We start from the raw sequence: 54,455 nt of genomic DNA, 5'->3' as shown, positions 1-54,455 counted from the left end.
GTCGTGGCGGGGACCGCCGTGGGGGTGCGCGGGGCCTCCTCCCCCGCGCCCGCCGTGCGGCCCACGCCGTCCGGGCCCGGCGCCGACTTGCCGCCGATCGAAGACGTATGGCCCGACGCCGTACACGAGATCCCTGTCAAAGCGCCGGGCGGGCGCACGTTCACACCCGACGTGTTCGTCAACGATCGGGTCGTCGTGGGCCGCGGCCTCACCAGGAACCGCCTCGACGGGATCTGGTCGTACGACCTCGACAAGCGGACCTTCGCCAGGATCGCGCCGCTCAAGGACTGGAGCGTGGGGAACGACCCGCTCGTCTTCGGCGACGGGGCCGTGGCCTGGTCGGCTTTCCGCGATGGGATGACAGAGATCTGGACAGTGCCGGTCATGGGCGGCATCCCGCGGCGGATCGCCTCGTTCCGCGGCGTACTGGGCCCTCAGAACACCTACGAGGGGATCACGCTGGCCATCGCGGACGGGATGGCGGTGTGGTCTCCCGCGAACGGCGGTGTCTACCGGGTGCCGTTGAAGGGCGGCAGGCCTACGCTGATCAAGGAAACGAAGGGCTACCGACTCCTCACGTGGCCCTGGGCCGGTCGCCCCTACAGCGTCTCCGATGCGAAAGAACGCGTTCATCGCCCCATGGAGCAGCTGATCGACGTACGTACCGGCGAGCGCGTGGACGCCGTCCCTCCACCGGGGAGAGTGGGGTGGTCTTACTGCGGGGTCAGGTGGTGCATCAACGAGGGCGAGGTCTGGCGGCGTGACGGCACAGGGCTACAGAGGCTGCCGGGAAACGGCGGCACGCGACTCTACTCCGAGCGCTTCACCCTGATCAGCCGGCACCGGCCTGACGGCACGTCGGCGATAGCGGTCCACGACATCTCCACGCGCCGCACGGGCGTGCTGGGGATACACACGATCGGCATGAACGTCGAACCTTTTCCCACCCTTCACCTGGAGGACGGGCTGTTCTGGTACCGGCGCGGGAGCAAGCAGGTGCTGGTGAACCTCTCCGGGATCAGGTGACGACGGGGTCGTGGCTACCGGTGGGGAGGTTGCGCAGGAGGCGGCCTCCCCTGTCCGGATCTGACTGACACGCTCGATGACCGCTTGCCCGCCAGTAGGTCGCCGGCGCGCTGCGGGCTGAACCCGATAGGCGCGCACGCCGTACATGAAGAACGGAGCTGGGGATCGGTGACCGCCTCGGGTCACCACGCAATGACGAAACCGTCCACCTCCGGTCGGCAGCTCCTGCCGCTGTCGGTCTGGCTCTGCGTCGACGAGCAGCCCACACGCGACCAGGCCATCACAGGGTGTCCGCGCCGCAACACGCTGGTCGGCATCGAGCTCGCCCGCCAAGCCGCCGAAGACGCGGCAGCCTTGCTCCCTCTCCGCCGGAGAGCCTTCTCCTCCTCGGGTGGTCCGTCAGTCGAACCAGGCGACCAGTCGCACGCCGTCAGGTCCGAACCGCTGTGCCAGCGCCCGCATCACCTCGAAGACGTGTTCCCAGCCGGTACCCGGGCCCAGCACGTCCAGTCGTGTCACCGGGCCGTACTCGAGCACCGCCCCGGCAGCCTCCCAGCGACCCGCAGGCGCCTCGACGGGCGAGGCGCCCAGCGGAGGTATGCCGTACTGCTCGACAACCTCATCGGGCCACTGGTCATCGATGCGATACCGCTCGATCAGCCAAGGTCTTGGGTGGATCTCAAGCATCCCCCGCGCGGCCGGACGGACCGACATGTCCAGGTCGCGAAGCTCCGCCCACGAAACCCACGTACAGCCATGTATGACGTCATCGAACCGTGCGTCATTCTCGTAGTCGGTGCGAACGGACTCTGAAGCGTCTGCCGGAAGGCCGCGCTCTGCCGCTATCGGCGCCCAGCCGAGCCAGTCACGGACGCCGAAGAGACAGCCGAACGCCGCGTAGTCACTGCCCTCATGAAGCAGGTCGAGGGACATGGCCATGGCCCACGGCTCCCCCTCAAACCAGTCCTCACCGGCGGTCGGGTGACGAACCTCGATGAAGCCGTAGATGTCGGTGCCCACAGCGACAGGGTAAATCGATCCAGATCGCTGCCGCCTGCCCAGATGATCACAATCACGGATACGCATTGATCATTACGCGAACAAGATCACGACAGCCGAGCAACCATCGAGCAACCGCCCATGCCCACCACGCGCCCTTCTTCCGTCGGCATCGAGGTCAGCGGCGCTGAAACACGCGACGGGTCACGGCCAGCGCACCTCCGGGATGCGCTCCACGAACTTCGCGTACTGCTCGAACGCCCGCTCAACCTCCGCCCGGTCGCTTCTGTGGAGCGGCACGAGCGGCTGAACGGCGATCCGTACCCGGCTCTTCGCGAGGATGCGTTTCCAGACGGCCACGACACGGCCGGCGCGTACCACGGTGGACTGGAAGACCCCGTTGTTACCGGGGATGATGGCCGCCTTGTGCTCGTCGGCGATCATGAGCGAGCGGTCCTTGTAGCCCAGCAGGTATTCGTCGAACCCCGGCAGCACGAGCGCCTCGTCGTCGCCAGTCGGGAGAGGGGCGGTGTCGAGGAGCGCGGCGTCGAGGTACGCCTCCACCCGTGAACGGCCACCCGGGCCAGCGCGTCGCGGCCACGGCGATGCCGCGTTTGGCGTCGGCCGCGGTCAGGCCGGTCCAGCCCGCGAAGTCGTGCCGAGTGGTCGGCCCGCGGCCGCGGAAGTAACGCAGGGCGACGGTGCCCAGCGCCTCGTCGCGCTCTGGCCGGCGCGGGTCGGGCACCCACTCGTCGAGCAGCACGAAGCTCTGCTCGTTGCCGATGTTGGGGGCGACGCACAGCAGGCCCCGCTGGCTGGCGTACCACAGCAAGTGGTAGCCGCGCTGACCATTGGTGTCGATGCCCTTGGCGGCCAGCACGGCCAGGCATTCCGACCGGCTCAGCCGCCCGCCGCCGGCCAGGGCCGCGCCCAGCACCTCCATCAATTCGAGCATCCAGCGGGCGTCGCGGGACGGGACGAAATGGATGGTGCCACGCATCGGCCACGTGCGCAGCGCCTCACGCCGCTCCAGCGCGGCGGTGACGTCGGCGGCGGTGTATCCGGGCAGCCGCGCGCCGAACGACCACAGACCGCTGGCCAGGTCTTGCGCTTGCATCGCCCCGAGCCAGGCCACCACCTCGGCCACGCCCGTCGCCCGGCCGGCCCCGCCGGGCGACGCTCGTAGCAGCAGGCTGGACATCCGCAGGCCGAGCACCTGTTGTGTTGAGCAATGTGCCGGTTCGCAACCGGCAGACGCGCGGTCCGCGGCATGAGCGGACGTCTATTGGTCTGGACAGCCGCCGGTCAGGTGGACATGACGTAACCCCCGGCTGAAGCTCGCGACGTGACCGGCGGTGCCGTGATGCGCTTTCGAGGGGGTGAAGCGACCTTCGCTGACTGCGACGTCGTAGGCGCCGCCGTGAGGATACTCGGCCAGGATCCCGGTCACCTGATGCTCGGCTGCCCAGGCGAGTCCGGCGTCCAGGGTGTCGAACACGCCGGAGGCGTATCGGGATTGGTCACCATGGAAGATCCAGACGGCTGGCCTGAGCGGACTGCGCTGGTCGGCGCTGGGGCTGCGGCGCAGTCCCTCGGGAGTGAACGAGAAGGCACCAGGAAAAGGGCCTCGCCGATGACGTACGGCGAGCACCACTGGTTCGGGGTGGACGCCCCGCAAACCGGCCTCGGGTGGGGTGTTCGCGAAGGCATTCCACAGGTGAAGGCAAATCAAGTCGTCGTCGCGATCGGCGGTGACGTAGGCAAGGGTCTTGGAGAAGAACTCGTTGGTTCCGCCGATCCACAGCGACGGCGGCCCGAACATCTCAATGACCTCGGACAGCGTGCGGTCCTGCGTCACCCACTCACCGATGTCGGCGCTCAACTGCTGAAACTCCGCCGCCGACAACGACCGATCCAGCTCCAGCCAGCCGAGACGATGAGCGATCTCGGCGTAGATGGAGGCCGTGGCATCACGTAAGGCGTCGGCGGGAAGGATGGTGCTGTAGGCCCCCATGACGCCCGTCGCGGCGAATGCGTCGCGTTCGCGTAGTCGATCGCACTCCGTCCACCACCGCGTCAAGTTCCCGTCCACGGCGGCCATCGCCTCCAGCAGAAGCCGTTCCGCCATCTCATCTCTGCCGTACATGCCAGGGCGACGAAGCACACCGTTCACCTGATTCAGGTGGTGCCGGCGAGCCTCACCCAGAACGGGATCGGAGTCCCCTCCACTGCTCATCGCATCCGATCATGACACACCAACGCGGAAACTCCAGGAGCTGATCACGAACGGACCTGGTCACCCGCGGTTTTCACGGCCATCGCTTCTTCTCTCTCGATCGCGAGCTTTCCATCACGAAGGGTCACGCGATGGCCGTCAATCCTCTCCATCGGACAGTCCGCCCACACCAGATCTCGCACCCACGGAAAGCTCTCCGCATGGTTCCTCAACACCAGCGGACTCGGCACTTCCGGAAGATCCAGGCAAGTATCACATTAAGCACTCCGATACCCCACTCGCCATTCGGACAGCCCACGACAGCACCTCGCGTGACCCATACATCGCCGTTGACTTCGACGGAAATCCCGGCGGAGGAGAAAAGCCGATCACTCGACGAGTGGGCAACGGAAATGCGCTCAGCAGCAGCCAGCGAGACGCCATCGACATGATGTACGAGACCTGCTCGGATGCTCAGCTGATCGCTACGCAGGGGGCATCCGTCGGTCTTTTACGAAAAGGCGAGGACGCTGGTCCAGAGCATTGCGCAGCGGCGGCGTCGGGGGCGTCACTGGGTACCCTTCGGATCGACAAGCAAGCGAACCCTGAAGAGGTGGGTTTCGAGCCGGGGGCATCACTGTGCGCGGTCACCTCTACTGGACGCGTGGCCCGAGCGACCATCACGAAGATTAACTGTATCGGCATATACTCAATTCCCGCCGTTGAATTCAAGCTGACCACGTGGGTTCGCGAGTGATCGTGTGCGCTTTCCCTGATTCGGTCCTACCTCGCCCGAGGGCCGAAGCGCCCTCAATTGGCGATTCCGAGTAGCTGCAGGCCATGGACAGGTGGGCCTGCGCATACGAGTCGAAATATGCAAGGGTTTCTCCTGCCACCTATTCGCCCAGGAAGAATGACCATCTGGACAGTATCCGGATCATCAGTGACTATCGGATGGTCGTTTCATGGCCAAGATCTGCGGTTCCACGGAGACGCGCACCGGAAAACCTTGTAGGCGCCGTAGAAGATCTCCTTGCGGCGACCATCGAGGCCGCATGCCCTCGTATGGCAGACGCGGAAGCCGAACATCGACCAGTCATGCCGCGCCGCCGCTCAGCACCGCCGAAAAGACCGTCATCGCAACCGCCGCAGCTACATGCACGGACGGCTGGGCGGCGGCTGTGGTCAAGCAGGGGGTCGACCTGCTCGGCGCGGACCTCTGGGACGAGGTGGAGTACAGCCAGAACTCAGACTGTCTCCCGTTGGCACAAGCAGCGCGCCGTCTCCTCGAAGCGAAGGATCACGCACACGAATTCGTAGCCGACATTCTCGTCAGTCCGTCGCCCACAGATCGGGCCGGGCGTGTCCTCTTCGAAATCCTTCGAGAGTACGCCAAGAAGATCCGGATCCCGGGCGAGGAGATCGTGGAGTCGTCTGCCCACGCGCTCCGCATCATGGGCATCTGTATCTGCACCATCGCGACGAATCTGAGCAGCTGTTACTGCCTCGCCGATCTTGCGCAGGCCGTCGGACAAGAGAAGCTCGAAGAGGCCCTCACCACGGGCCTGAACGACTGGGCCGAGAAAGCCCCCACGCCACCAAAACGCTGATCATTCAGCCTATTCGAATGTGGATCAGTCCCGTCACTCGGACCGTCGGCCAGGCCATGGGTTCTGTCGCGGGCCACCACGCCCGCGACCGGACACGGCCGCCGATGGTAGCTCGATCCCCGGCCCTGCACCTGCCCGGACAAACGTCCTCGGGCGATACGCAACAGGGAACCCGCGAATGATTTATTGATCAGGACGAAGTCAAGATCACGACAGACGAGCAACCAACGAGCAACCAACGTGATCAACGGCGGTTGCGGGGCACCGCTGAGACGGTCGCCGAATGGAAAAACCCCAGGTCAATGGTACTGACCTGAGGTCTCTCGCTGGTGCGCCGCCAGGGACTCGAACCCCGGACCCGCTGATTAAGAGTCAGCTGCTCTAACCAACTGAGCTAGCGGCGCCCGACTCCATAAGAGTAGCGAAGGTTTGAGGTACTTCGTCCACCCCGGCCGGAGGTAACGGACCCCGGAAGGCCCGGCGGACGCGAGGCGGGGACGTTTCAGGCCGTCTCATCGGGTAGTCGGACGTGCGACGAAAGGAGACGAACACATGACACCGGATCTCTGGACGTACCGGGACAGCCTGGACAGCACCGGGCAGGACCTCGACGTCGCGGGTTACGACGTCGAGGCCACGGACGGAAAGATCGGATCCGTGGACGACGCCACCTACGAGGTCGGCGACAGCTACGTGGTAGTCGACACCGGCCCGTGGATCTTCGGTAAGAAGGTCATGCTGCCGGCGGGCGTGATCACTTTGATCGACCCCCAGGAGAAGCGGGTCTTCGTCAGCAGGACGAAGCAGGAGATCAAGAACGCCCCCGAGTTCGACGAGACGGCGTACAAGGAGTCGACGTACCGCGACCGGCTCGGCGACTACTACGGGCGCTTCCCCTACGCGCCCTGATCCCCAGGTGAGGACGGAGACGAGGGCCGTGCCGCGAAGGCACGGCCCTCGTCGTGCGCGGACGGGTCAGTCGAACCCCATGAGACCGTCGTGGTTGTAGATCACGATCCGGCCGGCGGCCGCGACGACCAGGCCCCCGCCGCGCGGCGTGAACTGCTGCCCGAAGATCGCCTTACCGGTCGCGGTGTCCACGATCTCGACGCCGTGGCCGAGGCCGAACAGCGTGCCGTCGGCGACGCCCATCGCCCGGTCGCCGTCGACGGCCTCCTCGGACTGCCTGGGCGCGAGGGTCCAGAGCTTCTTCCCGGTGAGGATGTCGTGTCCGACGAACTGGGGCTTGTGGTTGACGCTCTCGTCGACCAGCGGCAACACCCCGCCGACCGGCAGGCCGACGTGCTGCTTGTCGGGGAGCGGCCAGTCCCAGAGCGCCTTGCCGGCGCCGGCGTCGATGCCCCACACCCGCGCCGAGCTCCCGCCGCTCTGCGCCGCGACGACGATGTCCCCGCTCGTCACGATCTCGTCGACCTCGGCGAACTTGGGGAAGTCGAGCTGGTGGACGGGGGCGAGGTCCTTGCCGAGGATCGCGAGGCCGCGCACGTTGCCCTGGACGCCTTTGTTGTGCGTGAACGGGTTGGGTTTGACGATGACGGCGATCCGGTCGCCCGCCACGACCGGCCCGGCGACGGCCAGGTGCGTCTTGCTGGTACGCCGGTACTTGACCTTGCCGGTGACCAGGTCGACTCCGACGAGCTTGGGGCCGTCGCTGTAGTAGAAGACGCCGTCGAGCACGGCGCCGGCCGGCGGGCCGGGCAGGCTGAGGTTGTCGCGCATCAGCGCCCGCTGCGTGACCTTGACCCGCCACCGCTCGGCCCCGGTGGCCGAGTCGAGGGCGACGTACTCCATCGGGTCCTTGACGTCGGCGGTCGAGTCTCCCCCGGACGGGATGACGACGGTCTGGCCAGCCGCCACCGGCGTGTTGCTCCCCACCCACTGGAGGCGCCGGGTCCACAGCTTCTTCCCGTCGGCGCCGTCGTACCCGCTGATGTCCGCGTCCGAGGCCTCGCCGATCTCCCGCCGGAGGGCGATGACGCGGGTGCCGTCGGAGGCGAGGGCGTAGTGTCGCGGGTCCTCGTCCACCTGCGTCACCTGCCACGCCTGGCGCAGCGCCACCCGTCGCTGCGCGGCGGTTTCCGGACTGTCCGCCGTGCCGTCACCGGCGTCCGCCGGGGTCTCTGGGGCGGCGGTCACGCGATGCGGCCCCGTGGCCTCGGGCGGATCGCCGTCCGCGCCGGGCCGGCCGGATAAGGTGCCGCACCCCGCGACGAGCGCGAGGCAGAGCGCGACCGCGGCGGACGCCCGGCCGGCTCTCGGGGAGCCTCCTGTGTCGATGTGAACCATGGGTAAAGACTCTCAAGCAAAGGCCACATCGACGAAAAGCCAAAGGGAGTTCAGGGCCAGGGCTCGCCCGCCGAGGGCGTGACCGGGCGGATGACGTCCAGCCGTTCGAGCAGCGTCACGAACGTCGACGCGTACGGCGACGGCGCGGCGACCGCGGCCACCCGGTCCCAGTCGACCTGCTCGCGCATCGCCCGGACCATCGGCAACATCGCCCCGTAGTCGCAACTGTGCTCCGACATCGGCATGATCCACGAGATCACGAGGTCGGTCGCCTCCAGGACCTTCAGGTTGAGCGCCGCGACGTTGATCAGGTCGGCGCGGGCGATCATCTCCTCGGTCACCGGCCGGTTGGCCAGCGAGAAGATCAGATCCACCAGCACGCCGCTCTCGTCGTACGCCTTGACCAGCCAGTCCTCCGGGGGCCTGACGGTGCGGAACCCCAGGTCCTCCAGGGTCTTGAGCGCGAGGCCGACGTCTTCCTCGACGAGCGCGAAGTCGACGTCGTGCAGGGAGGGCGCGGCCCCCCTGGCGTATCCGGCGCAGCCGCCGGCCAGCGCGAAGCGCACCCCCGCGTCGCGCAGGCCCGCGCCCGCGCGCTTGAGGGTGTCGAGGATGGCGTCGGTGACCGCGTGAGTGTGACTGCCCACTCACCTCGTCTGCCCCTGCGAGTTCGCCGCAAACAATCCCGGGTAGGCGGTTTCGATGACCGAAACTCTCAAGGAAATCGCACAGGCATACGAAGGCTCGGCCCGCCGCCCACTGGCGTCGTACGGCCGGATCATGCTCGTGTACGGGTGCGTCGTGGGCGCGGTGGCCGCCGTCGCCCGGCTGACCGGTCGCCGGGCGCCCGAGAAGATCGGCCTGCTCGACCTGGGATTGATGGGGATGTTCACCCATCGCCTGTCCCGCACACTCGCCAAGGACCCCGTGGTGAGCCCCCTGCGCGCGCCCTTTACAAAGTATGTCGGAGTCGCCGGCCCGTCCGAGCTGCACGAGGAGGTGCGCGGCTCCGGGATGCGCCACGCCCTCGGCGAGCTGGTGAGCTGCCCGTTCTGCCTCTCCCAGTGGGTCGCCACGGCGTACGCGGCGGGCATGGTCTTCGCCCCGCGCGCGACCCGGCTGGCGGGGGCGACGATGACGGCCGTCGCGGCCTCCGACTGGCTCCAGCTCGCCTACAGCCGGATGATGAAGGACACCGGCGAGGACGGCTCCGGCTGAGCACCCGCGTCATCCGTCACCGGACCGCGTGGGCGGTCCGGCAGCGGGGCAGGACCTCTTCGGCGTAGAAGGAGAAGAAGCCGTCCTGCTCGGGGCCGATCTGCTGGATGTAGATCTCGTCGTACCCGGCCTCGACGTACTCGCGGATGACCGCGATGTGGTCCTCGGCCGAGGGTCCGCAGGCGAGCTTGCCGGCCACCGCCTCCTCGGTGACGAGCTGGGAGAGCTGCTCGAAGTGCCGGGGCAGCGGCAGCAACTGGGACGCCTCTCCGGGGATCCCGTTCGTCGGCCACAACCGGTGGGCGTTGTGGCGGGCCCGTGCCGCGTCCGCGGACCAGCACACCTTCACCCCGGCCGCGCTGGGCTTGCCCTCGCCCCCGGCGGCGTGGAACGCCCGGATCAGGTCGGGAGTGGGCGCGGTGGAGATGTACCCGTCGCCGATCCGCCCGGCCAGCTCGACGGACTTCGGCCCGAAGCCCGAGATGTAGATCGGCGGCGGCGTGTCCGGCAGCGTGTACAGGCGGGCGGTGTCCACGTCGTAGAACTCGCCGCGGAAGCTGACCAGCTTGCCCGTCCACAGCTCGCGGATGACCTCGATCGCCTCCTCCAGCATCCGCCGCCGCTCCGACGCCGGTGGCCACTGGTCGCCGAGGATGTGCTCGTTGAGGTTCTCGCCGGTGCCGACGCCCAGCCGGAACCGGCCGTCGAGCATCACCTGGGCGGTGGCCGCGGCCTGCGCGATGATCGCCGGATGGATGCGGATGATCGGGCACGTCACGGCGGTCGTCACCGGCAGCGACGTCACCTGCGACAGCGCGCCGATGACCGACCAGACGAACGCGCTCTGCCCCTGCTCGTCCAGCCAGGGGTGATAGTGGTCGGAGATCCACAGCCCCTCGAATCCGGACTGCTCGGCGAGTTTCGCCTGCCGTACGAGTTCCTTCGGGTCGTGTTCCTCGCATGAGAGGAAATATCCGAACTTGGTCATAGCCGCCACCTGCCCGAACAGGGCGGACCAAACGCCACCCCTTCCAAATGGCGACGCAAATTCACCGAAGACCGGGAGTTATCCAGACAATCGCCAGGGCAGGGGAGGTCCATGGCTACTTTGCTCTGGATCATCGCCGTAGTGCTGGTCATCTCCGGGATCTATGTGATCCTCGCGCGCCGGGACATCCTCTGGGGAATCGTCCTCATCGTCATCGGGTTCCTCGTCGGTCCCGGCGGCGTCAGCATCTTCCATCCATAGCCGGGGCGAGCATGGGACAACGGCGGCCGGCGGGAGTCCGGCCGCCGTCCCGTGCCCGGGGACGCGTACGAAAGCCGTGTACGGAAACGCGGCGGGGATCGCGCGGAACCGGGGAACCGCGGGGGTCACGCGCCGTTGAGGCAGTAGACCGTGTACGCGCTGCCGATCACGGGGACGGCGACGTTCCGCACCTGGATCCCGCCCGGCGTGAGCCCCTTCTCCGTCCCGAGGTGCGCGTGGCCGTGGACGATCAGGTCGGCGCCCTCCTCGTCGGCCGCCTCGGCGAGCAGGTAGCTGCCCAGGAACGGATAGATCTCGGTGGGCTCCCCCATCAGGGTGTCCTTGACCGGCGAATAGTGGCTCAGGACGATCCGGTGGTCGGTGTCCAGCTCCTTCAGCGCCCGCCGCCAGCGGTCGGCGATCTGCCGGGTGTGCCGGACGAACGCCTTGGTCTCCGGCTCGCCGAACTCGCTCGCGCACTTCCCGGCGAACCCTCCCCCGAAGCCCTTGCCGCCCACCACCCCCAGGGTCGTGCCGTCCAGGGAGAGGATGGTCGCCTCGTCGTCGAGCACGGTCACCCCGGCGTCGCGCAGGATCGCGGTGATCGCCTGCTCCGCGTCGGAGTGGTAGTCGTGGTTGCCGAGCACCGCGATCACCGGGATCGGCAGGTCGCGCAGCTCGTCGGCGACGACCCTGCCCTCGGCCACGGTCCCGTGCCGGGTCAGGTCGCCGCCCACCAGCAGGACCTCGGCCCGGTTCTCGATGCCGTGCAGTTTGGGGCGGAAGTGCCCCCGCAGATCCTCTCCCATGTGGATGTCCGCCACGGCCGCGATTCGCGTCTCCGTCACAGATGCTCCTCCTCTCCCGGTTCGCGGACCTCCACCAGGGTGATCTCGTTGTGCACGGAAAGGCCCGGCGCGGCCTCACGGGCGACGTCCTCGATCAGGAGCCGGCGCTCCGGAGCGCTGACCCGGCCCCGGAGAAAGATCTGATTTCCCCGCACGTCGACCCGGATGCCCAGCTCGACGGTCCGCTCGTCCTCCGCCAGCGCCCGTTGCACGCGGGCCGCGACATAGTGCGGCGCGTCCATGGATTCCCCCTCCGATCGGACTCTCCAGCGCCTGCCCGCCCAATCCGCCGCGAAACTCAGGGTTTGCGGCCATCACCCCCCGAGCCCTCGTCGATCATCACGGCGGCCGGCCGTCACGCGAGGGGCGCGGCGGTGTCTGGACCGAGGGACGCCCGCAGCGACGAAGGAGCGAGGAGCGTGACGAAGGCAAACCCGACAACACGAGCGAGTGAGCCGAGGAACGTGAGGGGCGCGGCGGTGAAGTAACCGAGGAACGCCCGCAGCGACGAAGGAGCGAGGACGTGACGAGGGCACGAGCCGACTTCGGGCGCCCCGAACCGCCGAGCGGAGCGAGGCAATCAAACGCAGTCCGAGCGACGAGGGAAGACATCGCCTGAGGGCGCCCCGAGCCCGCCGAGCGAAGCGAGGCAATCAGACACCGCGCAGCAGCGTGATGACGGCCTTCTCCGCCGCGCCGTGGGTGGCCAGCCCGCCCTCCTCGATGTCCGCGCCGAGCCGTTCGAGCGGGATGAACCGCCCCCGCTCGTACAACTCGATGAGCCGGGGGTCCACGTACGACGCGCGGGCCACGGCGGGGGTGTTGCCGAGATATTCGGCGACCTCGGCCATGACGCGGGAGACCGCCCGGCGCCTGCCCATGGTGCCGCGCACCCGGCGGGACACCGACAGGCCGACCGCGGCCAGCACGGTGGCGTGCCAGGTGCGGAAGTCCTTGGCGGAGACGTCGGTGCCGAACGCCTCCTTGAGGTACGCGTTGATGTCGTCGCTGCGCACGTCCACCCAGTCCCCGTCGGAGCGGTAGCGCAGCAGCTCGCCTTTGTGGCCGAGCAGGGACTGGATCACCTCGCACACCTCGGCGTCGGCCAGCACCTGCTCGCGCCGCTTGCCGCCCTTGGCGGTGTACGCGCAGAGGACCCGGCCTCCGGCGCATCGGACGTGGGAGGTGCGCAGCGTGGCCAGGCCGTAGGAGTCGGTGTACTCCTCGCCGCCGACCCGGAAGAAGCCCGTGTCGAGCATCCGGGCCGCCGCGGCGAGGACCCGCTCGCGGGTCAGCCCCTCGCCGCGCAGGTCCTCGGCCACGCGGCGGCGGAAGGCGGCGAGCCGCTCGGCGACCTCCAGGACGTGGTCGAACTTGGCCCGGTCCTGCTGGGCCCGCCACGCCTCGTGGTAGCGGTACTGCCGCCGCCCGGCCGAGTCGGTGCCGACCGCCTGGATGTGCCCGCGGGGGTCGGCGCAGATCCACACGTCGATCCACGCGGGCGGGATGGCGAGCGACCTGATCCGCCGCAGCGCGGCCGCGTCCTTCACCGGACGGCCGGAGGCCCAGGTGTACCGGAAGCCCCGCCCGCGCCGCCGCCTCCGGATCCCGGGCTCGTCGGGATGGCTGGTCCGCAGTTCGAGCTCCAGCAGCTTCGCGAGGTCGGTCTCCCCCGCCACCTCAGCGCCATCCCAGGAGGTCGCGGGCCTGGTCGAGCACGTCGTCCACGGTCACGTCGCCCACCCATGAAACGCGGTGCCCGCAGGGCTCGCCGTACGGGTCGGTCCCGTCGGCGCCGCAGACGGGGCAGGCGGTGGTCCACGAGATCAGCGGCCGGTGGTGGCTGCGGGAGAGCGGCCCGGCGTTGACCAGGTTCCCGCACAGGAAGACGGCGACGGTGGGCGTGCCGGTGGCGGCGGCCAGGTGGCGCGGTCCGGTGTCGTTGGCGATCAGCAGGTCGCAGGCGGCGTACAGCGCGGCGAGCCCGCCGAGCGACAACTCGCCGACGACGGGGACGGCGGGGCGGCGCATCTCGCGCACGACCCGTTCGACGATGCCGCGTTCCGGCCCGGTGCCGGTGACGACGACGGGACGGCCGAGCCGGTCGGCGACGGCGGCGAAGCGCTCGGGAGGCCACCGGCGGCGCGCGTCGTTCGCGCCCGGGTGGACGGCGACCACGCCGCGCGGCAGCGGGCCGACCACCCTGCTCAGCTCGGCCCAGTCGGCCCGGGTGACCGCCACCCGGGGCTCCAGGGAGCAGCCGTCCGCGCCGACCAGCCGGGCCACCTCCAGATAGCGGAGCGTCTCGTGCTGGTAGTGGACGTACGGCACCCAGCGGTCGAGCGGCTCGGCGTCCGGCGTGCGGAGTCCCACGGTCAGCCGGGCGCCCAGCCGCCGCAGGAACGGGTTGGAGTTGCGGCCTCCGCCGTGCATCTGGACGGCGAGGTCGAAGCGTCCGCGCAGCTCGTCGTAGACGTGGCCGGGGGCGGCTCCCTCGCCGGGCGGGGCGGAGACGCCGGAGATCGGCGGCAGCGCGACGACGTCGTCAACGGGTCCGGGACGGCCGCGCAGGAACCGGGCGTGCCAGTCGCGGCCGAGCAGGGTCAGCCGCGCCGCCGGATAGGCCCGCTTCAGCGCCTCCAGGGCGGGCAGCGTGAGGAGGAAGTCGCCGAGGGCGTTGGCCCGGAGCACCGCGATCCGGTCGACGCCGTCGACGAGGAGGCTGGTCATGGGGACATTCCGGGCTGGGACACGGGGAGGCGGCTACCCGGACCACAAAGGGACAAACCATCCCGCTTTCCCCTGTTTTATCCCGGTTTCACGCTGTTTTCACTCCACTTCGCGGGGTAGCCGCTTCTCATGACGGAAGACATCGTGGCCCGATTCGGTGATCTGACCGCCGTGGTGGTCGGGGACGTCATGCTCGACTCCTGGCTCCGGGGAAGCAGCACCCGGATGGCCCAGGAGGCACCGGTTCCCGTCGTGACCCTGGAGGCGATCGACGACCAGCCCGGCGGCGCGGCGAACGCCGCGGTGAACCTCGCCGCCCTCGGCGCCCACGTCCACATGCTGGGCGTCACCGGCGCGGACCCGGCGGGCGCCACACTCAACGCGTCCCTCATGAGCCACGGCGTGGACGGCCTGGCGATCTGCCGGAACCGGCGGACGGCCGTCAAGCGCCGCGTCGTGACCGGAAGCCAGATCGTCGCCCGCTACGACGAGGAGGACAGGTCCCCGATCCCCGAAAGCGCGGAACGCGAGCTCATCGAGCGGATTCGCGAGCTGGGGCCCGGCGCGGACGTGGTCGTCGTCTGCGACTACGGCGCCGGGGTCTGCACCCCGGCCGTACGGCGGGCGCTGCTCGACCTGCGGCTCGACCTCGTGGTCGACGCCCACGAGGTCGGCCCCTGGCGCGAGTGCCGCCCCGCCGCCGTGCTGCCCAACTTCCGCGAGGTGCTGCGGCTGCTCGGGGAGCCGGAGCAGGAGGGGGACCGTGTCGCGTTTCTCACCGCCCGCTCCCAGCGGCTGCTCGACGAGACCGGCGCCCGGCGCGTCGTCACGACCCTCGACGGCGAGGGCGCGCTGCTGCACCGGAGGGGGCGGGAGCCGTACCGGACCCGGGCGACGCCGGCGCCCGACCAGATGAGCACCGGCGCCGGGGACACGTTCACGGCGGCGTTCGCCCTCGCCCTCGCCGCGGGGGCGGGCGAGGAGATCGCCGCCGACCTCGCGCAGGCCGCGGCCGGGGTCGTGGTGCGCCGCCCCGGCACGGCGGTCTGCTGCCGGGACGACCTGCTCCGCGCCCTGCGGCGGCGCGGCGCGGTGTCCGCCGCGCGGCTGGCCGAGCTGGTCGCCGAGGAGCGGGCGCTCGGCCGGCGGGTCGTCTTCACCAACGGCTGCTTCGACGTGCTGCACCGGGGGCACGTGGCCTGCCTGGAGGAGGCGGCGGGGCTCGGCGACGTGCTGGTCGTGGCCGTCAACGGCGACGACAGCGTGGCCCGTCTGAAGGGGCCCGACCGGCCGATCAACTCGTGCGAGGACCGGGTGGCGGTGCTGGCCGCGCTCGGCTGCGTCGACCACATCACGGTCTTCGACGGCGACACGCCCGAGGAGCTGCTGCGCCTGGTCCGCCCGGACGTCTACGTGAAGGGCGGCGACTACCACCCCGACCTGCTGCCGGAGGCGGAGCTGGTCAGGGAGCTGGGCGGCGAGGTGCGGGTGCTCGGCTACGTCCAGGACCGCTCCACGACCGCGATAGTCAACCGGATCCGAGGGTAGGTGGGCCGCATGTCCGAGGAACCCCGCAGCAGCTATCCCAAGGAACCCCGCTTCACCCCGGAACAGGAGTCCGAGAAGGGGATCACCCGCGTGCCCGCGACGCCGCGCGACGTCATCCACATCCTGATCGGCGCGTTTCTCCTGGTGCTGTGCTTCGGCGTCGCGCTCACCGGTGCGCTGACCCGTGTCTGGTGGGTGTTCGGCGCGGCCGGCTTCGTCGCGATCATCGTCGTCGCCGACATCGCCCTCGCACTGCGCCGCCAGCGGCGGCTCGGCGTCGGCCCGGAGTCGCGGGGGTGACCTTCACGCCCATGAGGGAGCCCGGGCGGAGCGCGCCGCCCGGGCTCCCGCGCGCCGGGGCCGGCGCGGGTCAGCGTTCCCGGGCCCGCGCGGTGGCCCGGCGGTTGGCCTTCTCGATCGCGTCGACCAGCTCGCCCTTCGACATCGAGGATCTGCCCTTGACGTCCAGACGGGCGGCGGTCTCGTAAAGGTGCCGCTTGGACGCGTTGGCGTCCACTCCCTCGGCGGTCTTCCCCGGCTTGGGCGTGCCCTTGCGCGCCTGCGCGTCGGACGGGCCGCGCTTGGCCTTCTTCTCCCAGTGGTCGCCCACCTTCTCGAACGAGTGCTTCAGCGCGGCGTACGCGGTCCGGTGGGCCCGCTGGCCCTCGCCATACGTCTCGACGGCGGAGTCGTGGGCCTTGATCCACGTCTCCTGCGCGTCCTTGGCCGAGCGCTCCAGCGTGGACGGGAGTTCCTCGCGACCTGGCATGCGTGCGGCTCTCCTTTCTCGGGCTCCTGCCTCTCGGGCTCCTGCCTCTCGGGCTCCTGCCTCTCGGGTTCCCGCGGATCGGGACCCACAGATCACTCCTATCCCCCGGGCGGAGCCCAAACGTGGGAGACCCGGCTCAGGGGAGCCCGAGCGCGCGGGGGCGGGTCCGGTCGGCCAGCGGGAAACGGTCCCGCAGGACCGGGTGACCCGGGGCGGGGTCGGCGTCGCCGACGACGAACCACACCGTCTTCCCGTAGCGGCCCGGCCTGACGCCCCAGTCGAGGGCGAGGCCGCCGACGATGAGCAACCCACGCCCGCCGGTCGCGTCGGGGCCGCAGGCCCGCGGCCGGGGGACGCCCTCGCCCGGGTCGAAGACCTCGCCGCGGACCAGGCGGCCGTCGCCGGCCAGGCGCAGGGTGAACGCGGAGCCGCCGTGCCGTACGACGTTGGCGGCGAGCTCGCCGACGATGAGCTCGCAGTCGTCGACCAGCGACCGGGCTCCCCACAGGGGAAGCTCGCGCCGGACGAGCGCGCGGGCGGCGGCGACGCCGGGGCCCGTCGCGGGTAGCAGGCACTCCGCCGTGCGCGGCGACGCCGCTTCCAGCGGCTCCATCACGAAGGGAAGGACCACGTCCGCCTCCTTAGCAGCTGTGGGAGCGCTCCCACAACCACCATACGGCAGCGCCACGCGCACGTGAATTGTCGGCCACACTGCGCGATGCGGCTATTACCCCGGAAATCACACGAAAATTCACACCATCCCGGGACCAAGGGACATTCCCCCAGTTCGGGCAGCGGATCACCCGTCCCGCCCGGCCGAGACGGGCGTCCCGGGCCGGGCGCCCGCCGCCTGAAACTAGCTGAAACACAGGGGACACGCCGCGCCCTTCCCGCGCCCCGGCGTCACCCCGGAGGACCCTGCGGTCACAAACACCTCAGAAACACCATCGACCTCGCTGGAAATCCGCTGGAATCCATCCGGACTTAAATGCATAAATCGGAATTCGGGGGAAGTAGCGGACTTAGAATGGAAGGTGTTCGTCTCATCCCCGGAGGGGGTGCGCAACATGTCGCACAGTACGGACATCGGGCAGCATCCTGACATCATGCAGATGCGCGCCCGATACGAGGCAGCCGCCGCGAATCCGACGGCCCAGCTGACGGACGGGCTCACGCTGCTCGCCGGCATATACCTGGCGGTGTCGCCATGGATCGTCGGCTTCAGGACCCTCACCGACATCACGGTCAACAACCTGATCACGGGGATCCTGGTCGCGCTCCTGGCGCTGGGCTACAGCTCCGCGTACGGCCGGACCTACGGTCTGGCCTGGGTCGCCCCCGTCGTCGGGGTGTGGACGATCATCTCTCCGTGGGTGGTCAGCGGCCCGAACAACCGTCCCGGAGTCATCATCAGCAACGTGGTCGTCGGCGCGATCATCCTGCTGCTGGGCCTCGCCAACATGTCGACCGGCATGACCGCCGCGAAGCGGCACACGCCGCGGTTCGGCACCGAGACCCACGCCCACCGCTGACCGATCCGACCGCCGAAGGCGCCCGCCCGTACGGCCCCACCCGGAAAACCACCGGTCGTCAACCGACCTTCCGCCGGGTACGCGGGCACGGGAGGGCGCCTCGGCGCCGGGGCGACGGCAGTGAGACCCGGCGGGCCGGCGGGTAGGTCGTGTCCCATGACCACCACCGACCCGCTCCGGGATCTCGACCCGTTCGACATCTTCGACACCGAGGCCGCCCGGCTGGACCGCTTCTTCTCCTCGCTCGACGACGAGGGATGGCACAGGCCGTCCCGGTGCGCGGGCTGGTCCGTACGCGACGTCCTCGGCCACCTCGCCGGGGAGGAGCTGTACAACCATGCCTGCCTGGACGGGGACCTCGACCGGCTCTTCGCCGCGCTGGAACGGGAAGGCGTCGGCGGGGGCTACAACGGCTTCAACGAATGGTGCGTACGGCGGCGCCGCGACCTGCCGGTCGGCGATGTGCTCGCCGAGTGGCGCGACAAGAACGCCGAGACGCGCGAGCGGATGCGGGCGCTCGGCCGCGACGCGACGCTCACCACCTCCGCCGGGCCGTACCCGGTGGGCCTGCAGACCTTCCACTACGACTCCGAGTACGCCACACACGGCGACGACGTCGGCGCCCCGGTCTCCGAGAAGGAGGCCGGGGCGCGCACGCTGTGGCGGGTCCGGGTCGGGCTGTTCGTGCTCGGCGAGCAGGGGTCCGGGGCGCGGGCCGAGCGCTCCGGCGACCACGTGGACGTCCGGGTCGGTGACCGCTCCGCGCGCGTGCCGTACGCGGAGTTCGTCGAGGCCACGGTCGGCAGGCTGCCGGACGGCCACCCGCTCGATCCCGAGATCGCGGCCGCCCTGCGGTGCCTCGCCTGACGCCGCCCCCGACCGGCCGGGCGTCAGCACAGGATCTGGCCGTCGGCCAGGCCGCCGTCGATCGCCCAGGCCGCGTTGACCAGGCCGATGTGGCTGAACGCCTGGGGGAAGTTGCCCAGGTGCTCGCCGGTGGCCGGATCGATCTCCTCCGCGAGCAGGCCGACGTCGTTGACGTAGGAGACGGCGTTCTCGAACACCTCGCACGCCCGCTCCACGCGGCCCGCCAGCGCGAGCGTCTGCGCCAGCCAGAACGTGCAGAGCACGAACGCGCCCTCCCCGCCCTCCAGGCCGTCGTCGGCGCGGTACCGGTACACGAGGCCGTTCTCCCCGGTGAGCCGCTCGACGACCGCGTCGACGGTCGCCAGCATCCGCGGGTCGTCGGCGGGCAGGAACCCGACGATCGGCATCATCAGCACGGACGCGTCCAGGTCCGGCGAGCCGAACGCCTGGGTGAAGGCGCCCGCCTCCTCGTTCCACCCGTCGCGGAGCACCGCCCGGCGGATCTCGTCCCTGGCCCGGCGCCAGCGCGGCACGCGGTCGGCCGCGTCCAGCCGGTCGGCGAGCGCGATCGCCCGGTCCAGCGCCACCCAGCACATCACCTTCGAGTACACGTAGTGGCGGGGGTCGCCGCGGATCTCCCAGATCCCGTGGTCGGGGCGGCTCCACTGGCGGGCGGCGGCGTCGGCCAGCGCGGCCAGGAAGGCCCGTTCGTCCGGGTCGGCCCACGGGAGCTGGTCGGCGAGCCGGGAGGCCGCGCCGAGCAGGGCGCCGTAGACGTCGATCTGCGGCTGGCGCCAGGCGCCGTTCCCCGTGCGGACCGGCCAACTGTCCCGCCAGCCGCGCAGGTGCGGCAGCTCCCGCTCGGTGAGATCGCGCTCGCCGCCCACGCCGAACATGATCTGCAGCGCCCGCTCCGGCTCGTACGTCGCCGCGGCCGTCGTCATGAACGAGAAGAACTCCTCGGCCTCGTCGGGGCAGGCCGCCACCCACAGCGCGTCCATGGTGAAGCTCGCGTCCCGGATCCAGGCGTACCGGTAGTCCCAGTTGCGCTTCCCGCCCGCCGCCTCCGGCAGCGCGGCCGTGGCCGCCGCGACGATCGCGCCCGTCGGCTGGTAGCTCAGGCCCTGCAGGACCCGCCCGGAGTGCCGCACCAGGCCGAGGTACGGCCCCTCGTACGCCTGGTGCGCCCTCGACCAGGCCCGCCACGAGGTCAGGGTCGCCTCCAGGTCGGCCGCGATCTTCTCAGGGGAGCGGAACCCGGGCTCGGGCTGGTCCAGCGCCGCCCAGCACAGGGCGAAGCGCAGCACCTCGCCGCCCCCCAGCGTGACCGTGGCCGCGGCCTCCTCCCGGGCGATCTCCAGATCCACCGGGGACGACAGGACGATCCGGCCGGAGCCGCCGCGCGCCCTGATCCCGCCGTCCACCCGGGAGAGCAGCGGCGTGACCAGGCCGTACTCGGGCCTCGGCCGGAAGCGGATCTCCACCTCGGCCGAGCCGCGTACGCAGGTGACCGAGCGCAGCAGCGTGTGCGGGGCGGCGGCGCCGAGCCGGTGCGGGTCCGGGTCTCCCCCAGTAGCCAGCGCGTCGGTGAGGACCAGCGCGCCGCTCGCGGTCTCGAAGGTCGTCTGGAGCACCAGCGTGGCGTCCATGTAGTGCCGCGAGACCCGGTACTGCCCGACCGGGCGGATCGACCACGACCCGGCGTCGTCGTCGAGCATCGCGGCGAACACCGAGGGACTGTCGAAGCGCGGCAGGCACAACCAGTCGACGGCGCCGTCCTTGGACACCAGCGCCGCGGAGTGCCGGTCGGAGAGCATCGCGTAGTCGGCGATCGGGGTCGTCGTCATCGAGAACCTCCGGGTCCACTCGGCGCGTGTGCCCTTCCCTCCACTGTGGACCAGGCGGGGACGGGCCCGGCCGCGCGCCCCTCGCTCCCGCTGCGGCATGATGGGGAACCGTGGAGAGATCGTTAATCATCTATGACGGGGACTGCGGTTTCTGCACCACGGCCGCCGGTTTCATCGAGCGGCGGATGGACGTCCCCGCCGACGTCGCGGCCTGGCAGTTCACCGACCTCGCCGCGCTGGGCACCACCCCTGAGCGCGCCGAGTACGAGCTGCTCTGGGTGGACACGCGGGGCCGCGTCTTCGGCGGGGCGCAGGCGGTCGCCAAGATCCTGCTCGCGGCGGGCCTGCCCTGGTCACCGCTGGGGCTGCTCCTGCGCGTCCCGCCCTTCCGCTGGGCCGCCCACGGCCTCTACCGGCTGATCGCCGCCAACCGGCACCGGCTCCCCGGCGGCACCCCCATGTGCGTCCTGCCCGCCGACCGGCGCGGCGGCTGAGCGCACCAGCCGCTCCGTGGGCAGGAAGGCGAGCAGCAGGCACAACACGTGCGGCCAGAACATGATCGAGATGGTGGCGTAGACGGCCACGTGGAACCCGGCGAGCCCGCCGACCGCGAGCCGCTGCCATCGGCCGCGCAGGAACAGGACCACGGGCGAGAGCAGCTCCATCAGCATGATCCCCCACTGGGACCAGTGCAGGAGCCACGGATAGTCGAGCAGCAGCCGGCCGAACCCGGTGCCGCGGCGCATCACCGCGCGCACCAGCGTCGCGCTGTTCACCCACTCGACGCCGCCGAACCGCAGCTTGGCGAAGGCCGACAGGAAGTACGTCGCGATGACGGCGATCTGGACGCAGCGCAGCGCCCACGCGGCCGACTCGGCGTGGCCGCGTTCCCGCAGCCGCGCCCCCGCCACGGTCGGCAGCACGGCGAGGGCCACCACGTACGCGATGCGGTCGTGGTCGACCTTCCCGAAGGAGAAGCTGATGACGAGCTGCTCGAAGTACAGCAGGAAGATCGCGGCGCCGAGCGTCCGCTGCCACCGGCCGGACGGCGCGAGGGCGGCGGCGACGACCGCGAGCGGGACCAGCGTCCAGGTGACCGCCGCGATGAGGCCGGGGGTCGGCCGCGGCAGGTGCAGCAGGTCGGCGACGATCAGCGGCCGGTAGAGCGCGGTCGCCGACGCGTGGTGCGAGCCGAGCGGCCGCAGCAGCAGCAGGTCGAGCGGGATGAACAGGTACGCGGCGATCCGGAAGACCGCCACCCGCGCCAGGGGCACCGGGCCGAAGAACCAGCGGGTCGTGACGTGGGCTAGCGCAGCCACTCGGCCACCACCTTCTCCTCGGTTCCGACGAACCTGCGCTCGCGCAGCTTGAGATATCGCATGACCAGGCGGGCGCCGGTCCAGCGGGGCTCGGCGGGCCGGAGCTTGTCGTGCGCCTCGACCAGCCGGCCGACCAGCTCCGGCTGCGCCTGGAAGCTCGGGATCCGGCCCTCGACCTCGGCGCGGTTCACCCCGACCACGACCGATTCGAGGGGGACCTCGCGCCAGCTCCCGTCGGGCATCCGCGCCTTGAGGACCATCACGTGGATGTTCCCGTTGGGCGGGGTGCTGGTGGAGTACATCCGGAACGGGCCGAACGGGAAGGCGTCGTCGTCTCCCCAGAACGTGCCGACGACGAGAAGCGCCGCGCACAGGGCCGCCGCGACGAGCCGTACCGCGCGGCCCCCGCCGGAGAGCGCGGCGGCGGGCGGCACGGGCGGGTCGGAGGGCGCCTGCTCGGCGGGCGGCACGGGCGGCGCACCGGGCGTGATCATGGGCGGCAAGTCTAGCGAGGCGATGTGGTGTTCGTCCGGTTTTCCCGGGTGTCACCCGGTCGGCGCAACGCGGACTCGTGTGAGGCGATTTCCCCCCAACCCCATTGACTTCCACATCTTGGAGGGATAAATACAGACGAAACAACATCGAAACGGCGGTGAATCAACATCATGTACGCCGAGGAGCGGCAGCAGGAGATCCTGCGCCGTGCGCGGTCCATCGGCCGGGTGGACGTGGTGACGCTGGCGGAGGAGTTCGCCGTCACCACCGAGACCATCCGCCGCGACCTGACCGTCCTGGAACGGGCCGGCGTGCTGCGACGCGTGCACGGCGGCGCCATCCCGGTCGAGCGCCTGGGCTTCGAGCCGGCGCTCGCCGCCAGGGACGAGGTGATGACCGAGGAGAAGGAGCGCATCGCCAAGGCCGCGCTCGCCGAGCTTCCCGACGACGGCGCGGTGATCGTCGATGCGGGCTCGACGACCGGCCGCCTGGCGCGGGCGCTCCCCGCCGACCGCGAGCTGACCGTCATCGTCAACTCGCCGCCGCTCGCGACGATGCTCGCGACCCGGGCCAACCTCAGTGTGATCATGCTCGGTGGCCGGGTGCGCGGCCGTACGCTCGCCACGGTGGACGACTGGGCGCTGCGCCCGCTCGCCGACCTGCACGTGGACGTGGCGTTCATGGGCGCGAACGGCTGCTCGGTCGCCAGGGGCCTGACCACGCCCGACCCGGCCGAGGCTGCGATCAAGCGGGCCATGATCGGCGCGGCGGAGCGCAGCGTGCTGCTGGCCGACCACACGAAGTTCTCCGGGGTCTACCTCACCCGGTTCGCCACGCTGTCCGACATCGACATGGTGATCAGCGACGACGGACTCGATCCGGCGCTGGCCGCCGAGATCTCCGCCGCCGGGCCCGAGGTGGTGCGCGCGTGATCCTTACGCTGACCCTCAACCCCAGCCTGGACCGCACGATCGAGATCGCGGCGCTCGCGCGGGGGGCCGTCATCCGGGCGGCGACCGCGCGGCTCGACCCCGGCGGCAAGGGCGTCAACGTGTCCCGCGCCCTGCTCGCCAACCGGATCAGGTCCCGCGCGGTCGTCCCGTACGGCGGGCACGAGGGGCGCCGGCTCGTGGACCTGCTGTCGGCCGAGGGCATCGACATGGTCACGGTCCCGATCGCGGGCACGACCCGGTCCAACGTGACGCTCGCCGAACCCGACGGCACCAGCACGAAGGTGAACGAGCCGGGCACGCCGCTGTCCGCGGCCGAGCTGGAGACGGTGGCCGAGGCGGTCCTCGGCGCGGCGCACGACGCGGACTGGGTGGTCACGTCCGGCAGCCTGCCCCCGGGCCTGCCCGCGGGTGTCTACGCCGGGTTGTGCCGCAGGTTCGCGGGCGCCGGCATCAACGTGGCCGTCGACACGAGCGGACCGGCGCTGCCCGCCGCCGCCGCGGCCGGCCCGGCCCTCGTCAAGCCGAACCGGGAGGAGCTCGCCGAGGCGACCGGCACCGCCATCGGCCGCCTCGGCGACGCGATCGACGCGGCGGAGAAGCTGCGCGCGATGGGCGCCGGCACGGTCCTGGCCAGCATCGGAGCGGACGGGGCGCTCCTCCTGCAGGACGGCCGGATCTGGCACGGCGAGTGCCCGGTGGCCGAGCCCCGCAGCACGGTCGGCGCGGGCGACGCCATGCTGGCCGGCTTCCTCGCGGCGGGGGCGCGGGGCGAGCGGGCGCTGGTCGAGGCGCTGGCCTGGGGGACGGCCGCCGTCGCGATGCCGGGCAGCCGCATGCCCGGCCCCGCGGACATCCGGCGCGATCTCGTACGCGTCGGCCCGCCCGACCCGAGACGACCGCTGCGGCCGGGGCACTGAGGCCGGCCCGCACGCGGCACCTTCACCCCCCATCGGAAGGAGCACCCCCAATGACCGAATACACCCCCGCGGTCTACGGAACCGGGTTGAAGGCCACCATCCAACGCGTCGGAGGCCACCTGGCCGCGATGATCATGCCGAACATCGGCGCGTTCATCGCCTGGGGCCTGATCACCGCGCTGTTCATCCCCGTCGGATGGCTGCCCAACGAGGACTTCGCCAAGCTCGTCGATCCGATCATCAAGGTCCTGCTGCCGGTGCTCATCGGCTACACCGGGGGCAGGATGGTCCACGGCCAGCGCGGCGCGGTCGTCGGCGCGGTGGCCACCATGGGCGTCGTCGTCGGCGCCGACATCCCCATGTTCCTCGGCGCGATGATCATCGGCCCGCTGGCCGCCTTCGTGATCAAGCTGGTGGACGGCGTCGTCCAGCAGCGCACCCGCGCCGGTTTCGAGATGCTGGTGGACAACTTCACCGCCGGCATCGCGGGCGCGGGGATGGCCCTGCTCGGCATGTGGGGCATCGGGCCGATCGTCCAGGTGGTCACCGAGGCGGCGGGCGACGCGGTCGAGTGGCTGGTGAACGCGAACCTGCTGCCGCTCGCCTCGATCCTCATCGAGCCCGCCAAGGTGCTGTTCCTCAACAACGCCATCAACCACGGCGTCCTCGGGCCGCTCGGCGTGGCGGAGGCGGTCAGGGACGGCAAGTCGATCCTGTTCATGCTGGAGTCCAACCCGGGTCCCGGTCTCGGGCTGCTCCTCGCGTACCTGTTCTTCGGGCCGCGCTCGCTGCGGCCGTCCACCCCCGCCGCGATGATCATCCAGTTCTTCGGCGGCATCCACGAGATCTACTTCCCGTACGTGCTGATGAAGCCGCGGCTGATCCTCGCGGTCATCGCCGGCGGCGCGGCCGGAGTCTTCACCTTCATCGTCACCGGCGCCGGCCTGGTGGCCACCCCGTCGCCCGGCAGCATCTTCGCCTACCTCGCGGTGACGCCCAAGGGCGGCTGGTTCGGCGTGCTCGCGGGCATCGTCGTCGCGGCCGGGATCTCCTTCGCCGTCGCCGCCGCGCTGCTCGGTTTCGGCCGGAAGACCGGCGAGGAGACCCCGGCCCCCACCTCCGAGCCCGAGACCACCCCCGCCCCCCAGGAGGCATGACGACATGGCCGACATCCAGAGCACCGACATCCGCAAGATCGTCGTCGCCTGCGACGCGGGGATGGGCAGCAGCGTGATGCTGGCGAGCCAGCTCCGCAAGCAACTCAAGGGCCTCGGGATCGAGGTCGAGCACACCCCGGTCAACTCGATCCCCGCCGACGCCGACGTGGTGGTCTGCCACTCCGGGCTCGCCGACCGGGCCAGAAAGACCGCGCCGGGCACCGTCCTCGTCCCCATCACGATCTTCATCGGGGACCCGGCGGTCACCACGCTCGTCACCGCCATCAAGAACGGCGGGACCGTGCATGGCTGACCCGGCGCCGCTCCCTCTCGACCCGCGCGCCGTACTGCTCGACGCCTCGGCGGCGGACCGCGACGACGCGATCCGCCAGTGCGGCCGGGCCCTCGTCGCCGTCGGCGCGGCCGGGGAGCCGTACGTCGAGAGCATGATCGAGCGGGAGCGCTCGATCTCCACCTACGTGGGCGAGGGGGTGGCCATCCCGCACGGCACCCTCGCCGCCAAGGACGCGGTCCACCACGACGCGATCTGCGTCCTGCGCTTCCCCGGCGGCGTCGACTGGGACGGCGAGCGGGTCACCGTCTGCGTCGGCATCGCCGCGCGGGGCGACGGGCACGTACGGCTGCTCGCCGAGCTGGCCGAGATCCTGCTCGACCCGGACCGCGTACACGCCCTGCGGCAGGCGACCCGGGTCGAGGAGGTCGTCCACCTGCTGCGACCCGACGGACAACCCACCGAAGAGGAGATCACGTGAAGGTCGCCCGATTCCACGCGCCCGGCGACATCCGGATCGAGGACGCGCCCGAGCCGGCCGCCGGGCCGGGCGAGGTCAAGATCCGGGTACGCGCCTGCTCCACCTGCGGCACGGACGCGAAGATCCTCAGGCACGGCCACCACCACATCAGACCGCCCCGGGTGATGGGCCACGAGATCGCCGGCGAGGTCGTCGAGACCGACGTGCCCGGCTGGGCGCCCGGCGACCGCGTCCAGGTGATCGCCGCGATCCCCTGCGGAACTTGCGGGGAGTGCCGCCGCGGCCGGATGACGGTCTGCCCGAACCAGGAGTCGATGGGGTACCACTACGACGGCGGCTTCGCCGAGTACATGGTCGTCCCGGCCAAGGTCCTCGCGGTCGGCGGTCTCAACCGTGTCCCCGACGGCGTGAGCTTCGCCGAGGCGTCGGTGGCCGAGCCGCTCGCCTGCGTGCTCAACGGCCAGGAGCTGGCCCGGGTCGGCGACGGCGACGACGTGCTCGTCATCGGCTCCGGCCCGATCGGCTGCCTGCACGTGCGGCTGGCCCGCGCCAGGGGCGCCGCCCGGGTGTTCCTCGCCGACCTCAACCCCGACCGGCTCGCGCTCGCCGCCGACCGCGTGCGGCCGGACGCGGCCCTCCTGGGCGGGGACATCGCCGACGAGGTGCTCAAGCTGACCGACGGCCGGGGCGTGGATGTGGTCGTCACCGCCGCGGCGTCCGGGGCCGCCCAGGAGCTGGCGCTGCGGGTCGCGTCGCGGCAGGGGCGGATCAGCTTCTTCGGCGGCCTGCCCAAGGACGATCCGATCATCCGCTGCGACTCCAACCTCGTCCACTACCGGGAGCTGACGATCGTCGGCGCGAACGGGTCGAGCCCCGCCCACAACGCGCGGGCGCTGGAGCTGATCGCGAGCGGCTCCGTCCCGGTCGCCGACCTGATCACCCACCGGCTGCCGCTCTCCGGCGTCCTCGACGGGATCGACACCGTCATCCGCGGCGCCGCCGTCAAGGTCACCGTCGAACCCTGACCCCTCACCCCCACCCTCAGAGAAAGGTCCACGACGATGCCGGAGAGGACAGTGGTCATCGCCTCCCGCGCCGGTCTGCACGCCCGGCCGGCCAAGATCTTCGTCGAGGCGGCGGCCCGGCAGGGAACCCCCGTCCGCATCCGGGTCGGCGACGGGAAGCCCGTCCCGGCGCACAGCATCCTCGCCGTACTGGCCCTCGGCGCCGTCCACGGCACCGAGGTCACCCTCGACGCCGACGGCCCGGACGCGGACGCCGCGCTCGACTCCCTCGCCGCCCTGCTCTCCCGCGACCTCGACGCGGAGGAGAACGTCCATGAGTGAGAGCGCCGCCGGCGCGACGCTGCGCGGGCTCGGGGTCAGCCCCGGGCTGGCCGCGGGCCCGGTGTGCCGGATGGAGGACCCGTCCCACCTGCGCGGCCGCCCCTGGACCGCGGCGAGCCCCGCAGAGGAGGCCGACACCGCAGTACGCGCGCTGCTGGCCGCCTCCCTCGGCCTCGCGGCGCTCGCGGAGAAGGCCGCCGAGCCCGAGGCCAGGGCGATCCTCGAGGCGCAGTCCCTCATCGCCGCCGACCCCCTCCTCCAGGAGGCCGTGCGGGAGAACGTCCGGGACGGCATGCACGCGCTGGACGCCGTCACCGCCGCCTGCGACCACCACCGCGACGCGCTCCTGGCGGCGGGCGGCCACTTCGCCGAACGGGCGGCCGACCTGGCTGACATCGCGAACCGCGCCGTCGCCGCCGCGCTGGACGTGCCGATGTCCGCGATCCCCGACCCGGGGCACCCGTACGTCCTCGTGGCCGAGGACCTCTCGCCCGCCGACACCGTCACGCTCGACCCGGCGACCGTGCTCGCGGTGATCACGGAGAGGGGCGGGCCCACCAGCCACACGGCCATCCTCGCCCGCGCGCGGGGCGTGCCCGCCGTGGTCGCCTGCCGGGGCGCGCGGGAGCTGCGCGACGGGACGCCGGTCACCGTCGACGGCGCGCTCGGCGAGGTGCGCACCGGCGTCGGCGACGCCGAGGCGGCCGAGGTCCGGCGGCGGGAGGCCGCGCGGCGGAGCCGGCTCCGGGCGAGCACGGGACCCGGCCGCACCGCCGACGGGCATCCGGTGAAGCTGCTGCTCAACATCGGCTCGGCGGCCGACCTGGACGCGGAGGTGTCCGCGGAGGGCGTCGGGTTGTTCCGCACCGAGGTCCTCTTCCTCGACCGGCGCACCGCCCCGGACATGGACGAGCAGGTCGCCGCGTACGAGGCGGTCTTCCGGGCGCTCCCCGGCGACCGGGTGGTGGTGCGCACGCTGGACGCGGGCACGGACAAGCCGCTGCCGTTCCTCGGACTGCCCGAGGAGACCAACCCGGCGCTCGGCGTGCGCGGGTTGCGGGTGGCCCGGGCCCGGCCGGACGTGCTCGACGCGCAGCTCGACGCCGTCGCCGCCGCGGCGCGGGCGACCGGGGTGCGCCCGTGGGTGATGGCGCCGATGGTGACGACGGTGGCCGAGGCGGCGGACTTCGCCCGCCGGGCCAGGGCCCGGGGCATCGCCCACGTGGGCGCGATGGTGGAGGTGCCCGCCGCCGCGCTCCAGGCGTCCCGCCTCCTCGCCGAGCTGGACTTCCTCAGCGTCGGCACCAACGACCTGAGCCAGTACACCTGCGCGGCCGACCGGCAGCACGGCGAGCTTGCCGACCTGCTCGACCCGTGGCAGCCCGCGCTGCTGCGGCTGGTCGCCGAGTGCGGGGCGGCGGGCAGGCGGGCGGGCAAACCGGTCGGCGTGTGCGGCGAGGCGGCGGCGGACCCGCTGCTGGCCCCGGTGCTGGCCGGGCTGGGCGTCACCAGCCTGTCCATGTCCGGCCCGAGCGTCCCCGCCGTACGGGAGGCCCTCGCCGCGCGTACCCTGGCCGAGTGCGAGGAGGCCGCGCGGGCCGCCCTGGAGGCGGACGGCCCGGCCGAGGCGCGCGCCCGCGCCGGGGCCGACCGCCCGGAGCGGGATCCCGACGCCTGAATCCCCCGAGGTGCCGCATGGAACCGCCCGCACCGGCCGCGGAAGAGACGCACGAGCATCGCCGGTCCGAGGCCGGCGGGACGGGGCGGGGGCGGGCGGTCGCGGTGATCGCCGCCCTGCTCACGGTCGCCGCCGGGCTCGGGATCCGCGCCGTGGCGGACGGGCCGGTCGCGAAGTACGGCGGGGACGCGCTCTACACGCTGCTGCTGTACACGCTGGTCCTGGTGGCCGCGCCCCGGACCCGCCCCGCGTTCGCCGCCTCGGTGGCGCTGGCGGCGAGCTGGGCGGTGGAGTTCTTCCAGCTCACCGGCGTGCCGGCGGATCTCGCGGCGCGCAGCGTGCTCGCCCGCCTGGTCCTCGGCACCTCGTTCAACCCGCCGGACCTGTTCTGGTACGCCGTCGGAGCCGGGGCGGGCTGGGCGGTCCACACAGCGGTCTACACATCGGTCCACAGGGCGGTTCGCGCGTCCGGCGGGCGGCGGGCTCAGCGGTCGAGCCGCCGGTAGCGCCGCGCGGACAGCGGCAGGAAGACCAGCGTGAGCGCCACCGGCCAGGCGACCGCCAGCGGCAGCGCGTGCGCGGCGGCCCAGGAGTCGCCGCCCCACCCCGGGTTGCCGAACAGCTCACGGCAGGCCGCCACCGTCGCCGACAGGGGGTTCCACTCGGAGATCGCCCCCATCCAGCCGGGCATCAGCTCCGGGGAGACGAAGGTGTTGGCGAGCATGGTGAGCGGCATCAGCGGCATCCACGCCGCGCTCGCCGACTCCGGGGTGAGCATCAGCCCGAGATAGATGCCGACCCAGATGAGCGCGAAGCGCAGGAGCAGCAGCAGCCCCAGGGCGGTGAGGGCGTTCCCGGCGCCCCGGTGCCAGCTCCAGCCGACAGCGAGCCCGCACCCGAGCAGCACGGCCAGCTCCAGCACCGAGTTGACCATGTCCGCGCAGGCGCGGCCGAGCACCACCCCCGACCGTGAGATCGGCATCGAGCGGAACCGGTCGGTGACCCCGCGCGCCGCGTCGTTGGTGACGATGATCATGGTGGTCATCACGCCGAGCGTCATCGTCTGGGCGAACATCCCCGGCATCAGGAACTCGCGGTAGTCGCCGCCCCCGGCGACGTTCATCGCGCTGCCGAAGACGTAGCCGAACAGCAGCACCATCACGGCCGGGTACAACAGCAGGTTGAGGATCGCGGACGGGTTGCGCACGAGGTGGATCAGGTTGCCGCGGGCGATCACGCCGCCGTCCGCGAACGTCCACCGCAGCCGCTGGAGCCGGGATCGGGGGATCACCGGAGCGATGAGGGTCGTCATGCCGCCCGGTCCTCCTCGCCGTGCCCGCCTTCCTCGGCCCGCGCCGTCCGCTCGCCGGTGAGGCTGAGGAACACCTCGTCGAGGGTGGGGCGGCGCAGCGCGACGTCCTCCACCGCGATGCCGCGCTCGCCCAGCTCGCGGACGACCTCGGTCAGCGCGCCGATCCGGTCGTGTACGGGAGCGGTGAGGCGGCGGGCGCCGGGGTCGGCGACCGGATCGCGGCCCGCCGCCGCGGCCAGGACCCGGGCGGCCTCGGCGAGCCCCGCGGCGTCGCGGACGACGAGATCGATCTGGTCGCCGCCGACCATCGACTTGAGCTCGTCCGGTGAGCCGTCCGCGATCACCCGTCCCGCGTCGATGACCGCGATCTGGTGGGCGAGCTGGTCGGCCTCGAACAGGTACTGGGTGGTCATCAGCACGGTGCTGCCCGAGGCGGCGAGCTCGCGGACCGCCTGCCACACCTCGTCGCGGTTGCGCGGGTCCAGCCCCGTCGTGGGCTCGTCCAGGAACAGGACACTCGGGGCCAGGACGAAGGCGGCGGCGAGGTCGAGACGGCGGCGCATGCCGCCCGAGTAGTGCTTGACCCGCTTCTCGGCGTCGGCGGCGAGGCCGAACCGGTCCAGCAGCTCCCCGGCGCGGCGGCGGGCGGTGGCGGCGTCCAGGTGGTAGAGGCGGCCCCACATCTCCAGGTTCTCCCGGCCGGTGAGGATCTCGTCCACGGCGGCGTTCTGCCCGGCCAGGCCGATGCGGTAGCGCACCTCGGCGGGCCGGGCCGCCACGTCGAACCCGGCGACGACCGCGCGCCCGGCGTCGGCGCGCAGCAGCGTGGTCAGGACGCGCACCGCGGTGGTCTTGCCGGCGCCGTTCGGCCCGAGCAGGCCGCACACCGTCCCCTCGGGGACGGCCAGGTCGAACCCGTCGAGGGCTGGGGCGCCGCCGTAGTGCTTGCGCACCCCTTCGGCGACGACTGCTAAGGAATTCATGCGCTCCATCTTGGGACATCAATGTCCCAAAAACAAGCGCCACGATCCCATTATGGAAAGCACTGTTAGCATTCGGGCGTGAGCGCGACCCGTCAGCCCGAGACCGGCACGCCCGAGTCAGGCGCGTCCGAGTCAGGCACGGCCGAGTCAGGCACGGCCGAGACCGGCGCGTCCGAGTCAGGCACGGCCGAGACCGGCACGCCCGGAGACCCCGTGCCCGGGGCCGGCGAGTCCCGGAGGCCGGGGGCCCGGCAGCCCGAGCCCCGTGAGTCCGGAGAGCACGGGCCGGACACGCGGAAGCCGGACACGCGGAAGCCGGAGGCGCGGGAATCGGGAACCCGGGGCCGCACGCGGCGCGCCATCCTGGGCGCCGCCGCCTCGGTCCTCGCCCGCGACCGCGCCGCCACGCTGGCCGACATCGCGGAGGCGGCGCAGGTGGGCCGCAGCACGCTGCACCGCTACTTCCCCGACCGGCAGGAACTGCTCAACGCGACCGTCGTGGACTCCTTCCGGGAGGTCGAGCGGTCGATCGCCGCCGCGGCGATCGACCAGGGGCCGCCACTGGACGCCATGCGCCGCCTGATCACCGCCATGGTGAACGCCGGCGACCGGCTGGCGTTCCTGTTCGGCGATCCGCGCGTGCTGGAGGAGTTCACCGCCTGCTTCGAGCCCGACCTGTCCGTACCGACCGCGATCAGCCTCATCGAGCGTGGCCAGGCCGAGGGCGTCTTCGATGCGCGGGTCAGCGCCGAATGGATCCAGCAGATGCTCTACGCCGTCACCTACACGGGGTGGGAGGCGGCGGAGAAGGGCCTGCTTCCCCGCCACAGCGTCGCCTCGACCGTCATCCGCACGTTCGAGAACGGCGTGACCGCCCGCCCCTGACCCGGCCACGTGGGAAAGGCCGCGCGATCGCGGCGCAGGCGCTTGGCCGTGTGCGAGCCGGCCGCGGTGCGCAGGGCGGCCGACTCCCCCTGAAGACGGCAGGACGTCAGCCCATCGTCCTGGCGCCGTCCAGGGCCTCTCTGATGATGTCGGCGTGACCGGCGTGCTGGGCGGTCTCGGCGATGACGTGCAGCACGACCCGGCGCATCGACCAGCGCTCGCCCGGCTCGAACCACGGCGTCTCCGGCAGCGCGCGCGACGCGTCCAGATCCGGCAGTGTGGCCACCAGCTCGTCGGTGGCGCGCGCGGCCCGCTCGTAGTCGTCGAGCAGGCCGGCCAGGGTCTCGCCCTCCGCCATGCGGAACTGCTCGGCCCAGTCGCCCCGCCCGCTCCTCATCGCCTCGACGCCGCCGACCATGAAGCGCGCCCAGGTGCGCTCCATACTGGCCACGTGCTTGATCAGGCCGCCCAGGCACAGCTCGCTGACCGTGGTGCGCCGCGCGGCCTGCTCGTCCGTCAGGTCGCGGACCGTGTGCCGCAGGAAGCCCCGATGCTTCGCCAGCGTCCGCAGCAGGTCCGCGCGCTCCCCCGTCGGGACCCGCCCCGTCTCCGTCTCTTCTCCCGTGGTCATGCCATCCCCTCTCCACTCGATGCCGGATACGGCGGCCCGGCCAGCCTAGGACCGGACCACGCCGCGGGGATGTTCCGGGGTCAGGCGTTGCGGGCGCGGAAGGCGGCGGTCTTGACCCGGTTCTGGCAGGGCGTGGAGCAGAAGCGGCGGGTGCCGTTGCGCGAGGTGTCCACGTAGACGCGGTCGCAGTGCGGGGCGGTGCACACGCCCAGCCGGTCGCGCAGCTCGCTTCCCAGCACGACGGCGAGGCCGGTCGCGCAACTGGCCGCGTAGTCGCCGGCCAGAGTGCCGCCCCGCCCGTGGAAGTGCACGTGCCAGGGCTCGCCGTCGTGCCGGTCGAGGTGCGGCCGCGCGTCCGTTTCGGCCAGGAGGCGGTTGAGGCCGTGCGCCGCCGCGTCGATGTCGCCCTCGGCCACGGAGTCGAAGACCGCTCTCAGCGACTCCGCGACGCCGGCCAGCTCGTCCGCCTGGTCCTCGGTGACCTGGTACGGCCGGGTGGCGCCGAGCGAGACGGCCCGGGTGACGGCGGCGGCGCGCTCCTCTCCGGAGGGGGGCGTGTACGGCCGGCCCCGGGCCTCCCCCGCGGTCAGCGTGTTGACGAGGGCGACGGCGATCGTCACCACGAGATCGGTGTGACTGTTGAAATTCACTTGACCAGTTACGCCTTCGAGTCTAGGTTGTGACTGGCAAAAGCATATGTGCCAGTTACAAGGAGAGGCCATGTTGACGTTCGACACCGCCCGCAAGTGGATCGACCGGTGGGACCGGCAGCAGGAGGGATACCTCCCGGGCCGCGAGGACCGGTTCAGGGCGCTGATCGACGCGGTCGAGGCGGGGGTGGGGCGGCCCGACCCCCTCGTTATCGACCTCGGTTGCGGCCCCGGCTCGTTGTCGGCCCGCCTGCTGCGCCGGCTCCCGTGGGCGAAGGTCGTCGCGGTGGACACCGACCCGCTGCTGCTTTCGCTGGGCGAGGCGGGTTACGGCCACACCAGCGGGCTGCGGTTCGTCTCCGCCGACCTCGGCACCCCGGGGTGGAGCGAGCGGCTCGGCCTGGACCGCCCGGCCGACGCCGCCGTGAGCACCACCGCGCTGCACTGGCTGCCCGAGGAGCGCCTCCGGGTGATGTACGCGGAGCTGGCCACCGTGCTGCGCCCCGGGGGGCTCCTCCTCAACGGCGACCACCTCGACTCCGACGAGAGCACCCCGACCCTGGCCCGGCTCGAACGCGCCGTCCACCAGAACGAGGAGCACAGGGTCTTCGGCGACGCCCGCCCCGAGGACTGGCGCCAGTGGTGGGACGCCGTCCTCGCCGACCCGGCGCTCGCGGAGGCGAGCGAGGCGCGCCGCCGCAGCGCGGAGGCCATCGCGCACCAGGGATCGGAGTCCGGCCTCCTGTCCCAGCACGTGAACGCCCTCCGCGACGCGGGCTTCGGCGAGATCGGCACGCTCTGGCAGCGCGGGAACGACCGCCTGCTGTGCGCCGTACGGTCGTGAGCCGAGTGGATCAGGGTTCGCCGAGGGCCTCGGCGAACCAGCGCGTGATGCTCGCCGGATGCGTGATCGCGGTGCCCGCATCGGCCGGCGACGGGCCGTCGGGGCGGCAGCGCCCCGCGCCGCACGCCGGGCGGAGGCGGATCATCACGATTTCCCGTCATATGGCGTGACGGGACGGCTACGCTGATCGGCGATCAAGGAGGTCCCCTCCCTGAGATGAGCATGGGCAGGAAGGCGCCTACCTGTGGACAACGCTCCGGACGACGCTCCCGTTCTCGGTCTCTACGACTCGCTGCTCACCGGCCGGCTCGACGAACGCGCGTCGCGATGGCGCGCTTCCGGCCTTCGCGTCGAAACCTCGCAGATCGACAAGGAGGAGGTCGCCCACCTGCTCGGCCGCTTCGTCGGCGCGACGGCGGCCCGGGCCTTCGCCACGCTCAAGACCCCCGAAGAGCAGATCGAACTCGCCAACAGGATGCTGCGGCAGCTGGCCGCCGAGCCGGAGGTCGTGGCCGACGGCCCGAACAGGCTGCTGTCCATCGTCAAGGACGCCCCCGGCGAGGTCTCCCCCGCACGGCCGCTGACCTCGTTGTCGGAGGCGGCCCTGCTCACCAACGCCCCCGAGGACCCGAACCTCGCCCACGAACTGGCGACGGAGCTGGCCAGCGCCGACCAGGTGGACCTCCTGTGCGCGTTCGTCAAGTGGTCCGGGCTGCGCATCCTGGAGAAACCGCTGGCGGACCTGTCCCGCCGGGGTGTGCCGCTGCGGGTCATCACCACGACCTACATGGGGGCCACCGAACGGCGCGCCTTGGATCGCCTGGTCCGCGACTTCGGCGCCGAGGTCCGGATCGCCTACGAGCAGAACTCGACCCGTCTGCACGCCAAGGCGTGGCTGCTGCGCCGCCGCACCGGTTTTCACACGGCGTACGTCGGGAGCTCCAACCTCTCGCGTGCCGCGCTGCTGGACGGCCTGGAATGGAACGTGCGGCTCTCGTCCGTCACCACTCCCCGCCTGCTGGACAAGTTCGAGGGCACCTTCGACTCCTACTGGAACCGCGTCCAGTTCGAGCGCTACGACCCCGAGACGGACGGCGATCGCCTGGACGAGGCGCTGTCCCGGTCGAAGGCCGGCGAGAAGATCTTCGACATCCCGGCGCTGGTCCCCCACCCCTACCGGCACCAGCGGGAGATGCTCGAGGACCTCGACGTCGAGCGCACCGTCCACGACCGGCACCGCAACCTGCTGGTCGCCGCCACCGGGACCGGCAAGACCGTGGTCGCCGCGTTCGACTATCGCAACCTGCGGCAGCGCCTCGGCCACCGCCCCTCCCTGCTGTTCGTCGCCCATCGCCGGGAGATCCTGGTCCAGGCTCTGCGCACCTACCGCCAGGTGCTCGCCGTACCGGACTTCGGTGAGCTGCACGTCGGCGAGGAACGGGCCCGGCACTGGCAGCACGTCTTCGCGTCGGTGCAGTCGCTCACGTCGCTGGGCATCGGGACGTTCCGGCCGGACCACTTCGACGTCGTCGTCATCGACGAGTTCCACCACGCCGCCGCCCGCACGTACCGGCAGATCATCGACCATCTCAAGCCGAAGGAACTGCTCGGCCTCACCGCCACACCGGAGCGCGCCGACGGCACGTGGGTGCAGGACGAGTTCTTCGACCGGCGCATCGCCTCGGAACTGCGCCTGTGGGACGCCCTGGACGCGGACCTCCTCTGCCCCTTCCACTACTTCGGGATCAACGACGAGACCGACCTCACGTCGGTGAAATGGTCGCGCGGCTCCTACGACACGGCGGCGCTGGACAACGTGTTCACCGGCGACACCGCACGTGCCCGGCTGGTCTTCAACGCCCTGCGCGACAAGGTCGGCGATCCGGGCGCGGTCCGCGGCCTGGGCTTCTGCGTCTCCGTACGGCACGCGCGTTTCATGGCCGACTTCTTCACCCGGGCGGGGCTGCCGTCGCTGGCGGTGGACGGCTCGACCGACGGCGCGGCACGGAAGGCGGCCCTCGCGGCACTGCGGGACGGAGAGGTCACGTTCCTGTTCGCGGTCGACCTGTTCAACGAGGGTCTGGACGTGCCCGACGTCAACACCCTGCTCCTGCTGCGGCCGACCGAGAGCGCGACCGTCTTCCTGCAGCAGCTCGGCCGCGGGCTCCGGCGCACCCCGGACAAGGACGTCCTGACCGTGCTGGACTTCGTCGGCCAGCACCGCAAGGAGTACCGCTTCGCCAACCGCTTCAAGGCGCTCACCGGGTTCGCCCGCGGCCGCTTGGAGAAGCAGGTCGAGAACGATTTCCCGCTGCTGCCTTCGGGCAGCCAGATCGTGTTGGACCGGGTCACCAAGGACCGGCTGCTCGCCGAGCTCAAGGTTCATCTCGGCGCGACGGTCACCACCCTCACCCAGGAGATCCGGTCGTACGCGGAGGCTTCGCTGATCGGCTATCTCGAAGCCAGCGGGAGGGACATCGGCGACCTCTACCGCAATCGCCGGTATTGGACCGACCTGCTGCGTCGTTCCGGTCTGATCCAGCAGGCCGCCTCTCCGGCGGAAGAGGCGCTCGGCCGCCGGGTCCGCGCCCTGCTTCACGTCGACGACCGGCGCCGGGCCGACGCCTACGGCCGCCTGCTCCGGCAGGACGGCCCCGCCTATGCCGACTGCTCCCCTGCCGACCAGGTCTTCGCCCGGATGTTGTTCTTCTCCCTCTGGCGCGACGGCGGAGGTTTCCCCTCCTACGACGACGCGCTCGGCCGGCTCCGCGCCGAGTCCGCCCTGTGCGAGGAGATCCGCCAGGTGCTCGCGTACGCGGTCGAACGCCCCCGCCATGTGGCGAGGCCGCTCACGGACGAGCTGGGCCGGGTGCCGCTGGCGGTCAACGCCCGCTACTCCTCCGAAGAGATCCTCGCCGCGATCGGCTGGGCGACGCTGGGCGGCTCCCTGCCGTCGACGATGCGGGAAGGCGTCGCGTGGAGCCCGGCCACCGGATGCGACGCGCTGTTCGTCACCTTGCACAAGAACGAGAAGGAGTTCTCCCCGCAGACCATGTACCGCGACTACGCGCTCACGCCCGGTCTCTTCCACTGGGAGTCGCAGAACCGCACCAGCGCGCACTCGGCCACGGGCCGGCGCTACCAGAACCACGAGCGCGAAGGCAGCCACATCCTGCTGTTCACCAGGGAACGTAAGGAGAACGAGAACGGCCATCCCGAGCCGTTCGTCTTCCACGGCACCGCGCGCTACGTGGAGCACCAGGGCGAGCGCCCCATGGCCATCACCTGGCGACTCGACGAGGAGATGCCCGCCGACCTGTTCCGCCGAGCCGCCATCGCCGGTTGACTCGCCGGATAACTCGCCGGCTGACGTCTTTTTCCGGTTTTTCCCGCGGGGGAGGTGCTCTCTCAGATCGTTCTCACCGACCGCGCGTAAAACGGGGCCATGAACGAAGCCGTCCCCCCGAAGGTGCTGGTCGTCGACGACGAGCCGAGCATCCGCGAGCTGCTGTCCGAGGCGCTGCGGCTCGACAGCTTCGCCGTACGGACGGTCGCGAACGGGACGCGGGCGCTTGAGGCGGTGGCGCGGGAGCGTCCCGACATCGTCGTGCTCGACGTGATGCTGCCGGACCTCGACGGGTACACGATCGCCCGCAGGCTGCGCGAGCGCGGCGACGGCCCGCCGGTGCTCTTCCTGACCGGCAAGGACGCGGTGGCGGACCGGATCGCCGGGCTGACCGCGGGCGGAGACGACTACGTCACCAAGCCGTTCAGCCTGGACGAGGTCGTGCTGCGCATCCGGGCCATCCTGCGCCGGGTCCGGCCGCCGGAGGAGCGGGTCCACGACGGGGTGCTGCGATACGCCGATCTGGAGCTGGACGAGGAGGCGCGCACCGTGCGCCGGGCCGGACGGGCGATCCACCTGTCGCCGACCGAGTTCGGCCTGCTCCGGTACCTGATGCTCAACGCCGAGCGGGTGGTCAGCAAGGCGCAGATCCTCGACCGGGTGTGGGACTGCGCGTTCGAGGGCGACAGCAGGATCGTCGAGTCCTACATCAGCTACCTGCGGCGCAAGATCGACGTGGACGGGCCGCCGCTGATCCACACCTTGCGCGGCGTGGGCTATCGCCTGCTGGGGCCGTCCTGAGGACGGCGACGGCCGCCGCTTCGAGAGGAAGCGCCGTTCACCTTCCGTTCGGCCCGCGTTGGGTGACCGTTCACACATTATTCCCAGCTTTGTCCTGTCAGATGTGCTCTGACCCGGGAGGAGGGACATGCTGCAAAGATTCCGCAGGCGTGCCATCCCCGCAGCTCAGGGCGACGACCAGGCGGCGCCGTCCGTCGAGAGAGGCAGGGGCGGGGACGGGGACGGCGACGCGGGCCACCGGCTCCGCGGGCCGAGCACGCTGCACGCCTTCAACCGGTACGAGATCAAGTACCTCGTCGACACGGCGGCGGCGGCCGAGCTGCGCCGGGAGATCGAGCGGCGGCTCGACCCCGACCGCCACAACGGCGTGAGCGGGTACGGCATCTGGAGCGTCTACTACGACACCAGGCACCTGCGGTTCTACTGGGAGAAGATCGAAGGGCTGAAGTTCCGCAGGAAACTGCGGATCAGGCACTACGGCGACCGCTTCGCCGTGGGCGCGGACACGCCGGTGTTCGTCGAGATCAAGCAGCGGGTCAACCGGGTCACCCAGAAGCGCAGGGTGCGCCTGCCCTACCGGGACGCGCTGCGGCTGTGCGACCGGCGCGAGCTGGTCGAGCACGACCCCTCGCAGCGGGCGTTCCTCGAAGAGGTGCTCGACCTGGTCCTCCGGCTCGACCTGCGGCCCACCGCGATCACCGGATACCAGCGCCACGCGTACATCGGCAGGGACGCGGACGTCGGCCTGCGCGTCACCTTCGACCAGCGCGTACGCGGCCGCGACCGCGACTTCCACCTCGGCGCCGACGCCGGGAACCGGCTCATCATCCCCGCCGGGAAGACCGTCGTGGAGGTCAAGGCCGACGAGCGGGTGCCGTACTGGCTGACCGACCTGACCGCCAGGCGCGACATGCAGGTGGTGCGGGTCTCCAAGTACTGCCAGAGCGTGGAGGCCTACGGGCTGGCCCCGCGCTCGATCTTCCACGTTCCCGACCACGACCTCGACCTCGACCTCGACCGGTCGACCGTTCTCTCGGAGGCCTGACCCCCATGGACTTCACCTTCCAGGACCTGTCCGGCACCTTCAGCGTGGCCGACATCGCGATCGCCATGGCCCTGTCGTTCGTGCTCAGCGCCATGATCGGCTGGGTCTACCGGGCGACGCACCGCAACGTGTCCTACAGCCAGTCGTACGTCCAGACGCTGGTCGTCCTCGGCATGCTGATCTCGCTGATCATGCTGGTGGTCGGCTCGAACATCGCCCGTGCCTTCGCCCTGGTCGGCGCGCTGTCGGTGGTGCGCTTCCGCAACGCGATCAAGGAGACCCGGGACGTCGGGTTCATCTTCCTGGTCATGGGGATCGGCATGGCCGTCGGCACCCGCTTCTACCTGCTGGCCGTCGTGGCCGCGGTGGCGATCTCGCTGATCGTCATGGTCATGCACCGGTTCAACTGGTTCGCGCTGAACGTCCGGCGGCAGGTCGTCAAGGTGCAGGTGCCCTCCGACGAGGACCACACGCCCGCCATCCAGGACGTGCTGGTCCGGCACACGGACGAGTTCGAGCTGGTCAGCATGGAGTCGATCAGGGCGGGCGCGCTGACCGAGCTGATGTACACGGTCAAGATCAAGAAGGGCGGCGAGCCCGCCGGCCTGATCGCCGCCCTGCGCGAGCGCAACCACGGCCAGTCGGTCACCGTGCTGACCGGATACGACCAGACCGACCTGTAGACGGCGATGGCGCATCTCAAGCACCGGATCCCGGTCAGGCTCCGGCAGAACTGGAAGCTGGTCGCGACCTGCGCGGCGTTCCTCGCGATCTGCGCGGGTGTCTTCGGCAGCGGGACGATCCGCCCGTACGTGACCACCGTGCGCACCGCCTCGGCCGAGACCGCGACGCGGAACCTGACCGGGACGGTCGACCTGTTCGACACCTCGGTCCCGCACGAGGTGACGGTCACGTTCAGGGACGAGGCGTACCAGGACATGCTGAACGAGTACTTCAAGGACGGTGAGAAGAAGTACGTCGAGGCCGACGTGACCATCGACGGGACCACGATCCCGAGCGTCGGTGTCCGGCTCAAGGGCAACTCCACGCTGTCGGGGCTGACGTGGAAGGGCGAATCCCGCATGGGACGCCGCGGCGGCCAGGCGGCGGACGGGCAGCGTCCCGGGGGCGGGATGGGCGGCAGGTTCGGGGCGTCGCTGAAGGCGGAGGAGCCGGAGAACCTGCCGTGGCTGATCAGCTTCGACGAGTTCGTGGAAGGCCGCCGATACCAGGGCCACAGCCAGGTCGCCGTACGGCCGGCGGCCATGGGGTCGGCGACGCTGCTCAACGAGGCGCTGGGCATCGCGCTGGTCGGCGCGGCGGGCGAGCCCACACAGCGCTTCGCCTACAGCGCCTTCACCGTCAACGGCCGCTCCTCGACGCCCCGCCTCCTGGTCGAGTACCTCGACGAGGGATACGCCGCGGGCCTGGGCGACGGCGTCCTCTACAAGTCGCTGGCCGGCAGCACCTTCGCCTACAAGGGCGAGGACCAGACCGAGTACACCGCCGACTTCAAGCAGATCAACAAGCGCGGCGAGCGGGACCTCCAGCCGCTCATCGACCTGGTCAGGTGGGTGGAGGAGTCCTCCGACGAGGAGTTCGCCTCGGGGCTGGCCGAGCGACTGGACGTCGAGGCGTTCGGCCGCTACCTGGCGCTGCAGAACATCATGGTGAACTTCGACGACATGAGCGGGCCCGGCCGCAACTACTACATGTGGTACGACCTGGGCACGAAGAGGTTGCGGGTGATCTCCTGGGACCTCAACCTGGCCTTCAGCGGCGACGCCACCGTGGGCGTGAACGACACGGTGGGGATGGGCTTCGGCCGGGGAGGCGCACGACCGGACGGACAGCGCCCCGACGGGCGGGCGGGGCAGCAGGGACAGCCGCCCCAGGGGTTCGAACCGCCCGAAGGCTTCCAACCGCCGGGCGGGGCCGGCCCCGGCGGCGGCGATCCCGACGGTGGGGGGCCCGGCGGCGGGGGGCCCGGCGGCGGGGGGCCCGACGGGCCCGGCGGGCCGCGCACGGGCCACGCGCTGAAGGAGAGGTTCCTGAAGACACCCGCCTTCAAGAAGATCTACGAGGAGCAGTACCGCGCCCTCTTCCAGAAGCTCCTCGCCGGCGGAACCGCCTCGACGCTCCTGGACGGCATCGTGAATTCCTACAAGCTCAACGCCCGAGCCGACGCCACCGCGATCGATGCGGAAGCGGCCTCGCTCCGCACGATGCTTCGGACCCGCACCGAGACCCTGCGGTCCGACAAGGCCATCGCCGGCACCTGACCCGGCCGGACACGGCACTCGTCAGTAGCGGGTGCCCGCTCCGCTCAGCCCTCCTGGGGGATGTCGGGGGCACGGCCGCCTTCGGCCAGGTCGGCGAAGGGCAACGGGCAGTCGGGGCAGGTGCAGTGGGTCAGGCTGTCGCAGCCGGCGTCGACCACCTGTCCCAGTGCCGCACGGATGGTGGTCAGGTCGGTGATCTTCGCCTCCACTTCGGCGATCTTGACTTGGGCGCGGGCGCGCAGGTCCGGGGTGGGATGGCCGCGCCGTCCGGTGTCGAGGAGCTCCGCCACCTCCTCCAGGGTGAAGCCGAGCCGCTGGGCGGCTTTGATCACCGTCAACAGGGTGACGGTCTCGGGCGGGTAGGCGCGGTGCCCGCCCGGGCTGCGCGCCGGTTCGGCGATCAGCCCGCGGCGTTCGTAGTAGCGCAGGGTCTGCGGGTTGACTCCGGCCCGCGCGGCCACCTGCCCGCTGCGCAGGTACGGCCCGTCGATGTCCTTTCTCACGCCTGGCATCGTCCCGCCGCGGCGACCGGGCCGTTGAGGTCACCGCGCGTCGACCGCTCGGCCAGTGCGTCCAGCACTTCGATGTACTGCGGCGGAACCGCCACCTCCAGCGCCAGAGCGCCGTCGGCGACGGTGAGGGTGAAGGTGAAGAACGAGCAGCAGCCGTTCTCCCGCGCCGCCAGCTCGGCGGCCCGCGCGGCGGTGTCCGGGCTGAAGACGAGCTCCAGCCGCAGCCGCCCACGCTCGGGGCGCCGCACCGCCCGGACCGCCTCGGCGAACAAGGCGTCGAACTCGGCCACCCGAAGCGGCTGCTCGGCCGTGGGCAGGGTGCACGCCGCAGGAGCCCATCCCTGGTCAAGGGCGATGTCTTGGGTCACATCCCGACGGTAAGCCTGTACCCGGGTACCGGATGCAAGTCCTGACACCCCGGAGTCGTCGTGCGCTGTGTCCGCGGAGGTGCTCTCTCCGCGGGACGGGCGCGGTTCGTGCCGGTCGACCGCGGCCGGCGGCAGAGGCGGTCAGCGGGCGTCGACCACCGTCACCAGACGGCAAGGTCGCGATAGGCGCGGGACATGAAAAAAGACCAGCTCACATGGCATGTGGCTGGTCTCGTTGTGGTGCCCCCTGCAAGATTCGAACTTGCGCTCCCGGCTCCGGAGGCCGGTGCTCTATCCCCTGAGCTAAGGGGGCTCAACGAGAGATAAGGCTACCAGTTCGAGAGAGTGCTCGCGCACAACGATCTGGGCCGTCTTTGCGACGATCCGGGGAAATCCACGCGTGAACCCCCGGAGAGGGGTTAGCTTTGCGCCCGTGAACGACGTTCTGGGCCGTGTACTCGTGGTGGACGACGACGAGGTCATCAGGCAGCTCATCGCGGTCAACCTGACCCTGGAGGGGTTCGAGGTCGAGACGGCGTACGACGGGCAGGACTGCCTCGACCGCGTCCACGAGGTGGATCCCGACATCATCACCCTGGACGTGATGATGCCGCGCCTGGACGGGTGGGAGACCGCCACCCGGTTGCGTACCGATCGGAGCACCAGCCACATCAAGGTCGTGCTCATCACGGCCCGCGCCCAGGAGGACGACAAGCGGCGGGGCCTCGGCATCGGGGTGGACGCCTACCTGACCAAGCCGTTCGACCCGGCGGAGCTGATCGACGTCGTCCGCGAGCTCGCCGACGGGAACGCCCTATCGTCGTAGGTATGAAGCTGGCGGTATGGCGCGAATCGGGACCTGTTTCACGTGAACAGGCCCGTGAGCGTTTCCTCGAGGGCCCACCGGAGCCGGACGACGACTTCACCGACGCGTTCGCCGCGCTCTTCCCCGGTGAGCGGATGGACGACTTCCCTCCGGAGCGGATGGACGAGATCTCCAACGGCGTCTTCGCGCTCGCCCGGCAGCACGGTCTGGTCTGCTACGACCCCCAGCGCGACCTCGTGCTCAACCTCGATCCGCGCGGCGTGTATCCCCAGATGCAGATGCACACCGGCGACGGGATGACCGTGACGGACCCGGATCTGCGGCTGATCTCCGATGTGCTGGAGACGTTGTCGCCGCAGAACCCGTTCGTCGCGCTCGTCTGCTTCGGACAGCACTTCATGCAGGTGTCCCCCGGCTACGAGCTGGAGTTCAAGGAGGGCGGGGAGATGCGCGGCACCGTGACGTCCGACCTCGCCGAGGTGCGCCGCGCGATGCTGGAGTACGCCACCGGCGACCGGGCGTTCCTCCAGCGCCACGAATGGAAGCCGGTCTAGGCCCGGCGGCTAACCGGCGCGTACGGCGTCGGCCGCCCGGTCGAGGAACGCGGCCATCCGGTCGGGGGCGGCGAGCACGGTCAGGTGGCCGCGCCCCGAGATCCGGATGAGGCTGCCGTTCCGGCAGGCCCGCAGGAAGTCGCGTTCGTTCACCCGGAAGTGGTCGCGTTCCCCGTTGACCAGCCACACCCTCCCCGGATAGGCCGCCAGGGACGCCACCGGGTCCTCGGACGTCACGGCGTCGACCACCGACGGGACGACCTCGCACGATACGCCGCCCGCGACCATCGCCTCCCCCGCGGGCCCGGGCAGGGAGCGGCGGAGCATGTACGCGCTGACGCGGTCGGCCACGCGCGGGCCGGCGGCGGCGAGCCGGCCGACCAGCCGGTAGCCGTGGACGAAGGCGGCCGAGGGGCGGGCGGTGCATCCCATCGCGACCAGCCCGGCCACCATCGAGGGGTGCCGGGCGGCGGTCGCGATGGCGACGTAGCCGCCGAGGGACAGCCCGGCGACGAGCGCCCGCCCGCCCAGCTCGGCCACGCATTCCGCGACCACGTCGCAGGCCGCGTCCATGTCGAACGGCAGGCCGCGCCGGGAGCCGTGGCCGGGCAGGTCGGGCGCGGCGGACGGGCTCCGCAGCAGCGATCTCACGGGTGACCACATCGACCCGGAGACCCGGATCCCGTGGACGAGGACGACGGGCAGATCCGCCATGACACGACCTCCTGGTCACAAGAGCGAGCGAGAAACACAACGCAACGTTGCGTCGCAAGCCCCATCAAATCACAACGCAACGGTGCGTTGCGATGGCGATAGGGTGACGGGTATGGCACCGCGCAAGAAGGACGACATTCTCAACGCGACCCTGGAACTGCTGGCCGAGAAGGGCTACGAGGGCCTGACGATCGAGGGCGTGGCCGAACGGTCAGGGGTCAACAAGACGACGATCTACCGGTGGTGGCCCTCCAAGGCCACCCTGCTCGGCGCGGCGCTGATCGAGGCGCGGGCGCTCGACTTCGAGGTGCCGGACACCGGCTCCCTGCGCGGCGACCTCCAGGCTCTGATCGGGGGGACGGCGCGACTCCTCACCACCCCGCCCGCCTGCGACATCGCGGTCGCCGCGCTCGGGGCGGCCGTCGGCAATCCCGACCTGGCCGGGGCGACCCGCGCCTTCTTCGCCGACCGGTACGCCAGGGAGGCTCCCGTCTTCGAGCGCGCCCGGGCTCGCGGCGAGATCGGCGAGCACGTCGATCCCATGCTGGTCATGGACCTGCTGGCCGGGGCGGTCTGGCTGCGCGTGGTGTTCCGCGGGTTGCCGCTGGACGAGAGCTTTACCGGCGACGCGGTCAGGGTCGTACTCGGCGGGGTAGCAGCGGAGCCAGGCGCCCGCCGCGGATGATCGACGACGAACCACCGCGGGCCGTGGGCGCCCCGTCCGTGCCGCACGATCGCATGGCCGGACGAGCCCGAGCGCAGCCGGAGAACGACAACCCGAGCGCAGCGGAGACCCGAAAGGAGGGAGGGGCGACCTTCCCCGCCCCACACCGGTCAGGGAACGCCCGCCCCGGAATCCCGATGATCGATCACGAGTTCAGCCCGTCCCATCTGCCGTCCGAGTCACCGCCGCGACGCCGGCTCCGCCGCGGCCTCCTTCTCGGGGCCGCCGCCCTGATGGTCGCCGCCGGTACGGGCGCGGCCGCCACCGGGGCGCAGGCGAGCTCCCCCGCCGGGGCCGCGCACGGCTCGGCGCACGCGTCCGTCGCGTACCCGAGCTCCGCCCAGGCCGGCACACTCGGCCCGCTCGGCGCCGTGGGCACGGTCGCCGCCTTCGCCCAGCCGTCGCCGTCCCCGACCGGGCCCGCCGGACCTCCTGGACACGGCATGGAGGGCCCGCTCGGCTCCGTCCACGGCGAGCTGGTCGTCCCGAAGCGCGGCGGCGGCTACCAGACCGTCATCACGCAGACCGGGAAGGTGACCGCGATCAAGCAGGACTCCGTCTCGGTCAAGAGCACCGACGGTTACGCCCACACGTACGCGATCGACGACTCGACCCGCGTCTGCGCCGACCGCAAGGGGCTCAAGGACATCACCATCGGCGACACCGTCTGGGTGATCAGCCCGGGCAAGGAGAACAACTCTCCCGCCGCGCTGATCGTGAACCTCAGCCGTCCGCAGTGGCCGAGCAGGCAGGGGGGCGCGGGCTCCCCGGCCGCTCCTACGCCGTCGGAGTCGCCGTCCTGACCGACCCTCTGGCTCGATGAGGGATCCGGGCGGCCGCCGGAGGAGGTGTCCCTCCGGCGGCCGCCCGCCCCTGTTCCCCACCCCGGAGAACATTCGAGGGAGCGCTCTCACCGCCTCTCGCTACCCGGCCAGATAACGGAGATCGTTAGCGATCCAGCCCTTGACGCGTGCATGGAAGCGGCAGAACCTTGTCTGAGAGCGCTCTCTTCATGATCGTTTAATCAGGACCCGAGGAGGGTTCGTGGGCATCCCCCGCACGGGCCGCCGGATCCCCCGGCCGCTCGCCCCCATGCTCGCCGCCGCGCTGTTCGCCCTCACCGCGTGCGGTGGCGGCTCCTCCCCCGCGACCGGCGGCTCCGCCGCGCCCGCCGAGAAGATCAAGCTCACCGTCGGCCTGTTCGGCGACTTCGGCTTCAAACCCTTGTACGAGGAGTTCAGGAAGACCCATCCGAACATCGAGATCGAGGAGCGCCAGGCCGCCTACGCCGACCACCACACCAACCTCGCGGCGCACCTCGCCACCGGGGCGGGCGCCGCCGACGTCGAGGGCATCGAGGTCGGCTTCGTCAGCCAGTTCACCGCGCAGCCCGACCGGTTCCAGGACCTGCGTCAGTACGGGCTCGACAAGCGCCAGGGCGACTACCTCGACTGGAAGTGGCAGCAGGGCGTCGCGCCGAACGGCGCCGTCGTCGGCCTCGGCACCGACATCGGCGGCCTGGCCATGTGTTATCGCACCGACCTGTTCAAGAAGGCCGGGCTCCCGACCGGGCGCGACGAGGTGTCCGCGCTGTGGCCCACCTGGGACGGGTACATCGAGACGGGCAAGAAGTTCAGCGCCGCCTCCCCCGCGGGCACGAAGTTCTTCGACAGCCCCGGCGAGATCATGCGGGCGATCATCGCCCAGGCTCCCGTCGGCGTGTACGACGCGCAGGACAAGGTCGTCGTCGCCACCAACCCGGACGTGAAGAGGGCCTGGGACCTGTCGGTCCGGATGATCCAGGAGGGCCTCAGCGCCAAGATCGGCGCCTGGACGCCCGAGTGGAACACGGGCTTCGCCAAGGGGTCCTTCGCCACGATCATCTGCCCCGCCTGGATGACCGCGTACATCCAGGACCAGGCCAAGAACGCGGCCGGCAAGTGGGACATCGCCACCGTTCCGGGCGGCGCGGGCAACGCCGGAGGCACGCACCTGACCGTGCCCAAGCAGAGCAAGCACCCGAAGGAGGCGGCCGAGCTGGTCGACTTCCTGACCTCGGCCGACAGCCAGGCCGCCGTCTTCAAGGCGATCGGCAACTTCCCGTCGATCCCGGCGCTGTACGACCAGCCGGACATCCGGGACTTCACCAAGGACTTCTTCAACGGCGCGCCCGTCGGCAAGATCTACTCCGACGCCGCGAAGAACCTCAAGCCGCAACACCTCGGCCCCAAGGAGGGCGACGTGCGCACGGCGATCGGCAACGGCCTCGGCCGGGTGGAGCAGGGCAAGCAGGCACCCGAGCAGGCGTGGGCCCAGGTCCTCAAGGACGTCGAGAACGTCGGGTGACGGGGGCCGTCCCGGGGGTCCGCGACACCCCCGGGACGTTCCACCCCCGGCGGCCGCCCGAGCGGCCCCGGACCGACCCGTACGGACGGAACGAAAGGAGTCCCGATGCCCGTCGCCCATCGGGCGCCGAAACCCGAGAGCCCGCCCCGCGCACGACCGGCGGCGCCGTCCTCCCCGTGGCGGCACCGGCTGGACCGGACGGTCTCGCCCTACGCCTACGTCGCCCCCTTCTTCCTGCTCTTCGCCGCCTTCGGCGTCTTCCCGCTGATCTACACCGCGTGGGTCTCGCTCCACGACTGGAACCTGCTGAGCAGCGCCAACCCGTTCGTGGGCCTGGACAACTACGGGCGGCTGTTCTCCGACGGCTACTTCTGGAACGCGGCGTTCAACACGCTGTCGATCGGCGTCCTGTCCGCGGTGCCCCAGCTCGCGCTCGCGCTGGTGCTCGCCCACCTCCTCAACCGGCCGCTGCGGGCGCAGACGTTGTTCCGCATCACCCTGCTGCTGCCGAACGTCACCAGCGTCGTCGCCGTCGTGGTCATCTTCAGCCAGCTCTTCGGGCGCGACTTCGGCCTGGTCAACGCGCTACTGGACCTCGTCGGGATCGACCGCGTGTACTGGCAGGCCGACGTGGCCAGCTCCCACGTCGCCATCGCCATCATGATCATGTGGCGCTGGACGGGCTACAACGCGCTCATCTACCTGGCCGCGATGCAGGCCGTGCCGCGGGAGATCTACGAGGCGGCGACCATCGACGGCGCCTCGGCGGCGCGGCAGCTCTGGAGCGTCACGATCCCGATGATCCGCCCGACCGTCATCTTCACGGTCATCGTCACGACGATCGGCTCCATGCAGATCATCGCCGAGCCGCTGCTGTTCGGCGCGCAGGTGAGCAACGGCGCGGCGACCACGGGCGGCACCGACCGCCAGTTCCAGACGCTCGCCCTCTACCTGTACGAGAAGGGCTTCCGGAGCTTCGAGTTCGGCTACGCCTCGGCCGCCGCGTGGGTGATGTTCCTGCTCGTGGTGGTGGTCGTCGGGTTCAACTACCTGCTGGTCCGGAGGATGCGCGGAGGGCTCGATGTGTGACGGAACCGGCTCGGCGTGCTGGGGAACCGGGAGACGCGGATGAGATCCCGCCCCAAGCACCCCCTCGCCTATCTCACGCTGCTGGCGGTGGCGTTCTTCTCCGCCTTCCCCGTCTATTGGAGCGTGATCGTCGCCTCGCACGACAACGCGGCGATGGCCGAGATGCCGCCGCCGCTGCTGCCCGGCGGCAACTTCCTCGCCAACGTGTCCCGGGTCTTCGACACCGCGCCGTTCGCGCTCGCGCTGGTCAACTCGTTCGTCGTGGCGGGCACGATCACCGTGTCGGTGACGTTCTTCTCCACGCTGGCCGGCTTCGCGTTCGCGAAGCTGCGCTTCCGGGGGCGCGGCGCGCTCCTGCTGCTGACCGTGGTGACCATGATGGTCCCGACGCAGCTCGGCATCATCCCCCTCTACATGCTGATGATCAAGCTGGAGTGGACGGGGAAGCTGTACGCGGTGATCGTGCCCGCGCTGGTCAACGCGTTCGGCGTCTTCTTCATGACCCAGTACCTCGGCCGCGCGCTGCCGACCGAGCTGCTCGAAGCCGGCCGGATCGACGGGTGCGGCACCTGGCGGCTGTTCCGGCACATCGTCGTCCCCGCCGCGCGGCCCGCCGCCGCGGTGCTCGGGATGCTGACCTTCATGACGGCCTGGAACGACTACTTCTGGCCGCTGGTCGTCCTCACGCCCGACGACCCGACGGTGCAGGTCGCGCTGTCCCAGCTCGCCAGCGGGTACGTCCGCGACTTCACACTCGGGCTGACCGGGACGGCGGTCGCGACCCTCCCGCTCGTGCTCGTCTTCGTCCTTCTCGGCAAGCAGATCATCGGAGGAATCATGCAGGGGGCCGTCAAAGGATGAGCACCACGACCAGTGCGAACGGCGGGGAGCCCGGGCGGCTCGTGTTCCCGGACGGCTTCGTCTGGGGCGCCGCGACCGCGGCGTACCAGATCGAGGGCGCCTGCGACGAGGACGGCAGGGGGAGCTCCATCTGGGACGGCTTCTCCCGCCTGCCCGGCAAGGTGGCGGACGGCCACACCGGGGACGTCGCCTGCGACCACTACCACCGGTACGCCGACGACGTGCGGCTCATGGCCGGGCTCGGCCTGCGCGCCTACCGGTTCTCCGTCGCCTGGCCGCGCGTGCTGCCCACCGGCTCCGGCCCGGTCAATCCGCTCGGCCTCGACTTCTACGACCGGCTGGTGGACGAGCTCCTCGCGCACGGCGTCACGCCGTACCCGACGCTGTACCACTGGGACCTCCCCCAGGCGCTCGAGGACATGGGCGGCTGGACGAGCAGGGACGTCGCGTACCGGTTCGCCGACTACGCGACAGCCGTACACGCTCGGCTCGGCGACCGGGTCCGCACCTGGACGACGCTGAACGAGCCGTGGGTGGCGGCCTTCCTCGGCTACTGCTCCGGCGTGCACGCGCCGGGGCGGCGGAGCCCGGCCGCCGCCTTCCGGGCCGCGCACCACCTGCTGCTCGGGCACGGGCTGGCCGCCTCCGCCCTGCGTACGGCGGGCGCCGCCGAGATCGCGCTGGTCCTCAACCTCGCGCCGGTGATCGGACCGGACGGCGGTGAGGACGGGACGAGCGCCCCGGTAACCCTCGTGGACGGGCTGCTCAACCGGCAGTTCCTCGACCCCGCGCTGCGCGGACGCTATCCCGGCGACGTGCTGGACATCGCGGCGCGGCACGGCGGCCTCGGCCACATCGAGGACGGCGACCTGGAGATCATCCATCAGCCGATCGAGCTGCTCGGGATCAACTACTACAACCCGTCCTTCGTGTCCCCGGCGCCCGGCGCGCCCGCCTCCCGGGCCTTCCCCGGCAGCGAGGGCATCGGGTTCGACCCGCCGCCCGGGCCGACGACGGCGATGGGCTGGCCCATCGTCCCGGCGGGCCTGGAGTCCCTGCTGCTCAGGCTGTCCCGCGACTATCCCGAGGTGGGCCTGCTGGTCACCGAGAACGGCGCCGCCTTCGACGACGTCGTCCGGGACGGACGGGTGTGCGACACCGAGAGGATCGGCTACCTGGACGCGCACCTGCGGGCCGCCCACGCGGCGATGTCGGCCGGTGCGGATCTACGCGGTTATCTCGTATGGTCGCTGCTGGACAACTTCGAGTGGGCCTACGGCTACCACAAGAGGTTCGGCATCGTGTACGTCGACTACGCGACCCAGCGGCGCATCCCCAAGGACAGCGCGCTGTGGTATCGCGAGGTCATCAGCCGCAACGGCCTCTCCTACGGCGCTCAGGGGGACAGATGAAACGACCCACTCTGGAGGCGGTCGCCGCGCGTGCGGGGGTGTCGCGCGCGACCGTCTCCCGGGTCGTCAACGGCCAGGCCACCGTGACGCCGCAGATCAGGGAGGCCGTGCTCCGCGCGGTCGACGAACTGGGATACGTGCCCAACTCGGCCGCCCGCAGCCTGGTCACCCAGCGGACCGACTCGATCGCCCTGGTCGTGTCCGAGCCGCCGACCAGGGTCTTCTCCGAGGACCCGATGTTCTCCACGGTCATCAGGGCGGCCAGCCTGGAGCTCGAGGCCGCCGACCGGCAGGTCGTCCTCATGCTGGCGGGCTCGCCCAAGAGCCACGCGCGGATCGAGCGCTACATCGCGGGCGGCCACGTGGACGGCGTCATGCTGATCTCGATGCACGGCGCCGACCCGCTGCCCGCCGCGATCTGCCGCATGTCCGTCCCGATCGTCTCGTACGGCAGGCCCGCCGTGCCCGTGCCCCTGCCGTACGTGGACAACGACAACGTGGGCGGCGCGGAGAAGGCGGTGCGCCACCTGCTGGACAAGGGACGGCGGCGCATCGCGACGATCGCCGGGCCGCAGGACATGATCGGCGGCCAGGACCGGCTGGCCGGCTACCGCAACGTGCTCCGGGAGTCCGACCGCCGCTCCATCGTCGCGGTCGGCGACTTCACCCGCGAGTCGGGCGCGGTGGCCATGCGGCAGCTCCTCCGGGACGACCCCGGGCTCGACGCGGTCTTCGTGGCCAACGACCTGATGGCCGTCGGCGCGCTCCAGTCGCTGCGTCAGGCGGGCCGGCGGGTCCCCGACGACGTCGCGGTCGTGGGCTTCGACGACATAGAGGCGGCGAAGTTCACCGAGCCCCCGCTCACCACGATCAGGCATCCGTTCACGGAACAGGCGGCGGCGATGGTGAAGCTCCTGCTCGACCTCTTCCACGGCGGTCCCGCCGAGCCGGTGATCCTCCCCAACGAGCTCGTCATCCGCGAATCAGCCTGACCACGGCGCTGCGGCTTCACGCTCGACTCCTCGAACTCGGCCGCAGGTGCGGAGGAAGGCCCGATCCCGTCGGACGAGCCCGCCTCCCAGGACGCCGACCGGTAGCCGAGGTCCCCCGTCCGAGCCCGCCGCCCATCCGAGCCCGCCACCCGTCCGAGCCCGCCGCCCAGCCGAAGTCGCCTGCCGGGGCCGGTGACACGCGCCCGGCCACGGACGTACACCGGGGGACATGCGCGGACCAGGGACGTACACCGGACCGGGAGCGTGCGCCGAGCCAAACGCGTGCACCAGGCCAAGAGCATGCACCGGACCAGGGACGTACACCAGGCGGGGGGATGCCCGGACCATGGACGTACGCTCGCCGAAGCCCGGCGTGCCAGGGACGTACACCGCGCCAGGGCGCGCGTGCCGGGCCAAGAGCGTGCACCGGGTCAGGATCGTAAGAGCAGCCTCTTCGGCAGGCCGGGCATCAGTGCGGGAGCGCGCCGGGCGGCACGGCCGAACCACGAGGGCGGCTGTCTTCCGCCCCCGGCCGGCAGTACGGGGCCAAGGGGACCCGGTCAGGTGACCTCGGCCGTCGCCTCGTTCCCGGAACCCGGCGACAGAGCCGGGATAGCGCGCCGCAAAGCCCTTGGAGCGAATACGAGCGACCAATTTGCCCGATATTTCACGAAATATAATATCGATATTCTCCTCGAAATTCTTTACGAATTCGACTTGATTAGCGCCGACATCTCTGACATTATTCATACAGGCGTTCTAATCAAGGTCGGAGGTGGACATGACTCGGCTCTTCGAGTCCGCCGACTTCTTTTCGGAGAAGTCGCGCGACGATGACGAGTCCCGCCCCTGCGACACCGACTGGTGGGCCCGCGTCACCACCCTCGGCACCCCGCAAGCAGCGAAGACCTCCCAGAGGTGCGGCGCATTCACCTTCGACGACTTTCTCCCCCGCGTAGACAAAACCGGTCATCCAGCGCCGAATAACGCGCTTTCCTCAATTGCGGCACTCGCCCGCTCCCGGCGAGACGGAAACGGCTATCCGGAGTCGCATAGCGGGGTTCCCTCAAATGCGGCTCAGCCGCGTCCCGCTTCGGCCGCTTCCGCTCACGGCGCTGCGGCTTCACACTCGACTGCCTCGAACTCGGCCTCTGGCGCGGAGGGAGGCCCGGCAGCCACCGGCTATGACAGTTCCATAACCGGTGACGCGTCCGCCGGTGGTGGCTCTCCCGCCGACCGTGACGCGTCCGCCATTGGTGGTGCTTCCGTGGACGCTGACGGCGCTGGTGGTGACACTCCCGCTGGTGGCTCTTCCCCCGACCGAGACGCGTCCGCCGGTGATGGTGCGTCCATGTACGCTGACGCTTCCGTTTGTGGCGGCTCTTCCCCCAACCGTGGCGCTTCCGTGGGCGGTGACGTGTCCGCCGCCAGCGGTGGTGCTTCCCCTGACCGTGATGCTCCCGTCTGTGAGGGCTATTCCGCCGACCGGGAGGCGTCCGCCGCTGGTGGTGGTGGTAGTGGTGCTTCCTCCGGTGCGGATGCGGATGCTGGTGGGGTGTCGTGGCCGTTGGTCGCTCAGGTGCGGCAGGCCGCCTCCGCGCTTGCGGTAGCCGTGATGCCGGAGGAGGCGAGGGTGTGTCTGGCCGAGGCGGAGGACCTGCTGTACGCGCGGGATCGGCTGACCTCGGCGATCGCGGCACGGGTGGGCCGGGTGCACGCGGCCGGGGAGGCCAAGGGACACGGTCACGCCTCGACCCGATCCTGGCTGCGTTCGGCGGCGGGGATGAGTGTGGCGGGTGCGGGGCGGGTGCTGGCACTGGCGGTGGAGCTGGCCCGGCTGCCTACGGTGCGGGCGCGGTTCGCGCGGGGGAGTCT

The 54,455-nt window shown here is 71.1% G+C and carries 57 protein-coding genes, 2 tRNA genes and 1 pseudogene (1 of these 60 running past the window's edge); 36 read left to right on the top strand and 24 right to left on the bottom strand.

Annotated elements, in window-relative coordinates; all coding sequences use genetic code 11:
* Positions 1-1,026: the 3' portion of a hypothetical protein gene (locus AWQ70_RS09305; protein ID WP_067172949.1), read on the top strand. It extends 159 nt beyond the left edge of the window; 1,026 of the gene's 1,185 nt are visible here — the last part of the coding sequence; its start codon lies beyond the left edge, outside the window; its stop codon occupies positions 1,024-1,026.
* Positions 1,027-1,425: 399 nt separating this feature from the next.
* Here AWQ70_RS09305 and AWQ70_RS09300 read toward each other — a convergent pair whose 3' ends face one another.
* The 4 genes and pseudogenes from AWQ70_RS09300 to AWQ70_RS09290 all read right to left on the bottom strand — a co-directional run bounded on the left by AWQ70_RS09300 (position 1,426) and on the right by AWQ70_RS09290 (position 4,261).
* Entirely contained in the window at positions 1,426-2,046 is a 621-nt protein-coding gene (locus AWQ70_RS09300) for a hypothetical protein (RefSeq protein WP_067172947.1), read from the bottom strand.
* A gap of 183 nt (positions 2,047-2,229) precedes the next feature.
* Positions 2,230-2,589: a DNA glycosylase AlkZ-like family protein gene (locus tag AWQ70_RS41960; protein ID WP_281196870.1), complete on the bottom strand. Its 360-nt coding sequence runs from the start codon at positions 2,587-2,589 to the stop codon at positions 2,230-2,232.
* 94 nt (positions 2,590-2,683) lie between these two features.
* Positions 2,684-3,142 (bottom strand): annotated as a pseudogene (locus AWQ70_RS41955) (DNA glycosylase AlkZ-like family protein); the annotation flags it as partial.
* 165 nt (positions 3,143-3,307) lie between these two features.
* The gene (locus AWQ70_RS09290) at positions 3,308-4,261 is read right to left on the bottom strand and encodes a DUF7710 domain-containing protein (RefSeq protein ID WP_157529969.1); all 954 of its coding nucleotides are present in this window, start codon (positions 4,259-4,261) and stop codon (positions 3,308-3,310) included.
* Positions 4,262-5,421: 1,160 nt separating this feature from the next.
* On the opposite strand from AWQ70_RS09290, the gene AWQ70_RS09285 reads away from it, so the two are divergent.
* Positions 5,422-5,850 (top strand): hypothetical protein, encoded by a 429-nt coding sequence (locus AWQ70_RS09285; protein ID WP_067172941.1) that lies wholly within the window; start codon positions 5,422-5,424, stop codon positions 5,848-5,850.
* Positions 5,851-6,177: 327 nt separating this feature from the next.
* Here the strand turns inward: AWQ70_RS09285 and AWQ70_RS09280 are convergent.
* Positions 6,178-6,254, bottom strand: a tRNA-Lys gene (locus AWQ70_RS09280).
* A 148-nt stretch (positions 6,255-6,402) separates the two neighbouring features.
* On the opposite strand from AWQ70_RS09280, the gene AWQ70_RS09275 reads away from it, so the two are divergent.
* The gene (locus tag AWQ70_RS09275; RefSeq protein ID WP_067172939.1) at positions 6,403-6,759 is read left to right on the top strand and encodes a hypothetical protein; all 357 of its coding nucleotides are present in this window, start codon (positions 6,403-6,405) and stop codon (positions 6,757-6,759) included.
* A 66-nt stretch (positions 6,760-6,825) separates the two neighbouring features.
* Here the strand turns inward: AWQ70_RS09275 and AWQ70_RS09270 are convergent, their stop codons facing one another.
* Positions 6,826-8,157 (bottom strand): outer membrane protein assembly factor BamB family protein, encoded by a 1,332-nt coding sequence (locus AWQ70_RS09270; RefSeq protein ID WP_067172936.1) that lies wholly within the window; start codon positions 8,155-8,157, stop codon positions 6,826-6,828.
* A 50-nt stretch (positions 8,158-8,207) separates the two neighbouring features.
* The gene (locus AWQ70_RS09265) at positions 8,208-8,804 is read right to left on the bottom strand and encodes a nucleotidyltransferase family protein (protein WP_067172933.1); all 597 of its coding nucleotides are present in this window, start codon (positions 8,802-8,804) and stop codon (positions 8,208-8,210) included.
* A 55-nt stretch (positions 8,805-8,859) separates the two neighbouring features.
* On the opposite strand from AWQ70_RS09265, the gene AWQ70_RS09260 reads away from it, so the two are divergent.
* Positions 8,860-9,375: a DUF1360 domain-containing protein gene (locus AWQ70_RS09260; protein ID WP_067172930.1), complete on the top strand. Its 516-nt coding sequence runs from the start codon at positions 8,860-8,862 to the stop codon at positions 9,373-9,375.
* Positions 9,376-9,391: 16 nt separating this feature from the next.
* Here AWQ70_RS09260 and AWQ70_RS09255 read toward each other — a convergent pair whose 3' ends face one another.
* Positions 9,392-10,363 carry an LLM class F420-dependent oxidoreductase gene (locus tag AWQ70_RS09255; protein ID WP_067172927.1) on the bottom strand — a complete coding sequence of 324 codons (972 nt, stop codon included), beginning with the start codon at positions 10,361-10,363 and terminating at the stop codon, positions 9,392-9,394.
* Between the two features lie 111 nt (positions 10,364-10,474).
* On the opposite strand from AWQ70_RS09255, the gene AWQ70_RS39790 reads away from it, so the two are divergent.
* The gene (locus AWQ70_RS39790) at positions 10,475-10,624 is read left to right on the top strand and encodes a GPGG-motif small membrane protein (RefSeq protein WP_169808638.1); all 150 of its coding nucleotides are present in this window, start codon (positions 10,475-10,477) and stop codon (positions 10,622-10,624) included.
* A gap of 125 nt (positions 10,625-10,749) precedes the next feature.
* Here AWQ70_RS39790 and AWQ70_RS09250 read toward each other — a convergent pair whose 3' ends face one another.
* From AWQ70_RS09250 to AWQ70_RS09235, 4 genes are all read right to left on the bottom strand, one after another.
* Positions 10,750-11,472 carry a metallophosphoesterase family protein gene (locus AWQ70_RS09250; RefSeq protein ID WP_084516709.1) on the bottom strand — a complete coding sequence of 241 codons (723 nt, stop codon included), beginning with the start codon at positions 11,470-11,472 and terminating at the stop codon, positions 10,750-10,752.
* The gene (locus tag AWQ70_RS09245; RefSeq protein ID WP_067172924.1) at positions 11,469-11,714 is read right to left on the bottom strand and encodes a BON domain-containing protein; all 246 of its coding nucleotides are present in this window, start codon (positions 11,712-11,714) and stop codon (positions 11,469-11,471) included. Before AWQ70_RS09245 ends, AWQ70_RS09250 begins: the two co-directional genes overlap by 4 nt.
* Positions 11,715-12,125: 411 nt before the next feature.
* Positions 12,126-13,151 (bottom strand): DNA topoisomerase IB, encoded by a 1,026-nt coding sequence (locus tag AWQ70_RS09240; protein WP_245646864.1) that lies wholly within the window; start codon positions 13,149-13,151, stop codon positions 12,126-12,128.
* A gap of 1 nt (position 13,152) precedes the next feature.
* Complete coding sequence (locus AWQ70_RS09235) at positions 13,153-14,202, bottom strand: glycosyltransferase family 9 protein (RefSeq protein WP_067172921.1); 1,050 nt, start codon at positions 14,200-14,202, stop codon at positions 13,153-13,155.
* 129 nt (positions 14,203-14,331) lie between these two features.
* On the opposite strand from AWQ70_RS09235, the gene rfaE2 reads away from it, so the two are divergent.
* Positions 14,332-15,750 carry a D-glycero-beta-D-manno-heptose 1-phosphate adenylyltransferase gene (gene rfaE2 / locus AWQ70_RS09230; RefSeq protein WP_067172918.1) on the top strand — a complete coding sequence of 473 codons (1,419 nt, stop codon included), beginning with the start codon at positions 14,332-14,334 and terminating at the stop codon, positions 15,748-15,750.
* A gap of 9 nt (positions 15,751-15,759) precedes the next feature.
* The gene (locus tag AWQ70_RS09225; protein WP_157529968.1) at positions 15,760-16,050 is read left to right on the top strand and encodes a hypothetical protein; all 291 of its coding nucleotides are present in this window, start codon (positions 15,760-15,762) and stop codon (positions 16,048-16,050) included.
* Between the two features lie 70 nt (positions 16,051-16,120).
* Here AWQ70_RS09225 and AWQ70_RS09220 read toward each other — a convergent pair whose 3' ends face one another.
* Both AWQ70_RS09220 and AWQ70_RS09215 read right to left on the bottom strand, forming a co-directional pair.
* The gene (locus AWQ70_RS09220; RefSeq protein WP_067172912.1) at positions 16,121-16,519 is read right to left on the bottom strand and encodes a ChaB family protein; all 399 of its coding nucleotides are present in this window, start codon (positions 16,517-16,519) and stop codon (positions 16,121-16,123) included.
* 136 nt (positions 16,520-16,655) lie between these two features.
* A complete protein-coding gene (locus tag AWQ70_RS09215; RefSeq protein WP_067172909.1) occupies positions 16,656-17,150 on the bottom strand; it encodes an ATP-binding protein in 495 nt (164 codons plus the stop codon).
* Between the two features lie 436 nt (positions 17,151-17,586).
* Here AWQ70_RS09215 and AWQ70_RS09210 point away from each other — a divergent pair, with 436 nt between their 5' ends.
* Positions 17,587-18,051 (top strand): SPW repeat protein, encoded by a 465-nt coding sequence (locus AWQ70_RS09210; protein ID WP_067172905.1) that lies wholly within the window; start codon positions 17,587-17,589, stop codon positions 18,049-18,051.
* A gap of 156 nt (positions 18,052-18,207) precedes the next feature.
* Positions 18,208-18,918, top strand: coding sequence for a maleylpyruvate isomerase N-terminal domain-containing protein (locus AWQ70_RS09205; protein WP_067172902.1), 711 nt, complete (start codon positions 18,208-18,210; stop codon positions 18,916-18,918).
* Between the two features lie 23 nt (positions 18,919-18,941).
* On the opposite strand, the gene AWQ70_RS09200 is transcribed toward AWQ70_RS09205, so the two are convergent.
* Complete coding sequence (locus AWQ70_RS09200) at positions 18,942-20,765, bottom strand: glycoside hydrolase family 15 protein (protein WP_067172900.1); 1,824 nt, start codon at positions 20,763-20,765, stop codon at positions 18,942-18,944.
* Between the two features lie 110 nt (positions 20,766-20,875).
* Here AWQ70_RS09200 and AWQ70_RS09195 point away from each other — a divergent pair, with 110 nt between their 5' ends.
* Complete coding sequence (locus tag AWQ70_RS09195) at positions 20,876-21,259, top strand: thiol-disulfide oxidoreductase DCC family protein (protein WP_067172898.1); 384 nt, start codon at positions 20,876-20,878, stop codon at positions 21,257-21,259.
* Between the two features lie 812 nt (positions 21,260-22,071).
* Here AWQ70_RS09195 and AWQ70_RS09190 read toward each other — a convergent pair.
* Positions 22,072-22,578 (bottom strand): hypothetical protein, encoded by a 507-nt coding sequence (locus tag AWQ70_RS09190; RefSeq protein WP_084516707.1) that lies wholly within the window; start codon positions 22,576-22,578, stop codon positions 22,072-22,074.
* 171 nt (positions 22,579-22,749) lie between these two features.
* Here AWQ70_RS09190 and AWQ70_RS09185 point away from each other — a divergent pair, with 171 nt between their 5' ends.
* From AWQ70_RS09185 to AWQ70_RS09145, 9 genes are read left to right on the top strand one after another with little or no spacing between them, the layout of a single operon-like run.
* Positions 22,750-23,511 carry a DeoR/GlpR family DNA-binding transcription regulator gene (locus AWQ70_RS09185; RefSeq protein WP_067172896.1) on the top strand — a complete coding sequence of 254 codons (762 nt, stop codon included), beginning with the start codon at positions 22,750-22,752 and terminating at the stop codon, positions 23,509-23,511.
* The gene (gene pfkB, locus AWQ70_RS09180) at positions 23,508-24,449 is read left to right on the top strand and encodes a 1-phosphofructokinase (protein WP_067172893.1); all 942 of its coding nucleotides are present in this window, start codon (positions 23,508-23,510) and stop codon (positions 24,447-24,449) included. The genes AWQ70_RS09185 and pfkB overlap by 4 nt, the downstream gene beginning before the upstream one ends.
* Before the next feature lie 50 nt (positions 24,450-24,499).
* Entirely contained in the window at positions 24,500-25,606 is a 1,107-nt protein-coding gene (gene mtlA / locus AWQ70_RS09175) for a mannitol-specific PTS transporter subunit IIC (RefSeq protein ID WP_067172890.1), read from the top strand.
* Positions 25,607-25,610: 4 nt separating this feature from the next.
* Positions 25,611-25,919, top strand: a complete 309-nt coding sequence (locus AWQ70_RS09170; RefSeq protein ID WP_067172886.1) for a PTS sugar transporter subunit IIBC family protein — start codon at positions 25,611-25,613, stop codon at positions 25,917-25,919.
* A complete protein-coding gene (locus AWQ70_RS09165; RefSeq protein WP_067172884.1) occupies positions 25,912-26,379 on the top strand; it encodes a PTS mannitol transporter subunit IIA in 468 nt (155 codons plus the stop codon). The genes AWQ70_RS09170 and AWQ70_RS09165 overlap by 8 nt, the downstream gene beginning before the upstream one ends.
* On the top strand, positions 26,376-27,404 hold the full coding sequence (locus tag AWQ70_RS09160; protein ID WP_067172879.1) for a zinc-dependent dehydrogenase: 1,029 nt from the start codon (positions 26,376-26,378) through the stop codon (positions 27,402-27,404). The genes AWQ70_RS09165 and AWQ70_RS09160 overlap by 4 nt, the downstream gene beginning before the upstream one ends.
* Before the next feature lie 36 nt (positions 27,405-27,440).
* Positions 27,441-27,725 (top strand): HPr family phosphocarrier protein, encoded by a 285-nt coding sequence (locus tag AWQ70_RS09155; RefSeq protein WP_067172877.1) that lies wholly within the window; start codon positions 27,441-27,443, stop codon positions 27,723-27,725.
* Positions 27,718-29,403: a phosphoenolpyruvate--protein phosphotransferase gene (gene ptsP, locus AWQ70_RS09150; protein WP_067172874.1), complete on the top strand. Its 1,686-nt coding sequence runs from the start codon at positions 27,718-27,720 to the stop codon at positions 29,401-29,403. Before AWQ70_RS09155 ends, ptsP begins: the two co-directional genes overlap by 8 nt.
* A gap of 17 nt (positions 29,404-29,420) precedes the next feature.
* A complete protein-coding gene (locus AWQ70_RS09145) occupies positions 29,421-29,909 on the top strand; it encodes a ribosomal maturation YjgA family protein (protein ID WP_084516704.1) in 489 nt (162 codons plus the stop codon).
* On the opposite strand, the gene AWQ70_RS09140 is transcribed toward AWQ70_RS09145, so the two are convergent.
* Together AWQ70_RS09140 and AWQ70_RS09135 are read right to left on the bottom strand one after the other, a co-directional pair.
* The gene (locus AWQ70_RS09140; RefSeq protein WP_067172871.1) at positions 29,888-30,715 is read right to left on the bottom strand and encodes an ABC transporter permease; all 828 of its coding nucleotides are present in this window, start codon (positions 30,713-30,715) and stop codon (positions 29,888-29,890) included. The genes AWQ70_RS09145 and AWQ70_RS09140 overlap by 22 nt on opposite strands.
* Positions 30,712-31,698: an ATP-binding cassette domain-containing protein gene (locus AWQ70_RS09135; protein ID WP_157529967.1), complete on the bottom strand. Its 987-nt coding sequence runs from the start codon at positions 31,696-31,698 to the stop codon at positions 30,712-30,714. The genes AWQ70_RS09140 and AWQ70_RS09135 overlap by 4 nt, the downstream gene beginning before the upstream one ends.
* Before the next feature lie 78 nt (positions 31,699-31,776).
* Between AWQ70_RS09135 and AWQ70_RS09130 the strand changes: the two genes are divergently transcribed.
* Positions 31,777-32,583, top strand: a complete 807-nt coding sequence (locus AWQ70_RS09130) for a TetR/AcrR family transcriptional regulator (protein WP_245646862.1) — start codon at positions 31,777-31,779, stop codon at positions 32,581-32,583.
* 106 nt (positions 32,584-32,689) lie between these two features.
* Here the strand turns inward: AWQ70_RS09130 and AWQ70_RS09125 are convergent, their stop codons facing one another.
* Positions 32,690-33,214 carry a DinB family protein gene (locus AWQ70_RS09125; protein WP_067172864.1) on the bottom strand — a complete coding sequence of 175 codons (525 nt, stop codon included), beginning with the start codon at positions 33,212-33,214 and terminating at the stop codon, positions 32,690-32,692.
* An 80-nt stretch (positions 33,215-33,294) separates the two neighbouring features.
* Positions 33,295-33,864 carry a CGNR zinc finger domain-containing protein gene (locus AWQ70_RS09120; protein ID WP_067172860.1) on the bottom strand — a complete coding sequence of 190 codons (570 nt, stop codon included), beginning with the start codon at positions 33,862-33,864 and terminating at the stop codon, positions 33,295-33,297.
* Between the two features lie 70 nt (positions 33,865-33,934).
* Here AWQ70_RS09120 and AWQ70_RS09115 point away from each other — a divergent pair, with 70 nt between their 5' ends.
* The 6 genes from AWQ70_RS09115 (at position 33,935) to AWQ70_RS09090 (ending at position 42,182) form a co-directional block, all read left to right on the top strand.
* Positions 33,935-34,708: a class I SAM-dependent methyltransferase gene (locus AWQ70_RS09115; protein WP_067172857.1), complete on the top strand. Its 774-nt coding sequence runs from the start codon at positions 33,935-33,937 to the stop codon at positions 34,706-34,708.
* Positions 34,709-34,952: 244 nt separating this feature from the next.
* On the top strand, positions 34,953-38,054 hold the full coding sequence (locus AWQ70_RS09110) for a DEAD/DEAH box helicase (RefSeq protein ID WP_067172853.1): 3,102 nt from the start codon (positions 34,953-34,955) through the stop codon (positions 38,052-38,054).
* A gap of 99 nt (positions 38,055-38,153) precedes the next feature.
* Complete coding sequence (locus tag AWQ70_RS09105; protein ID WP_067172850.1) at positions 38,154-38,855, top strand: response regulator transcription factor; 702 nt, start codon at positions 38,154-38,156, stop codon at positions 38,853-38,855.
* 127 nt (positions 38,856-38,982) lie between these two features.
* The gene (locus AWQ70_RS09100) at positions 38,983-39,900 is read left to right on the top strand and encodes a polyphosphate polymerase domain-containing protein (protein WP_067172847.1); all 918 of its coding nucleotides are present in this window, start codon (positions 38,983-38,985) and stop codon (positions 39,898-39,900) included.
* Positions 39,901-39,905: 5 nt separating this feature from the next.
* Positions 39,906-40,583 (top strand): DUF4956 domain-containing protein, encoded by a 678-nt coding sequence (locus AWQ70_RS09095; RefSeq protein WP_067172844.1) that lies wholly within the window; start codon positions 39,906-39,908, stop codon positions 40,581-40,583.
* A gap of 6 nt (positions 40,584-40,589) precedes the next feature.
* Positions 40,590-42,182 carry a CotH kinase family protein gene (locus AWQ70_RS09090; RefSeq protein WP_067172840.1) on the top strand — a complete coding sequence of 531 codons (1,593 nt, stop codon included), beginning with the start codon at positions 40,590-40,592 and terminating at the stop codon, positions 42,180-42,182.
* A 44-nt stretch (positions 42,183-42,226) separates the two neighbouring features.
* Here AWQ70_RS09090 and AWQ70_RS09085 read toward each other — a convergent pair whose 3' ends face one another.
* The 3 genes from AWQ70_RS09085 to AWQ70_RS09075 form a co-directional block, all read right to left on the bottom strand.
* Complete coding sequence (locus AWQ70_RS09085) at positions 42,227-42,685, bottom strand: MerR family transcriptional regulator (protein ID WP_218004470.1); 459 nt, start codon at positions 42,683-42,685, stop codon at positions 42,227-42,229.
* On the bottom strand, positions 42,682-43,062 hold the full coding sequence (locus AWQ70_RS09080; protein WP_084516702.1) for a hypothetical protein: 381 nt from the start codon (positions 43,060-43,062) through the stop codon (positions 42,682-42,684). Before AWQ70_RS09080 ends, AWQ70_RS09085 begins: the two co-directional genes overlap by 4 nt.
* Positions 43,063-43,300: 238 nt before the next feature.
* Positions 43,301-43,375: transfer RNA gene (locus AWQ70_RS09075), tRNA-Arg, on the bottom strand.
* Positions 43,376-43,495: 120 nt separating this feature from the next.
* Between AWQ70_RS09075 and AWQ70_RS09070 the strand changes: the two genes are divergently transcribed.
* Together AWQ70_RS09070 and AWQ70_RS09065 are read left to right on the top strand one after the other, a co-directional pair.
* Complete coding sequence (locus AWQ70_RS09070) at positions 43,496-43,888, top strand: response regulator transcription factor (RefSeq protein ID WP_067172834.1); 393 nt, start codon at positions 43,496-43,498, stop codon at positions 43,886-43,888.
* 2 nt (positions 43,889-43,890) lie between these two features.
* The gene (locus AWQ70_RS09065) at positions 43,891-44,442 is read left to right on the top strand and encodes a hypothetical protein (protein ID WP_067172831.1); all 552 of its coding nucleotides are present in this window, start codon (positions 43,891-43,893) and stop codon (positions 44,440-44,442) included.
* A 9-nt stretch (positions 44,443-44,451) separates the two neighbouring features.
* Here AWQ70_RS09065 and AWQ70_RS09060 read toward each other — a convergent pair whose 3' ends face one another.
* Positions 44,452-45,156: an alpha/beta fold hydrolase gene (locus AWQ70_RS09060; protein WP_067172828.1), complete on the bottom strand. Its 705-nt coding sequence runs from the start codon at positions 45,154-45,156 to the stop codon at positions 44,452-44,454.
* A gap of 112 nt (positions 45,157-45,268) precedes the next feature.
* On the opposite strand from AWQ70_RS09060, the gene AWQ70_RS09055 reads away from it, so the two are divergent.
* The 8 genes from AWQ70_RS09055 to AWQ70_RS41950 all read left to right on the top strand — a co-directional run.
* Entirely contained in the window at positions 45,269-45,841 is a 573-nt protein-coding gene (locus tag AWQ70_RS09055; protein WP_067172825.1) for a TetR/AcrR family transcriptional regulator, read from the top strand.
* 176 nt (positions 45,842-46,017) lie between these two features.
* Complete coding sequence (locus tag AWQ70_RS09050) at positions 46,018-46,683, top strand: hypothetical protein (RefSeq protein ID WP_067172822.1); 666 nt, start codon at positions 46,018-46,020, stop codon at positions 46,681-46,683.
* Positions 46,684-46,924: 241 nt separating this feature from the next.
* Positions 46,925-48,226 (top strand): ABC transporter substrate-binding protein, encoded by a 1,302-nt coding sequence (locus AWQ70_RS09045; RefSeq protein WP_245646860.1) that lies wholly within the window; start codon positions 46,925-46,927, stop codon positions 48,224-48,226.
* A 105-nt stretch (positions 48,227-48,331) separates the two neighbouring features.
* Positions 48,332-49,315 (top strand): carbohydrate ABC transporter permease, encoded by a 984-nt coding sequence (locus AWQ70_RS09040; RefSeq protein ID WP_084516700.1) that lies wholly within the window; start codon positions 48,332-48,334, stop codon positions 49,313-49,315.
* Positions 49,316-49,354: 39 nt separating this feature from the next.
* Positions 49,355-50,176 carry a carbohydrate ABC transporter permease gene (locus AWQ70_RS09035; protein WP_067172819.1) on the top strand — a complete coding sequence of 274 codons (822 nt, stop codon included), beginning with the start codon at positions 49,355-49,357 and terminating at the stop codon, positions 50,174-50,176.
* A complete protein-coding gene (locus AWQ70_RS09030; RefSeq protein ID WP_067172816.1) occupies positions 50,173-51,588 on the top strand; it encodes a GH1 family beta-glucosidase in 1,416 nt (471 codons plus the stop codon). Before AWQ70_RS09035 ends, AWQ70_RS09030 begins: the two co-directional genes overlap by 4 nt.
* On the top strand, positions 51,585-52,580 hold the full coding sequence (locus tag AWQ70_RS09025; protein WP_067172814.1) for a LacI family DNA-binding transcriptional regulator: 996 nt from the start codon (positions 51,585-51,587) through the stop codon (positions 52,578-52,580). Before AWQ70_RS09030 ends, AWQ70_RS09025 begins: the two co-directional genes overlap by 4 nt.
* 1,555 nt (positions 52,581-54,135) lie before the next feature.
* On the top strand, positions 54,136-54,455 hold a 320-nt coding region (locus AWQ70_RS41950), incomplete at its 3' end, for a hypothetical protein (protein WP_157529966.1).

Origin of the sequence: Microtetraspora niveoalba (assembly GCF_001570405.1) — a bacterium.
Classification (GTDB): domain Bacteria; phylum Actinomycetota; class Actinomycetes; order Streptosporangiales; family Streptosporangiaceae; genus Microtetraspora; species Microtetraspora niveoalba.
This window is presented reverse-complemented; position numbering and strand designations above follow the sequence as displayed.

What these genes read in the sequence shown, in the direction of transcription:
- AWQ70_RS09290 (WP_157529969.1), bottom strand. Translation starts at nt 4,261, where the DNA reads ATGAGCAGTGGAGGGGACTCCGATCCCGTTCTGGGTGAGGCTCGCCGG.
- AWQ70_RS09275 (WP_067172939.1), top strand. Translation starts at nt 6,403, where the DNA reads ATGACACCGGATCTCTGGACGTACCGGGACAGCCTGGACAGCACCGGG.
- AWQ70_RS09270 (WP_067172936.1), bottom strand. Translation starts at nt 8,157, where the DNA reads ATGGTTCACATCGACACAGGAGGCTCCCCGAGAGCCGGCCGGGCGTCC.
- AWQ70_RS09260 (WP_067172930.1), top strand. Translation starts at nt 8,860, where the DNA reads ATGACCGAAACTCTCAAGGAAATCGCACAGGCATACGAAGGCTCGGCC.
- AWQ70_RS09255 (WP_067172927.1), bottom strand. Translation starts at nt 10,363, where the DNA reads ATGACCAAGTTCGGATATTTCCTCTCATGCGAGGAACACGACCCGAAG.
- AWQ70_RS39790 (WP_169808638.1), top strand. Translation starts at nt 10,475, where the DNA reads ATGGCTACTTTGCTCTGGATCATCGCCGTAGTGCTGGTCATCTCCGGG.
- AWQ70_RS09245 (WP_067172924.1), bottom strand. Translation starts at nt 11,714, where the DNA reads ATGGACGCGCCGCACTATGTCGCGGCCCGCGTGCAACGGGCGCTGGCG.
- AWQ70_RS09235 (WP_067172921.1), bottom strand. Translation starts at nt 14,202, where the DNA reads ATGACCAGCCTCCTCGTCGACGGCGTCGACCGGATCGCGGTGCTCCGG.
- rfaE2 (WP_067172918.1), top strand. Translation starts at nt 14,332, where the DNA reads ATGACGGAAGACATCGTGGCCCGATTCGGTGATCTGACCGCCGTGGTG.
- AWQ70_RS09225 (WP_157529968.1), top strand. Translation starts at nt 15,760, where the DNA reads ATGTCCGAGGAACCCCGCAGCAGCTATCCCAAGGAACCCCGCTTCACC.
- AWQ70_RS09220 (WP_067172912.1), bottom strand. Translation starts at nt 16,519, where the DNA reads ATGCCAGGTCGCGAGGAACTCCCGTCCACGCTGGAGCGCTCGGCCAAG.
- AWQ70_RS09210 (WP_067172905.1), top strand. Translation starts at nt 17,587, where the DNA reads ATGTCGCACAGTACGGACATCGGGCAGCATCCTGACATCATGCAGATG.
- AWQ70_RS09205 (WP_067172902.1), top strand. Translation starts at nt 18,208, where the DNA reads ATGACCACCACCGACCCGCTCCGGGATCTCGACCCGTTCGACATCTTC.
- AWQ70_RS09200 (WP_067172900.1), bottom strand. Translation starts at nt 20,765, where the DNA reads ATGACGACGACCCCGATCGCCGACTACGCGATGCTCTCCGACCGGCAC.
- AWQ70_RS09190 (WP_084516707.1), bottom strand. Translation starts at nt 22,578, where the DNA reads ATGATCACGCCCGGTGCGCCGCCCGTGCCGCCCGCCGAGCAGGCGCCC.
- AWQ70_RS09185 (WP_067172896.1), top strand. Translation starts at nt 22,750, where the DNA reads ATGTACGCCGAGGAGCGGCAGCAGGAGATCCTGCGCCGTGCGCGGTCC.
- mtlA (WP_067172890.1), top strand. Translation starts at nt 24,500, where the DNA reads ATGACCGAATACACCCCCGCGGTCTACGGAACCGGGTTGAAGGCCACC.
- AWQ70_RS09170 (WP_067172886.1), top strand. Translation starts at nt 25,611, where the DNA reads ATGGCCGACATCCAGAGCACCGACATCCGCAAGATCGTCGTCGCCTGC.
- AWQ70_RS09165 (WP_067172884.1), top strand. Translation starts at nt 25,912, where the DNA reads ATGGCTGACCCGGCGCCGCTCCCTCTCGACCCGCGCGCCGTACTGCTC.
- AWQ70_RS09155 (WP_067172877.1), top strand. Translation starts at nt 27,441, where the DNA reads ATGCCGGAGAGGACAGTGGTCATCGCCTCCCGCGCCGGTCTGCACGCC.
- ptsP (WP_067172874.1), top strand. Translation starts at nt 27,718, where the DNA reads ATGAGTGAGAGCGCCGCCGGCGCGACGCTGCGCGGGCTCGGGGTCAGC.
- AWQ70_RS09145 (WP_084516704.1), top strand. Translation starts at nt 29,421, where the DNA reads ATGGAACCGCCCGCACCGGCCGCGGAAGAGACGCACGAGCATCGCCGG.
- AWQ70_RS09140 (WP_067172871.1), bottom strand. Translation starts at nt 30,715, where the DNA reads ATGACGACCCTCATCGCTCCGGTGATCCCCCGATCCCGGCTCCAGCGG.
- AWQ70_RS09135 (WP_157529967.1), bottom strand. Translation starts at nt 31,698, where the DNA reads ATGAATTCCTTAGCAGTCGTCGCCGAAGGGGTGCGCAAGCACTACGGC.
- AWQ70_RS09125 (WP_067172864.1), bottom strand. Translation starts at nt 33,214, where the DNA reads ATGACCACGGGAGAAGAGACGGAGACGGGGCGGGTCCCGACGGGGGAG.
- AWQ70_RS09115 (WP_067172857.1), top strand. Translation starts at nt 33,935, where the DNA reads ATGTTGACGTTCGACACCGCCCGCAAGTGGATCGACCGGTGGGACCGG.
- AWQ70_RS09105 (WP_067172850.1), top strand. Translation starts at nt 38,154, where the DNA reads ATGAACGAAGCCGTCCCCCCGAAGGTGCTGGTCGTCGACGACGAGCCG.
- AWQ70_RS09100 (WP_067172847.1), top strand. Translation starts at nt 38,983, where the DNA reads ATGCTGCAAAGATTCCGCAGGCGTGCCATCCCCGCAGCTCAGGGCGAC.
- AWQ70_RS09095 (WP_067172844.1), top strand. Translation starts at nt 39,906, where the DNA reads ATGGACTTCACCTTCCAGGACCTGTCCGGCACCTTCAGCGTGGCCGAC.
- AWQ70_RS09090 (WP_067172840.1), top strand. Translation starts at nt 40,590, where the DNA reads ATGGCGCATCTCAAGCACCGGATCCCGGTCAGGCTCCGGCAGAACTGG.
- AWQ70_RS09065 (WP_067172831.1), top strand. Translation starts at nt 43,891, where the DNA reads ATGAAGCTGGCGGTATGGCGCGAATCGGGACCTGTTTCACGTGAACAG.
- AWQ70_RS09060 (WP_067172828.1), bottom strand. Translation starts at nt 45,156, where the DNA reads ATGGCGGATCTGCCCGTCGTCCTCGTCCACGGGATCCGGGTCTCCGGG.
- AWQ70_RS09055 (WP_067172825.1), top strand. Translation starts at nt 45,269, where the DNA reads ATGGCACCGCGCAAGAAGGACGACATTCTCAACGCGACCCTGGAACTG.
- AWQ70_RS09050 (WP_067172822.1), top strand. Translation starts at nt 46,018, where the DNA reads ATGATCGATCACGAGTTCAGCCCGTCCCATCTGCCGTCCGAGTCACCG.
- AWQ70_RS09040 (WP_084516700.1), top strand. Translation starts at nt 48,332, where the DNA reads ATGCCCGTCGCCCATCGGGCGCCGAAACCCGAGAGCCCGCCCCGCGCA.
- AWQ70_RS09035 (WP_067172819.1), top strand. Translation starts at nt 49,355, where the DNA reads ATGAGATCCCGCCCCAAGCACCCCCTCGCCTATCTCACGCTGCTGGCG.
- AWQ70_RS09030 (WP_067172816.1), top strand. Translation starts at nt 50,173, where the DNA reads ATGAGCACCACGACCAGTGCGAACGGCGGGGAGCCCGGGCGGCTCGTG.
- AWQ70_RS09025 (WP_067172814.1), top strand. Translation starts at nt 51,585, where the DNA reads ATGAAACGACCCACTCTGGAGGCGGTCGCCGCGCGTGCGGGGGTGTCG.